Raw genomic sequence first — 55,351 nt, forward strand, 5'->3', positions numbered from 1 at the left:
GAAGTGGTGTTGGGCAAGCGCATGGAGGACCATCTGCGCTTTGCCGTCGCTTGGTGGCACTCTTTCGCATGGGAGGGCGGAGACCCGTTCGGCGGTCCGACCCTTGTCCGCCCGTGGCACCCGCAAGATGACATGGGACGCGCCCGGATGAAGGCCGATGTCGCCTTTGAGATGTTTGAAATACTGGGACAGCCCTATTTCTGCTGGCACGACGCGGATATTCGCTCCGAACAGGGCAACTTTGCCGAAAACTTGCGCACGCTCGAGGAAATCACCGACTATATCGGTGAAAAGATGCAGGCGTCGGGAACCAAGCTGCTTTGGGGCACCGCCAACATGTTCAGCCATCGCCGCTGGATGGGGGGTGCCAGCACGAACCCTGATCCGGACGTCTTTGCTTTTGCCGCAGCAACTGTGAAATCCTGTATGGACGCGACCCACAAGCTGGGCGGCGAGAACTATGTGTTGTGGGGCGGGCGCGAAGGCTACGAGACGTTGCTGAACACCGATCTGGGGCTGGAACTGGACCATATGGGACGGTTCCTGAACATGGTGGTCGACTACAAGCACAAGATCGGGTTCAAGGGCACCATCCTGGTCGAGCCGAAGCCACAGGAACCCTCCAAGCACCAGTACGACTATGACGCCGCAACCTGCATCGGGTTTCTCAGGAAATACGGGCTGGAAAACGAAGTGAAGCTGAACCTGGAACAAGGCCACGCGATCCTGGCTGGCCACAGCTTTGAACATGAGATCGCCGTAGCGGCGGCCGAGGGTATGCTGGGTTCGATCGACATGAACCGGAACGATTATCAATCTGGATGGGACACCGACCAGTTTCCCAACAACGTGCCCGAAGTCGCGTTGGCCTACTACTACATCCTCAAGGCCGGAGGGTTTTCGACCGGGGGCACGAATTTCGACGCCAAGATCCGCCGCCAGTCAATCGACCCCGAGGATCTTGTCGCGGCGCATGTGGGCGGCATGGACGTCTGTGCCCGCGGGTTGAAGGCCGCGGCCGCGATGATCGAAGATGGCGGGCTTGATGCCGCGTTGACCGACAGATACTCCGGATGGGGCAGCCCGGAGGCGCAATCCATGCTTGCCTCATCGCTGGATGAAATCGCGGCTCGAGTGTTGGCCGAAGGTATCAATCCCGAGCCTCGATCCGGAAGGCAGGAGCGCTTGGAGAACTACGTCAACAGGTTTGTCTGACGGCTAAAGGTTCAACGGTTCCGCGCCCGGAAGCCTAAGACTGGTTCGGTTTAATCAGCCGGTATTCATGACTTAAGACCGACTGTGCACCACCGGGCCATATTCGAATGCGTGTTGTGGGCGCCGGTCCTCCGCGGCGGGTGCCCCCGATCGACCCGCGTGCCTTCTGGCTTCAATCAGATGCCGGGACTGCCAGCCCAAGTTCTTTGTCCGATGCCGTCCCGGCATATTTGTCCCGCGGTGGCATTGGCCTCGACTTCCAATGTGGCTCGAACGCAAAGCTCGACACTTTGCGGCCGCCCACCAACGCTCCGTTTCCGGCACCCAATGCATAGTCGTAGTAGAGTTTCACGATTTCGTCTTGTGTCACCTGCCCCGTGGCCTCATGGGCCATGCAGGCGGCTTTCCAGTTTCGGACTCTGTCGTACTCGCCGTTTTGCGGGAGTTCAAAGTCTTCGTAGTATTCCAGAAACCAGAAGCGTTGGAACATCGGTGTTAATACCGCCTCGGCCAACCCGAACTGATCGAACAGAAAAACACCGTTCGGGTTGTGGGTCAGAAGAAAGTCATTGAGGTCACGATAAAGCGCGAGCAGTTTTTCGTTGTGGGCATCTTTCTGCGCGGGGTCCTGGTTCATCACATAGACGTAGCCGGTCATCGTGAAGGCGCCCTCTTTGGCAATCAGCATCGACTCGACCGCATGCTCGGCCGGGTCGCTGCGCCGCAACTTTGGCCCTTCGAGCATTTCATCGAGATAGCGCAGGATCACGAGGCTTTCCTTGATGATCTGCCCGTCCGGAGTCTCGAGAACCGGCAGAGCGGTCGTTCCGCGCGTTTTCTTCAGCAGCTCCGGATCGCGGGGTTTGGTGATGTCCACGACGCGGAACTCCACCCGGTCCCTCATCCCCCGCAACGCCAGCAGAATTTCAAGCCGCTGTGAAAAGGGACACACAGGAATATGATAGACGATGTGCTGGGTCATGACGTTCAATCCAATGGAGGGCCAGTAAATGACAGGTTGTACTTGGCGGCTACGGCCTCGATGTCCGGCATGTCTTCCGGGATTTTGTACTGGGCCGTTGCCATGGCGTGGAAAAAGCCCTCGAAACCTCCCGGTGTGAGAATGACAAGGTGACGGCTGGGCTCATCACCGATGACCTTGAACGTGTGTTCTTTTCCGCGGGGTATGAAGATGCTTTCGCCCGGGCCGACACGCGTTTCGACACCTTCGACCCAGACTTTGCAGACACCGGTCAAAATCACGAAGACTTCGTCTTCTGCCTGATGGATGTGCCGTGGCGGACCGCTTCCGACCGGCGAAAGGCTGTCTACAATCGACATGGCGCCCCCGGTTTCAGCGGGGTCCAGAATTGTTTTGTAACGAACGCCCTGCCATTCGAGCGTGGCGTCATCAACCAGATGATCATGCATCGTTTCTGTCCTTTGATCCGACATGAAACGAAAGCGCTTTCGGTACCTTACTTGTAGGCGCAAAAAACGGTATCAATCTAACGAAAGTTCATAATACACGGTATTACCAACATGAATTTCGCAACGCTTGATCTGAACCTGCTCCGTGTTCTTGATGCGATTCTGACGGCGGGGTCCACCACCAAGGCAGGGGAAAGACTTGGGGTCTCGCAATCCGCAGTGTCGAATGCGTTGAACCGCCTGCGGCACGCCTTAGGTGACGATCTGTTTGTGCGGCGGGGAAATCAGCTTGTCCCAACGGATTTTGCGGTTTCGATCAAGGACGGGCTGCGTGAGGAACTCAATCGACTGGAAAGTCTACTGAGCCGCAATGATGATTTCGACCCCAGGCAGGCATCCGAAACTTTCAAGATCGCGGCCAGCGACTTTTTCGCCGAGCTGCTGATGCCCGGCCTTGGGGGTGTCCTGAACCGCAAGGCTCCGAAGATGGTCGCGCAATTGGTGGATCTTGTTCCCGAGAACTATGTCGAGAGTCTTGAGCGCTACAATGCTGATCTCGCGTTGATCCCGGATACAGATGCACCGGATTGGATCAGCCGAGAGGTGCTGTTCCGGTCGTCCTTCATGGTTGTCGGTCGCGTTGACAACCCATTCCTTGCACAGATCGAAGACGGCACCGAACTTCCTATGGAAACCTTCTGCGCCTTGTCGCATGTGCTGTTTTCACCCGAGGGAAAACTGGCGGCGATGGGTGATGCGGCTCTGGCGAAAGTTGGTCGAAAAAGGCACGTCGCGATGACGCTTCCGGTGTTTTCAGGGGTGTGCCGAGTGGTTAGTGCAAGCGATCTTGTGGCCTTGGTGCCTTCTCAGCTGGCCAGGAAGTTTGCGCCGGAGTTCGGCCTGAAGGTCCTTGCCCCGCCGTTCGAAATCGAACCCGTCAACATCATAGCTATCTGGCACAGACGATCGGATGCAAATCCGATGGCAAAATGGATGCGGCAACAGGTGTTCGATCTGCTGAAGCCGCTGGACACCAGGTAGCCGGCCAAGCGCGGGTTGAGTTTCTATTTACTGACGATTTCCATCGAATAGGTGCGCCGGGCCGAGGCCGGCGGCGGCGGGAAGGGCGCGGCGGCCCGGACCTGTGCCAGTGCGACCTGATCCAGCCGGGGCGAGCCCGAGCTGCGGGCAACGCTGACCGAAGCCAGCGCACCGTTGTCGGCGATGCGAAGGGCCACCAGAACCGAGCCTTGGATATTCACGCTTTTGCGACGGGCGCGCAAAATCTTGCGCTTGACCAGACCGGCATAGGTGCTGGCCTCGGCGTTTCCCTGTTCCTGCGCGGCGCGGTTCGTCCGTTTCGCCGAGGCCGCCCGCGTCGCCGCCTTGCCGGTGACGCCGCCCTTTTTGCGGCTGACCGCGGCATTGCCGGTCGGGGTGGGCGGTTTTGGAGGCCGGGCCTGTTGAGGCTCGGGTTTTTGCAGGGTCGGCGTATGGGCGTTCTGCCGCTGGGCCGGGGCCTGCGCCTGCACCCTGATGGCCGTCTGCGCGCGCGCACTGTCCGCCGGGGCCTCTGGCGCGGTCCGGGCCGGGGCAACGGGTGACTGCTGCGCGGCCGCCGGGGGCGGGGCTACGGTTCCGGCCGCGTAATCCTGGAACGAGGACCCCAGCGCCGCAGGGGCGACCGCGCCACCGCCTTCGATGAGAACCGCCTCGTCGGTGCCGAATTCGAATAGGGCGGCGGCGTGGGTCGCAGCGGCCAGCACGACCAGCACGGCGGCCATGATGCGGGATTGCGGGATCATGGCAGGCCCCGCTCGGTCACGACGAAGACCCGGTTGGCGCCCAAGGCCCGCAGGGCGTCGCTGATCTGTTTCAGCCGCACCGCCGGCAAGGCCCGGTCGGGCACCAGCCGCACGGCGTCCAATGGCAGGTCGATCGAGGCGCGCTCGACATAGGCCGCTACGTCGGTCAGCTCGGCCCCGCGATATTCCAGCACGCCGTCGGCGCGGATGACCAGTGCATCCGGGGGCTCGCGCCCTTCAAGATCCGCCGTCCGCACCAATTGCACCGACTTGCCCAGGGGCGGCGCCAGTGTGCCTGCGATCATGAAGAAGACCAGCATCAGAAAGACCACGTTGATCAGGGCGATCGTCGGCTCGCGGCCGGGTTTCGTTTTGGGGGTCAGCCGGATCATCCGATGACCTGCGTGCTGAGCCGGGACACGGGTTCAAGGGCTGTCAGCAAGTCGATCAACTGCTGCGAGGTCGCCCCGCCGCCCAGGCTGATCAAGGCCAGCTGGTCGGTTCGGCCGTCGAACCGGGCGGCGACCGCGTCGGGCGCAACTTCGGTGCCGTCGATCAGGATGCGGTCGCGTTCCAGCTTGATGAATCGGATGGACCGCTGGGCCTGCGCCCCGCCCGCCGCGGCGGTGGTCAGCTCGATCTCGGCGTATTTCGAGAAGGTCGAGGTGAGCATGAAGAATAGCAACAGCAGAAAGATGACATCGATCAGGGATGTCATGGACAGGCGCCGGCGCCGCCTTTTGCAGGTTTCAAGCGCCATGGGCCAGCGCCTCGGACGGCGGGGTGGCCGGGCGTGGCGCGGCGGCGTGGCCGGGGGCAAACACCGTGCGCAGGGCGCGGTTGGCAAAGACCCGTTCGCGGGTCATCCGCGCCTCGAACCAGGTCAGGACCAGCGAGGTGGGCATGGCCACGGCCAGCCCCGCGGCGGTCGTCATCAACGCAACCCAGATGCCGCCGGCCAGCAGCGCCGGATCCACCGCGTTGCCGGCCTCCTGAAGGGTGCGGAAGGCCTCGATCATGCCCAGCACGGTGCCAAACAACCCCAGCAGCGGCGCAAGCTGCGAGACCATGTCCAGCACGTTCAGCCCGCGTTCCAGCCCGGCAAAGCGCGCCTCGGCCTCGGCATCGGCGCGGTCCATCAGTTCCGGCCCGTGCCCCTCCAGCGCCATGGCGACCACCGGGGCCAGATAGCTGCGGCTTCGGTCCAGATGCGCGCGCGCGGTGGCCCGGTCGTTGCGGTCCCAGGCTTCGATGGCCTGCGACAGCTCGACATGCCGCCCGACCCCGGCGGCCTTGTACTGCCACAGCTTGTAGAGGATCAGCGCCATGGTCGCGACCGAAGTCGCGATCAGCACCGCCACGACCGGGCCGCCCAGGTCCAGAATCGCGGTCAGTCTTTGCAGAAACGCATCCATCGGATCATCCAATCAATTCGGTTTCAAGGCGGCTGCGCAGCGTCAGGCCGGACAGGCAGGCATCGGCTAGATCGCCGGGATAGACGCAGTCCTGCACCCCGTTGATCAGGATCCGGCTGATCTGATTGCAGGCCAGGCCGGCGAATTTGAACTGGCGCACGCGGGGCCGCCCGGCAGGCAGGTCCTGGAAATCCAGCAGCGTCAGCAGGGCCACTTCGCCCTGCGCGCCGAACAGCACCGTTTCATAGACGGCGCCGCCGATATCGGCGGGGTGGGCGTTTTCGACCACGAAGCTCAGCAGGCAGCCCTGATCCTGGTCCACGGCCGAGCTGAGCTCGATCGTGACGCCGCCCGCGCCCTGCGTGTTCTGGGCACTGGCCAACCCCGCCCCCGCGATGGGGGGCAGGGCCAGCAGGACCGCCCGAACAAGGTGAAGCACGGCTTTTGTCATGACGGGTCCTTTCCCTTGTGGGCTCAGAAGGTCTTGGCCAGGGTCAGCTTGAAATTCCGGCCCGGCGAATTTCGGGTCGACAGGTTCGGCTGATAGGCCTTGTCGAAGATGTTCTCGATCCCGGCGCGCAGTTCGAACCCGGCCAGCGCGCCCTCTTGCGGCAGATAGGTCGCGCGCAGGGTGTTCACCCCGTACCCGCCCACCGGATCGCCCGAGGAATCGAGCCCCGACTTGGCGCCGAAGATCTCCCAGCTGACATCCAGGGTTTCGCCGAACCGCTTGCCCAGGGTAATCCGCGCCGAATCCGTGGGTTCGTTGCGCCACGGCGATCCGATGCCCGCCGCGCTGAACTCGGTGGCGTTCACGATGTTGGCATTGAAATCGACGTAGAAGCCCGTGGCATGGGCATAGGAGGCTTCGATCTCGACGCCCTCGGTCTCGACCTTGGACAGGGGCTGGGACGGGGTGCCCGACACGTAAGAGGTGATGTCCCACAGATCGGTGTTGTAGAGATTGACCTTGGCGCGCACAACGTCTCCGGCCGCGAAGATGTCGCCGCGGTCATAGGAAATGCCGGCCTCCCAGGTGCGGGATTTCTCGGGCTGGGTCATGTACAGAGGCGTGCCCAGATCGTCGATGATCGGCAGGCTTTCGGTATAGGCCCCGCCCGCGAACACCGCGAAGCCGCTGGCGAATTCATAACGAGCCGACAGGCCGCCCATCAGCGCGTCGTTGTCATAGCTGGCGTTGAAGGGCGCGGCCGCGTCGCCGTTGCCCTTGATGTCCTGCGTTTCGTACCGCAGCGCGGGCGTCACGGTCAGCCGGTCGCCGAACTGGATGTCGTCGACGGCAAACAGCGCGACGCGACGGTCGGTGCCACCCGGCGCCGATGGGGCGTCCAGCCGCTCGCGGTCGATGAATTCCACCCCGAACCGCAGATCATGCGACGCGGCCCCGGTCTGGAAATACGCGCTGTTCTTGATCGTCAGCTTGGTGGTTTCGTAATTGTGCGTGGCATCGGCCAGCGCTTGGATGCCGGGGAAGAAGGGCGTTCCCTCCAGGCTGGACGAGCCGGGCACATAGCTGCTGTCGATGGACTGCTCGGAATAGCTGAGATTGACGTCCAGATCGACCAGATCGTTGCCGGCCGGCCGGTACTGATAGCGCAGAACGGCGATCCGGGTTTCTATGTCGCGGTCCACATTGCCGAAGGCGTCCGCCGTCGTGCCGAAGGAATCATAGGGCACGTCGCGCTCTTCCGAGGTGGACTGGTTCCAGGACGCGGTGATCGAATGTTCAAGATTGTCGCCAAAGCTGTATTTCCCCTTGGCCAGCAGCGAAGGCAGGGCAAAGGCGCTATTGCCGATCGTGTCGCCGTTCCCGTCCTTCTGATCGCTTTGGTCGCGATAGGTGTAATTGAACAGGAATTCGGTCTGCCGGTTGGGTTGCCACGCCAGGATCGACGACGAGGCAAAGCCGTTGCCGTTGGAATACCCCTCGAGCGTCTGGCGGAAGCGGAACCCCGGCTCACCGCCGGTAAAGTCGGACGCGTCCTTGGTTTCCAGCTGAACCACGCCGCCGACGACGCCCGAGCCGTATTCGAAGGACCCGACCGTGCCGCGGATGACCGAGACGCTTTTGTACAGCTGCGGATCGGTGAACAGCTGGTTGCCGATCCGGTACAGCTCTTCCGCGCCGGTGGTGGCGCCGTCGACCAGGATCAGAACCTTCTGGTCGGTGCCGAAGGTGCCGTTGGCCCCGTATCCGCGGATATTGATGCCCGATCCTTGCGGGGTCGAGCCGTTCACCAGGGTGACGCCGGGAACCGAATCGATCAGCTCGGCCACCGTGTTGGCCTGACGGTCATCAATCTCTTCCTGGTCGATATTTGTGACCGGAACCGTGGTGCCGGTCTGGATCTCGCGTTTGCTTTCACCCAGTTCCAGGGTCCCGAGGAACCCGTCATCCTGTTCCTGCGCCCAAACCATGGACGCCATCAAACCAAGGCAAGAGGCAGTCCCAAGCAGGCCTGCAATATGAGTACGCGCACGCATTTCTGTCCCTTCGAAACAAGTGTGAGGACCGGAGATGCTTGCAGTTCGCTGGCGCTGGTCAGTTTTTTTGCTGTTTTTTGGAATCGCCTGTTCGCGGCGACTTGTGCTCGTTAATAAAGGTGACTAAAACAGTCAACATAATTTCGTGCCTGAAATTCCGGCACTGCCAGCAGGGCGCTGTTTGCGATCAGCACCCGGGCCAGCACCCCCTTGGAACCACGAAGAAGACGGGAAACCCGCTATGGAACAGGTGCTTATGGCTCCTCAGGATATTCGTGCTGCCTATGCGCAGAAGACAGGCCAGCGAGACCGCGATTTCGCGGAAACGCTGGGGTTGAGCGAGGGCCAGCTGGTCGCGGCCTTTGCCGGGCAGGGCGTAACGCGGCTGAACCCCGGCCTTGACGGGCTGTTCGGCCAGTTGGCTGGTTTGGGCGAGGTCATGGCGCTGACGCGTAACCCGTCCTGCGTGATCGAAAAGATCGGGAGATACGACAAGTACCACCGCGGCCAGCATGCCGCGATGGTGCTGACCGAAGAGATCGACCTGCGCATGTTCCCCGCGCAATGGCACCATGTCTTTGCCGTCGAGCGGGAAACCGAGGCCGGTCTGCGCCGCTCGATCCAGGTGTTCGATGCGGCCGGGGACGCGGTTCACAAGATCATCCTGCGCGATGGCTCGGACCTGGGCCACTGGGAAAGCTTGGTCCGGACACTGGCTGCCGAGGATCAAGGCCAGACGATGGCGGTCGCGCAGCGCAAACCGGCCGAAGCGCCCAAGGCCAATGCCGACAAGGCCGACGCCCTGCGCCGCGAATGGGCAAAGATGACGGACACGCACCAGTTCCTGCGCCTGACCTCGAAGCTCAAGATGAACCGGCTGGGCGCCTATCGCATCGCGGGCGAACCGCTGGCCCGCGCGGTTGATCCCGCGGCGGTCACCGGCCTGTTCGAACAGGTGCGGGACCGGCAGATCGAGCTGATGATCTTCGTCGGCAACCGCGGCTGCATCGAGATCCACGGCGGCCCGGTGCAAAATCTTCAGCAGATGGGGCCGTGGTTCAACGTGCTGGATCCGGGCTTCAACCTGCATCTGCGCAGCGATCACATCGCCGAGGTCTGGGCCGTCGACAAGCCGACCCAGCGCGGCCCGGCGATCTCGGTCGAAGCCTTCGACGCGGACGGCGCCCTGATCCTGCAGACCTTCGGGCGCCGCACCGGCGAGGCCGATCATCGCCCCGCCTGGGATACGCTGGTGGCCGCGTTGCCCGGCCCGGCCACTGCCGGAGCGGCATGATGCGGCGCCTGGTGACACTCTGCGCGGCTTTGCTGGTTTCGGCGGCAGCCGCGCAGGCCGAGAGCAACCGCGTGATCGCCATCGGCAGTTCGCTGACTGAGATCGTCCATGCCCTAGGCCAGCAGCACCGGCTGGTCGGCCGTGACCGCAGCTCGACCTGGCCGCCTGAGGCGGCGGATCTGCCCGATGTCGGGTATCGCCGGGCCCTGTCGCCCGAGGGTGTGCTGTCGGTTGCCCCCGACCTGATCCTTGCCCTCGAAGGGTCGGGCCCGCCCGAGACCATCGCGGTGCTGCAGGAGGCCGACGTGGAATACGTCACCATTGCCGACGAGTTCTCGCGCGATGGCGTCATCGACAAGATCCGCGCCGTGGGGGCCGCGCTGGGGGCCGAGGCCGAGGCCGAAAACCTGGCGGCCGAAACGGCGCGCCGGCTGGACCGGGCGCTGGCCGAGGCCTCCGCCGCGCAGGGTGCGCCGGTGAAGGTGCTGTTCCTGCTTTCGGCACGGGGCGGCGAGTTTGTCGTCGGCGGGGCCGAGACCCAGGCCGACACCATCATCCGCATGGCCGGAGGCAAAAACGCGGCCGCCGATGTGACGGGTTTCAAGACGATGACGCCCGAAGCCATGGCCGCCACCGCGCCGGACGTGATCCTGATGATGGAGCGTCAGGGCGGGCCGATCCTCTCGGAGGAAGAGCTGTTCGCGCTGCCCGCGGTCCGGCTGACCCAGGCGGGGCGGAACCGGGCGCTGATCCGGATGCCCGGCACCTATCTGCTGGGCTTCGGCCCGCGCACCGCCGACGCGGTCATGGATCTGTCGGCCGCATTGCGGGGCGTCCGGGGCTCATGACGCTGGCACTGGACAACGGCGCGCCCCCGACCGCCGCGGCCCGCAGGTCGCGGGCGGCATGGGTCACCCTGGCCCTGGTCGGCCTTCTGGCCGTGACCAGCGTGGCCAGCATCTCGGTCGGCGCGTCCGAGGCCTCGTTGAAGATGGCCGTGTCGGATCTGCTGCATGGCCGAGGCCTGTCGGATCTGAACCGGATCGTGCTGTGGGACATCCGTCTGCCGCGACTGGCGATGGGCATCCTGGTCGGGGCGGCGCTGGCGGTGTCGGGCGTGGTGATGCAGGGGCTGTTCCGCAACCCGCTGGCGGATCCGGGCATCGTCGGCGTCAGCGCGGGGGCTGGGCTGGGCGCGATCACAGCCATCGTCTTCGGCAACCTACTGCCCGCCGCCGTTCTGGCCTGGGTCGGCAGTGGTCTGGTCGCGGTTGCCGCCTTTCTGGGCGGCTGGGCGTCGGTCCTGATCCTTTATCGCGTTTCGACGCGCCAGGGGCAGACCTCGGTCGCCACGATGCTGCTGGCCGGCATCGCCCTGGCCGCCCTGTCGGGCGCGGTGTCGGGGGTCATGGTGTATATCGCCGACGATCAGCAGCTGCGCGATCTGACCTTCTGGGGCATGGGGTCGCTGGCCGGCGCGACCTGGACCAAGGTCGCCACCGCCGCGCCCTTGATCCTGGCGTCGATCCTGTGCGCGCAGCGTCTGGCCCGCGCCCTGAACGGCCTGGCCATGGGCGAAGCGGTGGCGCATCACATCGGCATTCCGGTGCAACGCAGCAAGAACATCGCGATCCTGACGGTGGCCGCCGCCACCGGCGCGGCCGTGGCCGTGTCGGGCGGGATCGGGTTCATCGGCATCGTCGTGCCGCATCTGCTGCGGCTGGGCACCGGCCCCGATCACCATCGGCTGCTTATGAATTCCGCCTTGCTGGGCGCCGCCCTGTTGCTGGCCGCCGACATGATCGGCCGGGTGATCGTGGCCCCGGCCGAACTGCCGATAGGCATCGTCACGGCCATTCTGGGCGCGCCGGTGTTCTTCTGGATCCTGCTGCGCCGCCACGGATCGATGGGAATGTGAATGATGAAAGCTGAAAACGTCAGCGTCCGCATCGGGCGCAAGCAGATCCTACGCGATGTGGATTTCCTGGCCGAACCCGGAGAGGTCACTGCGATCATCGGGCCCAACGGATCGGGCAAATCCACCTTGCTCGGGGCGCTGTCGGGCGACATCCCGCACACCGGCCGGATCACCTTGAACGGCCACGACATCGCGGGTTTGCAGGCCTGGGAGCTGGCGGCGATGCGGGGCGTTCTTCCGCAATCCTCGGCGGTCGCCTTTCCCTTCACCGCGCTGGAGGTCGTGCGGCTGGGCCTGCCCGGTGGCCTGGCCGACGGCGACGACGCCCTGCCGTCGCGCGCGCTGGCGCATGTCGATCTTGCGGGGTTCGAGCCGCGCTCGTACCAGAACCTGTCCGGCGGTGAGCAGCAACGCGTGCAGCTTGCGCGCGTTCTGACCCAGGTCTGGAGCTCGGTGCGGCGCGACCGGCCGCGCTGGCTGTTGCTGGACGAGCCCGTCGCCAGCTTGGACATCGCGCATCAGTTCACGGTTCTACGCATCGCGCGCGAATTCGCCGATCAGGGCGGGGGCGTTGTGGTCGTGATGCATGACCTGAACCTGACCGCGTTGTTCGCCGACAAGGTCTGCGTGCTGTCGAACGGAGAGGTCTGGCGCACCGGGGCGGTTTCGGACGTCATGACAGACGAGGTGATGCGGCAGGTCTATGGCATCGATTTACCGGTCAGCACGCTGCCGACAACTGACGTTCCGTTTGTCTTGCCGCAGGCGCTGGTTTGAGGCCCAATCCCCACTGAACCAAACTGCATGGCAGCCAAATTTCATGCTGCAGGCGTACCAATCCAACGTACGGTCCCACGGGCTTCACCCCGACGCGTGGGACCGTTATTCGGAGTTAAGCGAAACCATTTTGCGAGAATTTCGAAACCGTGACCCCGGTTCGAAGTTGCGCTTGATGGGTCAAACGGCAGGTGCTTCACTTTTTTAAGTGCGGGGCGTGTTCACATGCGAAACGCGCTCAATACACCCGAGACGCTGACCCGATCTCGACGATCAGGCCCGTCCGTCTGATCGCTTTCGATCAACGAGAATCAGCGCCGAAAACGACCAACATGGAGAGATGCAACATGAACAAACTTGCTACGTTACTGGGGGGCGCATCGATGGCGGTCGCTGCCCCGGTTTTTGCTGCCGATATCGTGATCGGTGTTCCGAACTGGGCGTCGGTGAACGCCACCGCGCACATTCTTGAAGTCGTTATCGAAGAAAACCTTGGCCTTGATGTCGAATTGCAGAACGGCACCAACCCCATCGTCTTCGAAGCGATGGATTCCGGCGCGATGCACGTCCATCCGGAAGTCTGGATGCCGAACCAGCAGAACCTGCACGACACCTATGTCAAGCAGAACGGCACAGTCGTGATGAACGAGAACCCGGTTCAGGCCGAGCAGGGTATGTGCGTTCCGACCTACATTGCCGAGGAATATGACATCAAATCCATCGACGACCTGAGCGATCCGGACAAGATGGCCATCTTCGACACTGACGGAAACGGCACCCCGGAGGTCTGGATCGGCGCACCGGGCTGGGCGTCGACCGTGGTCGAGAAGATCCGCGCCAAGTCCTATGGCTATGACCAGATCTTCGAACTGACCGAGTACGAAGAAACCATCGCCTATGCCAACCTGGCAAACGCGACCAAGGCCGGCGATCCGTGGATCGGGTTCTGCTACAGCCCGCACTACATCTTCGTGACGCAGGATCTGACCGTACTGGAAGAGCCGCCGCATGATCCGGCCACCTGGACGATCGTTCAGCCCACCGATGACCCGGACTGGCTGGACAAGTCCGAGGCCTCGACCGCGTGGAACGGGGCAACTCTGCACCTGCACTACGCCAAAGAGCTTGAGGAAAATCACCCCGAGGTCGCGGCCCTGTTCCGCAACTACCAGATGCAGGGTGATGATCTGAGCGCGATGGGCAAGGCGCTGGCCGTGGACAACATGGAAGCAGCCGATTTCGCCCGCCAGTGGGTGGCTGAAAACGAAGACACCGTTATCGGCTGGCTGACGAACTAAATCACAAACGCATGGGGCCGTCGCGACTGATCGCGGCGGCCCTTTGCCTGTTTGCCGGGATGCAACCCCGTAGATGAGGGGCAAATGGACGAACCTGTCGTAAAACTAGAAAATGTCTGGAAAATTTTCGGCGCACGGGCCGAAGAAGCCATGGCTGCGGTCCGGAATGAAGGTATTGGAAAACCTGAAGTTCTTGAAAGATTCAATTGCGTGGTCGGCGTTCAAGGCGCCACGTTCGAAGTGCCTCGTGGCGAGATTTTTTGCATCATGGGCCTGTCGGGTTCGGGCAAATCGACCCTCGTGCGCCATGTCAATCGCCTGATCGAGCCTACGGCTGGAAAGATCGAGATCATGGGGCAGGACGTGTCCAAGATCTCCGAGTCCGAACTGCGCCGCATTCGCGCCCAGCAGATCGGGATGGTGTTCCAGCACATGGCGCTGATGCCGCACCGCTCGGTGCGCGACAACGTGGCCTATCCGCTCGAGATCCGCAAAGTCTCGAAATCCAAGCGCTGGGCGGTCTCCGATCATGCGCTGGGCCTGGTGGACCTGACCGGTTACGAGGACCGGCTGCCCAAGGAACTGTCGGGCGGGATGCAGCAGCGTGTGGGCATTGCGCGGGCGCTGGCCTCGGACCCGGAAATCCTGTTGATGGATGAACCATTCTCGGCATTGGACCCGCTGATCCGGCTGCAATTGCAGGATCAGTTTAAGGCTCTGGTTGCGCAACTGAAAAAGACCACGCTGTTCATCACCCATGACCTGGACGAAGCGATCCGTATCGGCCACCGCATCGCCATCATGAAGGACGGTGTGATCGTCCAGATCGGCACGCCCGAGGACATCGTGATGAACCCGGCCGACGACTACGTGCGCGAGTTCGTGCAGGGCATATCCAAGCTTAAACTGGTCAAGGCACATTCGATCATGGAGCCGTTGGACAGTTATTCCGGCCCGCTGGATGGCGCGCCGCGTGCCGATGAGGGCGCAGACCTCGACCAGCTGATCGACCTGGCCGTGAACACCGAGCTTCCGGTGGTGATTACCGACGGTGGTCAGGATGTCGGCGTCGTGACCAAACCACGCCTGTTGCGCGGAATTCAGGGGGGCAAAAATGACTGATGCAACCACGGAATTGAAAGTCACGGCCGCCTCCGACATCGAGGTGGACCGCGAGGCGCTGGATCGGTCGATCCACGAATTCGCAGGGCCCAATGGTGACTACTACGTCAACGCCTTTCACAAGATCCACGATGCCACCAGTCCGATCCCGAATACGTTCAACCTGTGGGCGGCGGTGCTGGGGCCGTTCTGGTCCGCCTCGCGGGCGATCTGGGGAATGTTCTGGACCTTCCTGATCCTTGAGATCATCGCCTGGGTGCAGATCGGTCGCGGTGCCTGGGGTAACCCGGGGGCCGATCTGGCCGAACGCGCTGCCCGTCAGCAGGAACGCGCAAATGAGCTGCTGGCCCGCGCGGCGGATGCAACCGAGAAGGCAGACATAGACCGGTTCAACAAACTGGCCGCGAATATCCAGAAAGCGGCTGACAGCAGCCTTGAGAAAGCGCAGCTGGCACAGTCCGAAGCCCTGGGGATCATGGTCACCGGGCTTCTGATGCTGCTGGTTTTCAAGCTGGTTCAGGGGTTCTACGCTGACCGGGTGTACGAAAAACAGTACTCGAACTGGCGGATCAACCCCGACAACACCGAAAGCGGCCGCTCGACTCGGAACACGGTTCTGGGGGCAGTTCTGATCGCTGCGATCGGACCGCTGATCGTTTACAAATTCACGGTGAATGCCTCGCTTCCGCTGCTGGATGCCTTCCCCGAGAAACAAGTCTCCGAGATGATACTCGGGCCTGATCAGGGAACACTGTTCTCGGTCGTGGCCAGTTGGATGGAGGCCCGGATCGACGCCGCAGCCGCCGCGGGCGGAGACATTTTCGACGGGATCGTTGCCGGTGTGCGCTCGGTTCTGGACGGGCTGACCGTGGCCCTGATCGGGTCGCCCTGGCCGGTGGTCATGCTGGTGATCTGCGTGACCGCGTGGCGCGCGGCGGGTCCGCGCGTGGCGATCTTCACCGCCGCGTCGTTGGCCTATATCGCGCTGCTGGGCTATTGGGACGTGGCGATGGAGACGGTGGCTTTGGTGGGCGCGGCCGTGCTGCTGTGCGTCACCTTCGGCATTCCGCTGGGCATCTGGTTCGGCAAATCCAAACGCGCCTATCGCGCGGCCGAGCCTGTGCTGGACCTGATGCAAACCCTGCCGGCCTTCGTCTACCTGATCCCGATCATCGCCTTCTTTGGCACCGGCAACCCGCCGGGCATCCTTGCTACGATCATCTTCGGCATGCCGCCGGTGATCCGCCTGACGGCGCTGGGCATGCGCGGGGTGCCGGAAAGCATCAAAGAGGCCGCCGTGGCCTTTGGCGCCTCGAAATGGCAGTTGCTGAAGGACGTGGAAATCCCGCTGGCGCTGCCGTCGATCATGACCGGCGTGAACCAGACCATCCTGATGTGTCTGTCGATGGTCGTGATCATCTCGCTGATCGGCGGCGGGGGTCTGGGCAAGGAAATCCTTGAGGCGCTGCAATACGCGGCCAAGGGGCCGGGCCTGCTGGGTGGCTTTGCGATCCTGTTCCTGGCCATGGTCATGGACCGCATCGTTCAGGGCGCCTTCCGACGCGAAGACGAAAAGATCTGACACGTCAGCCGCCCCCCCCGTGGGGCGGTTTCATTTCGGCTTGGGGAGACACGATGGCGGACCGCTACGAACAATCCATGATGGACAACCTGTACTGGTGGGGCGTGCCCACCCTGTTCCGCTGCCCCAATACCGGGCCAGAGGGTCAGGACATCGCCTTGGCCGGAGTGCCGCATTCCGCCGGCAACGGCACCACCGAGCGCGACCAGCATCTGGGCCCGCGTGCGCTGCGTCATGTCTCCGCCGTGCAGCGCCGGGTGCATTCGCTGTTCCAGATCGATCCGTGGTCGAGCGCGCGCATTGCCGATGTTGGCGACGTGCCGTTCCCGCGCGCCAACGACAACGAGGATTGCATCGAGCGTATAACCGCCTTCTACCGTGACATCGACGCCGCCGGTGCGCGGCCCGTTTCGGTGGGCGGCGATCACTCGATCACGGGCGGGATCGTGCAGGCGCTGGGCCGAGGCGAACTGGCGGGCGGGCAACCGGTCAGCTTTCTGCATCTGGATGCGCATACGGATGTGTTCACCAAGGTCGATCATTTCCTGGGGGCCAAGAAGTCCGCCGCGCATTGGGGGGCTTACTTGGCCGATCAGGGGCAGGTGGACCCGACCCGGTCGATGCAGATCGGGTTGCGGGGGCATCCGCGCAGCCTGGACTGGCTGCAGCCTTCATATGACTATGGCTACAACATCGTCACCATGCGCGAGTTCCGCCAGCGTGGCTTGGCCGATGTGGTGGCCCAAACGCGCGATGTTCTGGGCGACCGGCCGGTCTACATCACCTTCGATCTCGACTGCCTTGATCCGACCATCGCGCCGGGCGTGTCGAACCTGGAACCCGGCGAGAAGGGTTTTGACATCGACGAAGCCGTAGGCATTCTGCATGCCGCGCGGGGGCTCAACATCGTCGGCGGCGATGTGGTCTGCATGATGCCGACCAAGGACAGCCCCAACAACATCACCGCGCTGACGGCGGCGGCGGTGATGTTCGAGATGATCTCGATGATCGCCGAGAACGTCGCGCGGGCCTAGCGCCGCGCGTCGATCGCCTGGGCCAGCACGCACAGCAGTTCGAACATCAGCGAAATGCCCAGCCACGCGGTGCCGCCCGCCGGGTCAAAGGGCGGCGAGACCTCGACCAGATCCGCGCCCACAAGGTTCAGACCTTCCAGCTTGCGAATGACCTGCTGGGCCTGAAAGCTGTTGGGGCCGCCAATCTCGGGCGTTCCGGTGCCGGGGGCATGGGTGGGGTCCACGAAATCGATGTCATAGGTGCAATAGCAGGGCGCGTCGCCGACGATGGAGCGGACCTCGGCCATGACATCGTCGATGCCGCGGTCGAACAACTCTTCGATGCGAATGATGCGGATGCCCTGCGCCTCGCCCCATTCGATATCCTCGGTGTTGTAGGCGGTGCCGCGAATGCCCACCTGCACGAAGCGTTCGGGATTGACCAATCCTTCCTCGACCGCGCGGCGGAACGGGGTGCCATGGGTGTATTTGTGCCCGCCGAAATAGCTGTCGAACAGGTCGGTATGGCTGTCGAATTGGATCAGCCCCAGCGGGCCGTCGCTGGCCAGCGCCCGCAGGACGGGCAGGGTGGTCAGGTGATCGCCGCCCGCCGTCAGGGGCACGATGCCGCGCAGCGTCAGGTCGGTGTAGAAGCGGGTGACGCGGTCCAGCGTATCCTCGATATCCACCGGGTTGGGCGGCACGTCACCCAGGTCGGCACAGTTGACCAGCTCGAACGGGGCAACCCCGGTCACCGGGTTCATGGCGCGGATCATGGTGGATTGGTCGCGCAACTGCCGCGGCCCGTGCCGCGCGCCGGGCCGGTTGGTGGTGCCCCCGTCCCAGGGGATGCCGACCAGCCCAAGCTCGACCAGATCGATCCGGTCGTCGTCCGCGGTCAGGGCCGGCAGACGCATGAAGGTGGGGACACCGGCAAAGCGGGCCAGCTCCATCGCCGAGACGGGTTGAAAGAACGCATTTGCCATGAGGCCCCCTGTGTCGTCGTTTGCCCGAGCCTAGCGCCAAGCCCGCGTCAAAAACACCCGGTCCGCGACACAACGGCGTCGGATCAGGACAGAATCCGGAAATTGGCGCGGATCTCGGCCTCTTGTTCGGGGCTGAGGTATTGCGGGTGATGCGTGCGCAGGATTTTACGCGCGCGGTCGCGGGCGGTTGACCAGGCATCGCGGGCGCCGCTGTCCTGCCAGCTGCGCGGCTCGGCCCGGTCGGCAAGGGCGGGGTAGAAATAGTCGCGCTCCATCGCTGCATGGGTGTGGGCGCTGCCCAGGAAATGGCCCTCGCCCAGAACCGACTGGCAGATCGCGTCAAAGCCCAGGTTTTCTTCGGTCACCTCGATCCCGCGCAGGGCGCGATAGGTGTGCGAATGCATCTCGTCATCCAGAACGAACCCCTCGAAACTGACCCCCAGCAGCGAGGCCGTCATGCCCGAGCTTTCGTAGATCAGGTTGCCCCCGGCCAGCGCGGCGGCCAGCGAGGTGATGCCTTTTTCGGCGCCGTATTGCGCGTCTATGGCCTTGGCATCGGTCATCGAGCAGGCCACGCCCGAGGGCAGCCCCAGCCAGTTGGTGATCTGGGCCGAGGCCGCGTTCAGCACGGCGGTTTCGCCACTGCCGCCCGAAAAAGCGCCGGTGCGCAGATCGATGATGAAGGGCCAGTTGGAAAACACCATGGGAAAGCCCGGCCGGATCGCGTTGACCATGACCAGGCTGGCCAGGGTTTCGGCCAGCGACTGGGCCAGAAACCCGGCCATGGTGGCGGGCGCGGTCGCCCCGGCCTGCGCTGCGGTGATGCAGGACATGGGGATGTTGTGCGCGATGCATTCATAGACCACGTCCACCGCATCTTCGCCGTATCGCAGGGGCGAGATCACCGGGCTGATATGCGCCTTCAGGAACGGGCGTTCCGCAAAGGCGCCCTGGCCTCCGGCGGCGATATCCAGCATCCGAACGATGGGCGCGACATACTCGGCCAGCGTGAACGAGGTTGCCACCGGTTTGGTGGTGTTCCGGATCAGCGCATAGGCGGTATTCACGTCCAGATCGAAATTGTCCGGCACGTCGGTGGCGACGCAGCATCGCGTGAACCAGCTGACATTGGCCAGCGTGTCCTGAAGGCGGGTGAAATCATGCAGATCGGCCAGCGTCGACGGGCGATAGAGCCCGCTGTCCAGATCCAGCGTCTGGACCGCTGCGCCGCCAGTGCCGAAATGCACGCGGTCGCCGCCCACCTCGATCGACCGGGCCGGGTCGCGCCCGTGCAAGGTAAACCGCTTGGCGGCCTGCCGGACCGCGCCTTCGACCATCGTGCGAGGAAAGACCAGCCGCCCCGGCGGGCCGGGCCGCGCGCCTGCGGCGATCAGGTCTTGTGCAAGACGGTCGGGCACCTCGCCCATGCCCAGCCTTTCCAAAAGGCGCAGGGCGGTGTCGTGGATCGCCGCGATCTCGGGCAAGGTCAGGGGTTTGTACTGGCCGCCGATCTGGCCGGGCGGGCAGGGGTCAAAGGCAGGTTTGGCCGCCCGTTGCGCCAGCCTGGCCCGCCGCCCGCCGCGTTTGCCTTGTTCTGGCATCTCCGAGGCTCCTGATCCGATCCTGCCCTGCAGGGTACGCGGCAACGCGGGGTGCAGCCAAAGCGGAAATGCCGTTTTGAGAAATCTCAATCCCCGTTTCGATTTTTCGGGACCGACCACTGCGCCATTGCCCGCCCGCTGCGCCGTTCGGCAGGGTTCGGGGAACGCCAGAAGGAGCACACCCATGAAATCGCGCACCAAGGTCGTGGTGATCGGCGGCGGAATCGCCGGTTGTTCAACCCTGTATCACCTGACGCAGGAAGGCTGGAGCGACGTGGTTCTGGTAGAGCGCAACGAGCTGACATCCGGCACCACATGGCATTCGGCCGCGCAGGTGACGAATTTCGGAATGAACCAGACGATGGTGGGGCTCAAGTCGCATTCGATCCGCCTGTACAAGGAACTGGCCGAGGACCCGGACTATCCGATCAACTACCATCATGGCGACGCTGGCATCCGGTTGGCCAATACCGAAGCGCAGATGCAGGGCTATCGCCATTTCGCGTCGATGGCGCGGGGGATGGACGTGCATTTCGAGGTGATCGACGCCCAGGAATGCGCCCGTCGCCACCCGCTGATTTCCACCGACAATCTGTTGGGCGGGTTGTGGGATCCGCTGGACGGAGACATCGACCCCGCCCAGCTGTGTCAGGCGCTGGCGCGGCGGGCGCGCAAGGCCGGGGCCGAGGTCTATCGCAACACGCCGGTCACGGCCCTGACCCAGCACAAGGACGACACCTGGACCGTTCATACCGAGCACGGCGACATCGACTGCGACATCGTGGTGAACGCCTGCGGCTACCGCGTGAACGAGGTTGGCGCGATGATGGGCGTACACCATCCCGTGGCCTCGATGGAGCACCAGTATTTCCTGACCGAGGAAATCCCCGCGATCCGCGACGCGGGCCACCGCATGCCGCTGCTGCGCTGCCCGATCAGCGATTACTACTGCCGGCAGGAAAAGAACGGGCTGCTGTTGGGTTTCTACGAACAGGACTGCAAGACCTGGGGCATGGATGGGATCGACCCGAATTTCGTTAACGCGCTGTGCCCGGACGATCTGGACCGGGTGACCGATGTGCTGGAAGGCGCGTTTGCCCGCATGCCCGCCCTGATGGAGGCCGGGATCCACACGGTCGTCAACGGCCCGATCACCTACACGATCGATGGTGCACCCCTGGTCGGGCCGATCCCCGGCAAGCGCAACGCATTCTGCATCATCGGCCTGCGGGCCGGGCTGGGTGAGGGGGGCGGCCACGGCTGGCTTCTGGCCCAGCAGATCGTGCATGGCGAGGCCTGCTATGACACCTGGTGCCTCGACCCGCGCCGGTTCGCCGGGCATGCCAATGTCGAGCTGACCGCGCTGAAGGCGATCGAGGATTACCAGAATGAGTTCCGCTTTCACTTTCCGCACGAACACCGCCCCGCCGGGCGGCCCGCCAAGACAACGCCGCTGACCCCGGTTTTGGCCGCCGAGGGCGCGGAATTTACCGTGGTGAATGGCTGGGAGCGGGTCGAGTACATCAAGCCCGCGCCCGATTTCACGCCGACACTCAGTTTCGATTTTGACGAAACATTCGACGTGATCGCCGCCGAGGTTGCCAATGTGCAGCAGAATGCCGGGCTGGCCGAGGTGAACGGGTTCAACCGGATCGAGATCACCGGTACCGACCGGCATGCGTTCCTCGACAGGATGGTCTGCGGCGCGCTGCCCCGTCGCCCGGGTCGGGTGGGGTTGGCCTATCTTCTGAATCACAAGGGCATGTTCAAGGCCGAGGCGACCATTGCCAATCTGCCCGCCAGTGACCGGGGGCCGGATCGGGTTTGGTACGGCTCGGCCGCAGCGGCCGAACTGCATGACATGGATTGGCTGTCCCGGCACATCGCCCCCGACGAGGACGTGCAGTTGCGTAGCCTGACCAACGACCAGACCATCCTGGTTCTGGCCGGGCCACGGGCGCGTGACGTGCTGTCGGCCTGTTCGCGCGGGGATTGGTCGCGGGACGCCTTCCCGTGGCTCAGCGTGCGCGAGTGCTTTGTCGGCATCGCGCCCGCCACCGTGATGGGCGTCAGTTTCTCGGGCGAACTGGCCTATGAGATCCATGTGCCCAACGCCTCGCTTTATGCGGCCTATCTTGCGCTGCGACAGGCCGGACAGGCCTTTGGCCTACAATTGTTCGGCGCGCGGGCGATCGAGTCGATGCGGATGGAGAAGACCTTCCTGCATTGGAAGGCCGACCTGATCGCCGAATATGACCCGTTCGAAACTGGGTTGGGCCGCTTTGTTAGGCTGGACAAGCCGGAGTTCATCGGGCGCGCGGCGCTGATCGAACGGCAAGCCAATGGGCCGTCGCGCAAGCTGGTTGCCCTGCAAGTGCAGGCTACGCACGCGCCCGCGCAACCCGGTGCGTCGCTGATGGTCGGGGATCGGGTGGTGGGAACGGTGACCTCAGGCGACTGGGGGCATCGCACCGGGCTGAACCTGGCGCATGCCTTTGTCGAGCCGCACCTGTCAGCCGAGGGCAGCGAGATGATGCTGGACCTGTGTGGTGACAGGGTTCCGGCGCGGGTGATCCCTGCCTGCCCCTACGATCCCGAGTTCACCCGCATGCGCAGCTAATGGGTGTGACCAACATTCACCATTGCCCGAAAGCAAAAACTCTGTTTCGCTAGTTTCGATGAAATCGAAATTGCGGGAGGGTTTTGCCCCGTGTCCAAAACACTGAGCCTGCGCTGGTTGGAAGTGTTTCGCCTGATCGCCAAGTCCGGTTCGATCCAGCAGGTGGCCTCGGAAACGGGTTTGTCGATCAGCACCGTGTCCAACCATCTTCGCAGTCTGGAAGATGCCCTTGGCATCGCATTGGTGGATCACGGCCGTCGTCCGATGAGCCTGACACCGGCTGGCGAGGTATTTTCGCGCTATGTACGCGATGGCCTGACCGTGTTGAAGCGGGGCGAGGCTGAGATCCGGTCTGGCAACTGGCGCCACGCCACTGATCTGCGGCTGGCCCTGGTGGATGATTTCGACAACCAGATCGCGCCTGAATTGATCCGGTTTCTGGCCCATGCGCTGCCGCGCTGCAATTTCCGGCATTTCACACGGCCCAGCCACGAGATCATCGAGAAATTGCAGGAGCACAAGCTGGACGCGGGCGTGGCGACCCGACCGCCGGGCGGCACACAGGGCCTGATCGAATATCCTTTGATGCGCGATCCGTTCATCGTGATCGTGCCCGAAAAGTTCAAGGGCGAGGTGCAGGACCTGTTCTCGCCCCATTCCGACCTGCCGCTGCTGCGGTATTCGCGAGACTACACGATCGGCAAACAGATCGAGATCCAACTGACGCGCAACAAGTACAACCTGCCCAACCGGTTTGAGCTGGAATGCAACCAGTCGATCATGGGGCTGGTCGCCGAAGGCAGCGGATGGGCGATCACCACGGCCGGGTGTTTCCACCGGGCGCATCGCTATCATGACTCGGTTCGGGCAACGCCTTTTCCGGGTCGGAACTTTGTCAGGATCGTTTCTCTGTTCACGACCGAGGTCTATCCGGACACCACTTCTAAACTGATCCACAAGGCCCTCAGCAGCTTGATCCGGCAGTATTTTACCGAACCGATGTGCAAGCGGCATTTGTGGCTGAAGGGTGATTTCCGGACGATGGAAGATCAGGCCGCCTGACCTGGGCACACGGATCACGCCGAGTTGGCCGGACCCAGGGACTGTCGTTCGACGATATGCGTGAACAAGTGTTCACCGGCCGCCGGGGCCCTTTTTTCTACCATTTCGATCAATGCCTTGGCGGCTTTTCTACCCATTTCCCGATGCGGCACGTGCACGGTCGTCAGCGCCGGGCGCAGGATCCGGGCCAGTTCGATGTCATCGAACCCGGTGATCGAGACATCCTGCGGCACTTTCAGCCCCATGTCCTGAGCCCTGAGCAAAGCGCCGGCGGCCAACACATCGTTGCCACACATGACAGCCGTCGGCGGCGCGTCCTGCGACATGAGACGCGCGAAGGCTTCTGCGCCGTTTTCGATCTCGTACGGAGTCTCGATGACCTGAAGCATCTGCGGGTCAAGCCCGTGCTGCCGAACAGCGCCGCGCACCCCGTCCAATCGAAGGCGCGCGCGGTCGTTGCCGTGGGTGATGCCCGATATCACCGCAAGCCGTCTGTGCCCGAGGTCGATGACCCTTTTCGCCAACTCGTACATGGCCGCTTGGTTGTCGAAGCCGATGGAGGGCAGGCGCCCGTCCGGGGAAAATGACCACGCGACCAGCGCCGGAATTTCACGGTGTTCAAGAAATTCGTAGATGCGCGACGCCCGGTCGTGTCCGATCAGCAGCAGGCCATCGGCGCCGCGGGCGACCAGAGTCCGGATCTGCTCTTCTTCGGTTGCCGGTTTGTAGGCCGAACTGGACACCAGTAGCGTATAGCCATGTTGGTGCAGCTCTTCCTGAAAGGCCTGCAAGCCGCGCGCAAAGATGGCGTTCTCCATCGTCGGGATGATCGCGCCGATGGTAAACGTGCGCTTGGCCGCCATGACCCGAGCCGCGAAATTCGGTGTATAGCCCAGGGCCTCGATCGCCGACTGCACGCGTTTGCGGGTCGCTTCGACAACTCGATCCGGAGTGTTGAGGCAACGCGAGACCGTAGCCGTGGAAACGCCCGCCTTTCTGGCAACGTCATCCAGTGTCGGGGCGGGCTTCAGCTTCGACATTTCCAAACCTAATCTTTGCTCTTCGCAATTCTAACCGGATCGGATTGGCAATGAAAGTTGAAATGTAAGCGCTTGCATTTTCCATGTAAGCGCTTACAAATGGCATCAGTGCCGATTCTACCCGGAGTCCCGAACATGTTTCTTGCCGCATCCGCCGTCGTCTTCGTCGTCTATTTCGCGAACGTGGCGCTGGGTGCGTTTGCAGGCCGCGCGTTTCTTGGGGATGTGGGCGAGATGCTGGTTCTGTTCGCGGCGTCGATCCTGTTCGTTGTCGCAATTCTGAAAAAAGAGGCCGCACGCGAGGAGAACGGCGGCTGAATTTTTCCAATGGGAGGGCAATCAATGAACAAAGATCAAATGGAACTGGCGTCAGCTGAACGCCGCAATTTCCTCAAACTCAGTGCCAGCGGCGCGTTCACGGCCGCACTGGTGGCGGGCGCAAGCGGCGTTTTGTGGTCATCCGAGGCCGCGGCGCAGACCGCGAAGGAGGAAAAAGAGCGCGAACAAGCTGCCGAGCATGTGATGACGGTGGCCACGGCCTATGTGCTGGGCGCGTCGCGCAGCTATCCGATCATGCAGTTGGACCTGAAGGAGAACATCCAGAACGCAACCAACGGCAAGGTCTATGTCAAGCTCGCCCCGGGCGGGCAGCTGGGCGCGGGCGGCGCGTTGGTGCAGAAGGTTCAGGGCGGAACCATCCAGGCCGCGCAGCATTCGCTGTCGAACTTCGCACCCTTCGCTTCGACCGTGGACCTGATCAACATGCCGTATCTGTGCGGCTCGAACCAGCGGTTCACCAACCTGGTGCATTCCGACACCTGGAAGAGCGAAGTGCACCCCAAGGTCGAGGCCGCAGGCTTCAAGGCGCTGTTCTATGTCGTGATCGACCCGCGCGTCGTGGCTGTGCGCCAGGGCGGAAATGCCATCATCACCCCTTCGGACATGAGCGGCGTGAAATTCCGCGTGCCCGGGTCCAAGATGCTCCAGCAATACTACCGCATGGCCGGCGCCAACCCGACGCCTGTTGCCTGGGGCGAGACCCCCTCGGCCATCAAGCAGGGCGTGGCGGATGCGCTCGACCCGTCGGTCGGCGCGCTCTATGTGTTTGGCTTCAAGGACATTCTGTCTCACGTCACCTTCACCCAGGCGGTGCCGGACAGCCAAGTCTATTCCTGCAATCTGGAATGGTTCAACTCGATGCCGGCCGACGTGCAAGAGGGCATCATGTGGGGCTCGGAGATGACCAGCCACCAGAACCTTGCCAAGGTCCCCTCGGCCCGCGCCTATGCCATGGCCGAGTTGAACAAGGCCGGAGTCGAGTTCCACTCGCTGACCGACGACCAGCTTGCCGAGTGGCAGGAGGCCGGCGGTTATCAGCGCTCGGAGTGGGACCCCTTCAAGACCGAGCTGGCCGGGTCGATGGATGCCTTCGAAAAGCTGGTCGAAGCGGCCGGTACCCAAGGCAAATACTACGTCCACGACGCCTGATGCGGACCGGGCGGGCGCCGGACGTGTGCCCGCCCTTTCCAGACCTGCGCGGCCTGATCCTTCAGGCCCATCCCCCCAGCCTTGCCGAGGGAAGCGATGTCCTTACTCAAAACCATAGACCGCAACGCCGAACGCTGGCTGCTGCTGGTATTCTACGTGATGCTGGTCATCACGATGGCAATCGAGGTGCTGCGGCGCGAGATCTTCGCCTATTCCTCGATCTGGGGCGAGGAGATCGTCCGCTATTCCTTCATCTATCTGGCCTGGATCGGCGCGGCCGCGGCGGTCAAGGAACGCGCCCATATCCGGATCGACGTCATCATGCATTACCTCGGCCCCCGGCCCAAGGCGGTGCTGTATATCTTCGGTGATCTGGTGATGTTCGCGGTGGCGGTGATCGCGCTCTACTGGTCCTACGAGGCGGTGCATGTCTCGGCCAAGTTCGGGTCGGTCACTGACGGGCTGCGGGTGTCGAAGGTGTGGTTCCTGATGGCGGTGCCTACGGGCTTTGCCCTGATGATCTGGCGCCTGATCCAATCGTTGATGAACGATATCAAAAGTCTTCGTGACGGCACGCCCGTTTTCGAAGGCGACAAGCTGTTTGACTGAGGAGAAACCGAATGCTTTGGAGTTCTCTCAATCAAACGGTCGAACTGGGCTGGGATTTCTACCTGCCCGTGATCCTATTCGTCGGCCTGATCGCGCTGGCGGTTCCGGTCTGGGCCGCGATCGGCTCGGCCGCGATCGTGATGCTGATCATGTCGGGCGACCTGCCGCTGAGCCTTGTGGGCGAAAGCCTGTTCACCGGCATCGACGCCTTTGCCCTGACCGCGGTGCCGCTGTTCATCCTGACCGGTGACGTGCTGGTGCGAACCGGGCTGTCGCGCAAGTTTCTGGACGTGGCCGAGGCGCTGACCTGTTTCGCAAAAGGCGGGTTCGGCTCGGCCACGGTTCTGGTCTGCGGCATGTTCGCGGCCATCTCAGGCTCTGACGCGGCGGGGGCGGCGGCGGTGGGTCGGATGACGATCAACCGACTGGTCGAAAGCGGCTATCCGCGCCCCTATGCCTGTGCGCTGGTGGCGGCGGGGGCCTGTACCGGGATCCTGATCCCGCCCTCGATCGCCTATATCATCATCGGTCTTGTGCTGGGCATCTCGGCCTCGACCCTGTTTCTGGCTGCTCTGATCCCGGGGCTGGCGATCCTGATCTCGATCCTCGTGACCAATATCATCATGAACCGTCTCTACGCCTATGAGGGCGGCGGGATGATGACCATGGGCGAATGGCTGGCCAACCTGGGCAAGGCGCTGAAGTCGGGCTGGTACGCCTTCATCGTGCCGGGCATCATCTTCTATGGCATCTTTTCGGGTCGCCTGACCCCGACCGAGGCCGGCGCGACCGCCGTTGTCGTCACCATCATCATGGGGTTCATCCTGCGCACGCTGACGCTGGCCGACTTCCCGTCGATGCTGGTCAGCTCGGCCAAGGTAAACGGGGTGATCCTGCCCATCATCGCCTTCTCGGCCCCGCTGGCCGAGGCGCTGGCGATCATGGGCGTGCCGCAGGGCTTCGTGGCCTCGGTGACCTCGCTGACCGAGGATCCGTTCCTGCTGATCCTGCTGATGATCGGCATTCTGATCGCGGCCGGTTGCGTCATGGAGACGACACCGAATATCGTCATCCTGGCCCCGATCCTGAAACCGCTGGCGGACAATATCGGCATGAACGAGATCCAGTTCTGCATCATGATGATCACCGCCTTGGGCGTTGGCTTCATCACGCCGCCACTGGGGCTGAACCTGTTCGTGGTTTCGGGGATCACGGGTGAATCCATCCTCAAGATCGCGGCCCGCGCCGTGCCCTTCGTGCTGACCATGCTGATCGTCGTCATCCTGATCGCCTACGTTCCGGCGCTGTCGACCACTTTGCTTCCTGAAATCTACCAATAGGATCTTCTGAACATGTCGCGTGAATACCTCAAGAAGGCCACCCTGACCGCACAATCCCACGCGTCCGAGGTGCATGACACGGTCAAGACCATTCTGGCCGACATCGAGGCCGGCGGCGACGCCAAGGCGCTGGAATACGCGGCCAAATTCGACAAGTTCGAGGGCAATGTGCTGATGACGCCCGCGGAAATCGACGCCGCCTGCGCCCGGGTGCCGGAAAAGCTCAAGGCCGACATCCGCTTTGCCCAGGATAACGTGCGCCGCTTTGCCGAGGCGCAGAAGGCCACCGTGTCGGATGTGCAGCTGGAAATCGTGCCGGGCTTCATCGCGGGGCAGAAGGCCATCCCGGTCGATGCGGCGGGCTGCTATGTGCCCGGCGGGCGGTATAGCCATATCGCCAGCGCCATCATGACCGTGACCACCGCCAAAGTGGCGGGGTGCCGTCACATCACTGCCTGTTCACCGCCCCGCCCGGGCGAGGGCGTGGCCCCGGCGATCGTCTACGCCGCCCATATCAGTGGCGCTGACAGCATCCTGGCCATGGGGGGCGTGCAAGGCGTGGCCGCCATGACCTATGGCTTGTTCGGGCTGCCGCGCGCCAACATCCTTGTAGGGCCGGGCAACCAGTTCGTGGCCGAGGCCAAGCGCATTCTGTACGGCAAGGTCGGCATCGACATGATCGCGGGTCCGACCGACAGCCTGATCCTGGCGGATGCCACGGCCGACCCCTTCGTCGTGGCCACCGACCTGGTCAGCCAGGCCGAGCATGGCTACAACTCGCCCGTCTGGCTGGTGACCGATGACCGCGATTTGGCGACCCGGGTGATGGAGATGGTTCCGACCCTGGTCGCCGATCTGCCTGAGCTGAACCGCGACAACGCCGCCGCCGCCTGGCGCGACTATGCCGAGGTGATCCTGTGCGCGGACCGCGAAGAGATGGCCGCGTGTTCCGACGACTACGCCCCCGAGCATCTGACCGTGCAGGCCGCGGATCTGGATTGGTGGCTGGATAGGCTGACCTGCTATGGCTCGTTGTTCCTGGGCGAAGAAACGACCGTGTCCTATGGCGACAAGGCCACTGGTACGAACCACGTCCTGCCCACCTCGGGCGCGGCCAGTTATACCGGCGGGCTGAGCGTGCACAAATACATGAAGATCGTCACCTGGCAGCGGGCCACGCGCGAGGGCTCGAAACCCATCGCCGAGGCGACCGCGCGGATTTCGCGTCTGGAAGGGATGGAGGGCCACGCCCGCGCGGCCGATGTGCGTCTGGCCAAGTATTTCCCGGACGAAAATTTTGACCTGACCGCAGATGAATGACCCCCTCGACCTGTTCGATCTGACCGGCCGGGTGGCCTGCGTCACGGGCGCCAGTTCGGGGCTGGGCCGGCGCGTTGCGCAGGTGCTGGCGGCTGCAGGCGCGAAGGTGGTGGGCGTTGCCCGCCGGGCCGAGGCACTGGCCGAGTTGCAGGCCAGGATCGGTGCAAGCGCTGCGGTGGTCGCAGGTGACGTGGCCGACCGGGACGGCCTGCCAAGGCTGGTCGAACAAATCTCGGCCCCTTTCGGCGCGCCGGATATCGTGGTTCATGCCGCCGGGGTGAACACGCGACAGGCCGCCGATGATGTCACGCCGGAAGGCTGGGATGCGACGCTGGGCCTGAACCTCGGTGCGCCGTTCTTCCTCAGCCAGGCCATGGTGCCTGCGATGAAGGCGCGTGGTTGGGGCCGGATCGTGAATTTCGCGTCGCTGCAGACGACGCGGGCCTTTCCCGGCGGGATCGCCTATGGGGCCAGCAAGGGCGGGATCGCGCAGCTGACCCGCGCCATGGCCGAGGCCTGGTCGCCCCACGGGATCACCGCCAACGCCATCGGGCCGGGCTTTTTTCCGACCGAGCTGACGCAGGCGGTGTTCAATGACTCCGCCCGCGCGGCCCGCAACGCAGCGCAGACCTGCATAGGTCGCAATGGCCGCATGGAGGACATCGACGGGCCGATCCTTTTCCTGTGCTCGCAGGCATCCGACTATGTCACCGGGCAGATCCTGATGGTTGACGGGGGGTTCACGGCGAAATGAAAGCTCTGGTTTATGAAGGTGTCGAACAGCTGGTCTATCGCGACGTACCGGACGCCGCGCCGCAACCTGGCGAGCACCTGATCCGGGTCGAGGCCGCTGGGATCTGCGGGTCCGACATGCATGCCTACTTGGGCCATGATACGCGCCGCCCGGCGCCTCTGATCCTGGGGCACGAGGCGGCGGGCACAGTGATCGGCGGCCCCAAAGACGGAACGCGGGTCACGATCAATCCGCTTGTAAACTGCGGGCAGTGCACGGCCTGCCAGGCGGGGCGGGAAAACCTGTGCCCCGACCGTCAGATCATCTCGATGCCCCCGCGCGAAGGCGCCTTTGCCCAATATGTTTCGATGCCCTGGGACAACCTGGTGGAGGTGCCGGATCACGTGTCCTTCGCCAAGGCCGCCTTGGCCGAGCCGCTGGCCGTCAGTTGGCATGCCGCGCGCCTTGCGCTCGAGGCGCTGCACCCGGCGATGGAGCGTCGTGCGCTGGTGATCGGGGGTGGGGCGATTGGCCTTGCGGCGGCGCTGGCGCTGCGGGCGATGGATGTCGTGGATGTGACCATCGTCGAACCCAACGACCTGCGGCGTAAGTTCCTGCAAAGGCTGGATTGCGCCAAGGTCGTACCCGAAGCGCAAGGCGAATTCCCGATCGTGGTCGACGCCGTGGGATTTGCCGCCACCCGTGCGGTTGCCTCGGAGCGGGCCCAACCCGGCGGGGTGATCGCGCATGTGGGCCTGGGCGAGGACGCCGGCGGGCTGGACGTGCGACGCATGACCCTGCAAGAGATCACCTTCATCGGAACCTACACCTATACCGCGCAGGATTTCCGTCAGACCGCGCAGGCCATCTTTGACGGCGCTCTGGGCCCTCTGGACTGGATCGAAGAACGCGATCTGGCCGATGGCGCCCGGGCTTTTGCCCAGTTACGCTCGGGTGAGGTCGCGGTTCCGAAAATCGTGCTGTCCCCGTGGGCCTGACTGCCCGGAACTGGAGGTAACCATGTATAAGAAAATTCTTGTCCCCATGGCGCTTGACCACGGCATTTCGCCACAAACGCTCGAGATTGCCCGCGCCTTGGGCGGCGGATCCGCCGAGATCGTGGCGCTGCATGTCTATGAGATGCCGCAGGGCTCGGTCAGCGTCTATCTGGATAAGGATGCCGTGGCCGATGGCTTTGCCCGCGCCCGCGAAGTCCTGATGAACAAGCTGGAAGGCCTTACGGACGTAAAGCCCGAACTGGTCAAAGGCCACACCGCGCGCACGATCATCGACTATGCCAACGACCACGGGTTCGATTGCGTCGTCATCGGCTCGCACCGTCCCGGACTGACCGATTATTTCCTTGGCTCCACCGCGTCGCGCGTGGTGCGGCATGCAAAATGTGCCGTCCACGTCCACCGCAGGGCCTGACCCGTCCATCGCGCCCTCGGCGCCCCAACCCAGGAACAGAAGTTTCGTCATGAACATAGACAAGAAGATCACCGAAGATCTGGTGGCCAACGACATCTCGTTCGTCACCACGGTGCCGTGCAAGCAATTGGCCGGCGTCATCGCCGAGATCGACGCCCACGACTCCATCTACCACATCCCCTCGAACAAAGAGGACGAAGGCATGGGCCTGTGCGCCGGGGCCTGGATGGGCGGCAAGCGCCCCGCGATCATCATGCAGAACACTGCGATCGGGGTCACGATCAACACGCTGGCGACGCTGATTCAGTATTACCGGATGCCGCTGCCGATGCTGATCTCGTACCGGGGCGAACTGCGCGAGCCCATCGCCTGCCAGGTCGAGATGGCCGTTCACACCAAGGCCCTGCTGGCGCAGATGCACATCCCGACCTACCATTTCCACCATCAGGAAGACGTGGCCGAACTGGACGCGATCCTGAAATACACCTTCATGTGCAACAAGCCCGTCGCGATCCTGACCGACGCCAATTTCTGGGGAGGCTATGGCGACCAATGATCCGTTCTGAAATCCTGAAGGAAATCGCCCCGATCCTGCGTGACCAACTGGTCGTGTGCAATATCGGCATCCCCAGCCAGGAACTGCATGCCATCGACGATCAGCCCACCAATTTCTACATGCTGGGCACGATGGGCCTGGCCTCGAGCATCGGTCTGGGGCTGGCGCTGTCCCAGCCGAAACCGGTGATCGTCATCGACGGCGACGGCTCGATCCTGACCAATCTGGGGACGCTGCCGACCATCGCCAACAACGTGGCCGACAACTACATCCTGCTGATCATCGACAACGGCTCGTACGGCTCGACCGGAGATCAGCCGACCTATGCGGGGCAGAAGACCTCGCTGGCCAAGATGGCCGAGGCGGCGGGCTGCGAGCGCGTGATCGAATGCCAGGCCGAAGAGACCGGCCGCGTGCTGCAAGAGGCGCTGGACGCCCGCCAGATGACCATCATTGTCAGCAAATGTGAGAGCGGAAACGCCAAGATGCCGCCGATCACGATGGACCCGGTCGTCATCCGCGACCGCTTCATGAAGGCCGTTCAGGCCTGATGGGCGCAAGCGCCATCCACAGCGCCGAAGATGCCCGCCGGCTGGCCCGGCGGCGTCTGCCGTGGATGGTGTTCGACTATATTGACGGGGCCGCCGGGTCCGAGGCTGGGACCCGGCGCACGCGCGCGGCGCTGGACGCCATGACCCTGCAGCCCCGGATCCTGCGCGATGTCAGTAGCCGGTCACTGGCAACCCGCGTATTCGGGCAACCAGCCGACAGGCCCTTCGGCATCGCGCCAATGGGCATGTGCAACCTGTCAGCTCCGGGCGCCGACCTGATGCTGGCGCGGCTGGCGGCGCAATACGGGGTGCCGCTGGGCGTTTCCACGGTGGCCTCGACACCGATGGAGGCGCTGATCGAAGAGGCCCGGGGCCATGCCTGGTTTCAGCTGTATTTCAGCGGCGATGGCAACGGCACGTTCAAGCTGGTCGATCGGGCAAGGGCCGCGGGCTACAAGACTCTGATCCTGACGGTTGACGTGCCCGAAGTCGGCCGCCGCCCGCGCGAACTGCGCCACGGCTTCCGCATGCCGTTCCGGGTCGGGCCGTGGCAGTTTCTGGATTTCGCGCTGCACCCGCGCTGGTCGATCTCGACCTTGCTGAAGGGCAAACCGCAGATGGCGAATTTCCTGATGGAGGGGTTCGCGTTCGACCGCACCGAAAGCCGTGCAATGGCCGATTGGGACACGTTGGCAAGGTTGCGCGACCGGTGGCCGGGCAAGCTGGTGGTCAAGGGCGTGCTGCACGTCGAAGACGCGGTTGCACTGAAGGCTGCCGGAGTCGACGCCATCCAGGTCTCGAGCCACGGCGCCCGCCAGTTGGAGAGCGCGCCCGCGCCGATCTCGGTCCTGCCGCAGATCCGCGCTGCGGTCGGCGACAACTATCCGCTGTTTTATGACAGTGGACTGCGGTCCGGCGAAGATGCGCTCAAGGCGCTCATGGCTGGTGCCGATTTCCTGTTCTTCGGGCGGATCCTGCAATTCGCCGTCGCGGCGGGCGGCGAGGCCGGTTTGCACCGGTTGTGGGCGGTGCTGTCCGAAGAGATGGACATCGCCATGGCCCAGATCGGTGTCAGCACCTTGTCAGAGATTCAACGACCGGACGGGGACTAGCGCGAGTGGAACAGGTTCTGGAACTCCTGCCTCATCCGCAGGCGTTCAGGGTATTCCTGCAAGAACCGTTCAGGCGGCTTGCCCTCCCAGACCTGGGCATAGACGCGCATTTTGTTGCCGCCGTAGATTTTGGCGAGGTCCTCGTTTGAATAGCCCCGCGCCCATAGATCGTCGGTTATCGCGGCAAGGATCTTGGCCAATTCACCATTCCCGGTTGCACCTTTGTTGAACGCGTCAATCATGTAGCCACCGTCGTCATACATGCTGGCATTCGCGGTCGCGAACTGAACGACAAGTTCGGTTGAAAACATGTCGTCCGTCGCGATCCCGACATGGTCGACGCCGACAAGTTGGACATAATAGTCGATCATATCGGCGGCTTGCTTGGGTGAGATGTCTTCGGGCCATACCCCGTCCATCATCCATTCTGTGAATGTGGGCGATATGTATCCTCCGGACTTGGCGGCGCGCAGTGCCTCGTCGTCCGGGATGGCTCGGTAACAGCCCTTGGTCGTGGCATTGGGCTCATTCGCGTAGAGCCCCGCCGGAACCGAGTGGGTGTAGACATAGGGCACGCCTGGATAGTTTTCATCCATGTAGTCCATCGCGTCGTTGGCCGTTTTCGACCCGGTGTGGCTAAGGTCCAGCAGGATGCCAAAGCGCACCATCTCATCGATCACGGATTTGCCCCATGGGGTCAGACCGATGTCCCGTCCGTTGTAAGCTGCCAACTGCCCTGAACCGGTTCGGAAAATGTCGTTGTAGGCCAGGATCATGCTTTTGATGCCCATGTCCTTGAGCAGGGCCATCTTCTTGAGGTCGCCATCCAGAACCGTTGCCGTTTGGCTGTTTCAGATCACAGCCGTCTTGCCCTGAGCATGCGCGGCCTCGATATCGCGTGTTTCATTCACGATCAGATAATTCTCGGGCTGCTGCGCCATGGCGGCGCGGAAATGATAGTGCTGTTCAAGCAACGTGTCGAACGACATGTCAGCGGCGGCCAATGTCATTTCATGGCCGGTGATGCCGTTGTCCCGGGCGCGTTGGAAGTAGGTGTGCAGTTGTTCGTCTTCGGTCCAGCCGGTTCCGTAGGGGCTGGCCAGCATGCCCAGTACGATCGTGTCCTGCACGAACTGCCTGGCTTCGTCCGATGCGTCCCAGGTCTTGCTCTCTTCGCTGGCGTGAAGGGGTGCGGCGATTGTCAGGACAGTTGCGGCTGCAGTCATCAGTGGCTTCATCGAGTGTCCTTCCATGGGTTGCATTGCCTCAAGTGGGCAGACCCGGCCAGCGTCAGAACACGAGCCTTGTCCGCAGGCCGAACAGGGCCACGCTGTCCTGGCCGGGGTTCAGCAGTGGGTTCGAGATGAACTGCACCGACGGCGTGATCTGCAAGCCGGGCGAAATCGAAAAACGGTAGAAAGCTTCGAGGGTGAACTGATCGCCGTCGATGCCACGGGCTTCGGCCCAGTTCAGCCCCAGCCCAGCCAGATCGGTGTTCCGGCCGTAGTACCCGATGCCGGCTGACAGGGACCGATCATACAGCGCCGCCGTTCCCTTTGCCGCGCCGGCGCGCAGGAACGGCATCCATTGGTTGCCCACGAACCACGCGGCGGAGAAGGCCGCGCCATAGTCTTCGGCCCGGCTGCCGTCATCGGCTGCATCCGCGTGCCAAAGTGTCAGATGGATGTTGTCGAAATAGATCCGATCAAAGCCCGACGTGTACCCCAGTTCGAGCGATTTGAAGAGGTTGCCGTCGCTGAAAACGTCGAAGTTCGGATCGGACGGATCGGCGTTTGCGTCAGCGACACTGGCCACAGCATAGAAATTGCTGCCCAGCCGCACGCCCCCGGCAAGACCCAGCCCGGGGTTGGGGGCGTTTATCGTCGGATTGGTGTTGAACGACAGGTTCTGGAAACCGCTATAGGGACTGACAAGGCCATAGATGTCGACGAAGTCGGTCACGTCGATCTGACCGAATTGCAGCGTCCACGACCCGTCCGCGGCCCGCTGCGACCAGAACAGGTTGGTCAGCAGCAAACCCGTGTCGTTGAAGGCGGTTCCTGTGATCGAAAGCGCGCCTCCGTCCAAGCCCAGAAACTGCGGTGCGACATCGGTATAGCTGTGCCGGTGTTCGACCTTGAAGGTCAACGAACCCTGTTCGGTTGCCTGCCAGCTGCCATAGAAACGGGCAATTCCGCTGGCGGCTTCACCGGCGCCCAGGTCGGCATCCGTCGTTTGCCCAAGGGCCAGATAGTCAATGTTGAAACGGAACCCGTCTTCGGCCAGACGATCCTTCCAGGCAAACCATCCAAGCGCGATATTGCGTGGAAAATCCGACCGGAATTGCGGATCGGTCAAGCCGTCTCCGGGTTCAAGCTCGGCATTCACCGATGAGGGACCTGACAATCCCTGAGCGACCGCACCCGAAGCCCAGACAAGGGCCGCCAGCACCAGCGCAATCCGCCGGATCATTCCGAGGCCGCCTGACCACCGGTTTTGCGCCGCCCCGCGGCCCGAAGAATATCTGTCGCGTCCTCGCTCCACTCCAGCCCGTCGGTGCGGTTCTGGAGCGTCTCGACCTTGTCTGCCTCCAATTGGAACGTGGCGCGCATCGGCATCAGCCCGTCGACCACGACCATCTGGTGATCGGTCGGCGAAATCGTCAGACGTCCCGTCAGGCGGACGGGTTCGTGGACATAGCTGGGAACCCAGTCGGCATCCAGCATCACACGGATCATCTGGTTCGGCGGCGGCGGCGGCATGTGACTGCACATGCCCCGTTCGGGCACCAGATAGACAACGGATCGCCCGTCCGCGTCCGCAGGAGCCGGAATGGCGAAACCGGACAGCGTGACCTCTTGCCCGTCATACAAGGGGTTGCCAAGCGTGGCTGCTTTTTCCCTGCGTTCGGTTACGACCTGGCGTTGACCCAACAGCCAGTCCACGTCGACACCGCCCGCGGCTAGCGCATCCTCGGTCTCGTGCAGAAGTTCCTGCCACTTCTGGCGGTCCTCGTCCGTGCCGACATCCTGCTGCAGCCGGCCACGCAGCCGAACGACGAACAGGACGTCGTCGAACTGTTCGGGGCTGAGGTCGCGATAGGGGTCCTCAAAGGTCTGGACGGTCGGATCGGGCAGATCGTCCCAACCAACCGAGAGGCCGGCCCAAGTGGGCGCGCCCGTACCCAAGCTGAGCGTCGCCGCAATCAGCAGAGTTCGGACGGAGTTCAGAAAGGCGGGCTTGTCATGGCGGTCCCGACCGCGAATCCTCATCATGGCCCTAGTTGAGCGTATTTTTGTGGATCACGCCATCCTTCATGATCAGGCGGATGGTCTCGGGGCTGTCAGGCCGCGGGTCCGCACCGAACCACTGATCGCCTGTACCCACGACCGAGAAATCTTCGAGCGGGTTGCCGTCGATCAGCAGAATGTCCGCATAAGCGCCTTCCTCGATCACTCCAAGCTTACCGGCGGTGTAGGGATTGGTGAAATCGCCGGACAACTGGGCGATCTCGCCTCCGATCGAGGTCAGTGTGACCATTGATTGATAGGGACCGAAGAATTCGTTGTTCAGGTGTCTTTCATACGCGATCTGGATGTTGCAGGCCTCGACTGTGCCCACGCAATCTGTCTGGAACCCGCGCTTCACCGGGCATTCCTTCATGTTCGGGATGTAGTTCTCGAACGTCGCCGAAGCCGAGATTGCCTTGGCAAGGCTCGATGGTTGGTTCTTGACCGCCGGAATATCCAGAAGGCCGGGATCGAACGCCGTGAGATTGGTCGTGATGTACGCGCCCATTTCGTTCATCTTTTCAGCGATTTCGCAGTCGAAGGAAAATCCGTGTTCGATGGACATCACACCCGCGTCGAGCGCACCCAGAATTGCTTCCTTCCGATAGGAATGCGCCATGACATAGCTGCCATATTCATTCGCGACCTGCACGGCGGCTTTGATCTCTTCTGGCGACCCGGCCAGCAATTGCCAGGGGTCGAAGGCCGAAACGACACCGCCCGATTGCATGAATTTGAGCTGCGTCGCGCCCATCCGGAAGTTGTTGCGTCCGAATTTGTAAACGTCGTCAACGCCGCTGATTTCCTGTGCCATGTTCAGGCGGCTGAAATTGGTGTCCGTCCCCGGAGGTGCGGTGAAGTTGCCAAAGTCGGCATGGCCTCCACGCGTGCTTAGAAAGGCTCCCGACGGATAATAGCGTGGCCCGGGAATCTGACCCGAGTCGATAGCCCGTCGAAGTCCACCATTGGCCCCGCCTGCATCCCTGACCGTCGTGAAACCCTGCATCAGATACATTTCGGCCATCCGCGTCGCATGGATTCCGAAATCCTCCCATGTCGAATTGGCTTCCATGGCGCTGAGACTGGGCCCCATCAACATGAGATGCGCATGGTTTTCGATGAACCCGGGTGTCAACGTGCGCCCCTCGCCGTCGATCACCGTGGCGTCTGGGGCGTCGATCGCTTCGGTCGAAACCGTTTTGATCAGGTTCCCTTCGACCAGAACACTGGCGTTTTCGATGCGTTGTTCGCTTGTACCGTCGAAGACATGCACGTTGGTGAACAGTGTTTGAGGTGGTTTTTCATCCTGGGCCGCTGCCGGCCAAGCGAAACTGAGGGCACAGACCAATCCAAGGTACAGACGTTTCATCACTGTTCCTCCCGCTTGTGCCGGTTTGGCTATCATTATCATAGATTTGAATATGATAGGGCCGGCCATCCAAAGTCAAACCTTCCGGGTTGATAATTGGAGGAGGGCGAACAGGCCGTTTGTCCGATCCGCTTGATGCAGACGGGTGGCATGAGGGCATTGGCATCGTCGATGATAACCGCGACTGGCCAAGCGGACGCGGCCCAAGGCCAAACTCGAGGATTTCAGGGAAGTGGTAGCGGAGGAGGGACTTGAACCCCCGACACGCGGATTATGATTCCGCTGCTCTAACCAACTGAGCTACTCCGCCACGGTGAGAGGCGATTTAAGGGAGGGGCCGGAGAGGGTCAAGAGGGAAATGCCACGAAAATGCGGGATTCTTCATCCGGCCGTGTTGGCGGGTTTCGACGGCGATTGCGAAGCATTGGCCATGCGGCGGACGAACTCTGCGCAGGCCTCGGGCGCGGTCAGGGGGATCATGTGGCCGCGGTTCTCGAGCTGTTCAAAGCTCAGCCCGTATTCCACCATCGGTGCGCCTTGCTGGCTGGGTGACAGGATCGGATCTTCGGCCCCGTACAGGATGCCGCCCCCAACCTTCAGTTCGTGGTAGCGCTGGGACTGGGCGTCGATGCTGGCGTCCACGCCCGCCAGATCCTGCGATCCGGTGATGTAGGCTGACGGGCGCAGCCCCAAGGCGCCACCGGCGCGGTCCAGGAAATCACTCGGGGCCGGTTCCGGGGCAAACGCCTCATCAATCACGTGCGGCGCCGTGGTTTTCGCCAGGGGAACAGCGATCGTGTTGGCGATCAGGCTGCGCAGCCATTCGGTCCGGATCTCCAACGCCTTGAAGATGGCGGGTGTGCTGGGTACCCGATGTGTCAGCGGGGCCAGCAGGGCCAGTGCCCGAACCCGTTCAGGATTGTCCAGCGCCATGGCGAGCGACACCGCGCCCCCGAGCGAGTGTCCGACCAGAATGGCCTGCGATACGCCCTTGGCTTCGAGGAATTCGTGGATCATCCGCGCCTGTTCCGGCAAGGTGGCCAGCCGCGCGTGGTCGCGGGTCGAATACGCGCACCCGGGCCGGTCAACCGCGATGACGTGAAAGTCGTCGGCCAGAAGGTCGGTCATGGCATAGGTGAAGTGCTGCAACTGGCCGGTCAACCCGTGGATCATCACCACCGTCGGCTTCTCTGGATCGCCCTGTTCGACATAGTGGATCGAACCGCCGTTCATCGGCAGGATCTGCCCGGGCTGAGGCACGGATTGGGCTCCCATCCGCGTCAGGCGACGGGTCCAAAGATGCATCAGGATCAACGCGGCACCGATGATCAGCGCAATGGTCAGCAGGGTGGTCATGTCGGCGGTCCTTTGGTCTGGGCGGGATCAACGGGATGGTAATGCTCGAGCCCGGCCTTCGCCAGACGTTTGCGGAATTCCGAAACGGTGCCGGGCCACAGCGTCGTATTGCGCCCCTGTGCGTCCTGATACCACGAAGTGCATCCGCCGGCCTGCCAGACACTGTCAGTATGACGCTCCTGCATTTCACGGGTGAAGTCGGCCTGCCGGTCAGCGTTTGGAGCAATCGCGGGCAGACCCGCGCGCCGCATCTCCTCCAGCACCCGGCCGATATGGGCGACTTGTGCTTCGATCATCAGAACGACCGAGTTGTGGCCCAGCCCGGTATGCGGCCCCAGCAGGATGAAAAAGTTGGGAAACCCGGCAATGGCGGTGCCCAGATTGGCCTGCATGCCGTCGGCCCAGGCCTCCTGCAGGCTCAGCCCGTTCGCGCCGCGGATGTCCAGCCTTTGGACCGCGTCCGTCACGTGGAAACCGGTGCCCCAGATCAGAATGTCGGCCGCCGTCCGACTGCCGTCGGTCGCGATGATCTCGGTCCCTTCGATCCGCTCGACCCCATGCGGGTTCACGGTGACATTGTCGCGGGCCAGCGCCGGGTACCAGTCGTTCGAGCTGAGGACGCGCTTGCATCCGATCCGATAGTCCGGTGTCAGAATGCGGCGCATGTCGGGGTCGGATATGGCCTCCTCCAGCGCTTTGCGCCACATCTTCATGGCAAAGTCGACCGCGCGTTTTTCGCCGCGAAACACGCGGTGGCGGAATTCGAACAGCCAGTAGATGAACTGCCTGCGGATGCGCGGCAGCAGCGGAATGCGGCGATAGAGGTGCCGGACCCAGGGCGCAATCGGCCCGTCGGGGCGTGGCAGAACGTAAGGCGCGCTGCGTTGGAAGATGGTGACATGGGCGGCGGTTTTGGCGATTTCCGGCACGAACTGAACGGCGGATGCGCCGGTGCCAACAACTGCTATGCGTTTGCCCTGCAGCGGCACCGAGTGGTCCCATTTGGCCGAATGGAATGCCGGACCAGGAAAGCCCGCCGCTCCCGGGATCTCGGGAATGCTGGGGATGTGCAGGGCGCCGATGGCCGACACCAGGAACCGTGCCGTCCATTGCGCGCCGCCGGTCGTCTCGACCTGCCAATGCGTGCCGTCCCACTGGGCCGACTTCAGTTCGGTGTGGAAATGGCACAGATCATACAGCCCTTCGTCACGCGCAACGCGGCGCATATAGCCCCAGATTTCGGCCCCGCCTGCATAGGCGCGGGTCCAGTCCGGGTTCGGATGGGTGGCCATCGAATACAGGTGCGAGGGCACATCGCAGGCCACGCCGGGATAGGTGTTCTCTCGCCATGTGCCGCCGATGTCGTCGGCCTTTTCAAGGATCGCGATGTTGTGGATGCCGCGCTTGCGGGCCTCGATCGCCATGATCAGCCCCGAGAACCCGGCCCCTACGATCAGCATGTCAGTGTCGTGGGTCATGCCTGCACCTCCTCCAAAAGGTACAAGGTCAGGATAGGGTCAAACTGCGTTTCAGGAAAACCTGCCGTAGGGTCAGTCTTGGTTCAGATCGTCGGGCAGGGGGCGCGGCAGTTGGTCCAGCAGGCGGAACACCTGCGCGCGACAGGCCGGGCCAGTCCAGTCCGGCGGGCAGAATCCGTCGGGCAGGTCGGGCAGACGCAGAACGACGCGCCGCCACCGGTGCACGATCAACGTGCGCAGGGTGGCGATCTGACAGGGCGTGGGCTCCCAACTGGCCGGGCGGCCTCGGGACACGTGGCGCACGGCCTCGTGCAAGGACCGGCAAGCCGTGCGCAATTCGGGCGGAAACAGCTTTTCATGCGCCCATTGCGGGACCGAGCGGGCGGTGACTTCAAGGATCAGCAGGTCGTCCTGGTCCACGGGCGGTGCCCCCGGTCCCAACGCAGCGTTGCGGCCGATCGGCGTGTAGTCGTGGCTGAGCAGGATGTCTTCCAGCAGCCGGGTGCCGGTGCCATCCTCGGCGATCAGCAGGTGCAGCGGCGTATCCGGCGCAGGGTCGCGCGCATAGATGCGCGGCGTGACCCGGGCTGATTGCGTGCGGCCATATTCGGTCAGGAAATGCATCGAAACGCGCCCGACCCGGTCGCTTTCTACCCAGCCATCCTTGCGCAGACGGTGCAGGGCCACGCGGATCGCCTCGGGCTTGATGCCCATCGGCTCGATGATGCGGCCCAGCGCCCCGCCCGAGATCTTGGCGCCGCGCTCCTGCGCCATGTCGCCGAACAGCGACACGATGATCGACCAGACCCGCTGATTCTGCGGGTCGGCCAGTTCGGCCACGGCCTGGGTGAACCACGGATGCGCGTTGGTCATGCGCCCAGTCTATCCGGCCCGGCTGTGCAAGAAAAACACTTTGCTCTGCGCTCAGTAGGCGTTCATGGTCAGCAGTTCGTATTCGGCGACCTTCTCGTCATCCTGATTGGTCAGGGTCACGTGCCAGCGCACCTCGCCATAGTCGTCGGTGCGGCAGGTCTTTTGCTTGACCGTCAGGCGGACCTTGATGCTGTCGCCGGCCACGACCGGCTTCATGAAGCGCAGACCGTCCAGCCCGGTATTGGCCAGCACCGGCCCTTCGTTCGGCTCGACGAACAGGCCGGCGGCAAAACTCAGCAGCAGATAGCCATGCGCCACCCGGCCCGGAAAGAACGGGTTTCTGGCCGCCGCGTCCTCGTCCATGTGGGCATAGAAGGTGTCGCCGGTGAAATGGGCGAAATGTTCGATGTCGTCCAGGGTGATGGTCCGGGGCGCCGTGTGCAGCGTCTCGCCGATCTGCAGCTCCGTGAACTTGCGGGTAAAGGGATGGGCGGGGCCTTGGATCTCGGGCGCGCCGGGGATCCATTTCGCGCCGATCGTCGCCAGCATCCGGGGCGAGCCCTGCAGGGCCGTGCGCTGCATGTAGTGTTTCACGCCGCGCACGCCGCCCATTTCCTCGCCGCCGCCGGCGCGACCGGGGCCGCCATGGACCATGTGTGGCAGGGGCGAGCCATGGCCGGTGGATTCCTGCATCGAGTCGCGGTCGTTGATGTAGATCCGCCCGTTGAAGGCGGCCGCGCCCATCACTACCTGGCGCGCGATCTCGGGGTCATGGGTGATCAGCGAGGTGACCAGCGACCCCTGGCCGCGATTGGCCAACGCGATGGCGTGGTCCAGATCGCGATAGCCCATGATGGTCGAGACCGGGCCGAACGCCTCGGTGTCATGCACGTGCCGGGCGGCGTCGGGATCGGCGCAATGAAACAGCATCGGCGGGACGAAGGCGCCTTTTTCCGCATCGGCGCCCACCACCTCGAAGGCATCCGGGTCGCCGAATACGCGTTCGGCCTCTTGCCCGATGAGGCGAGCCTTGGCCAGAACGTCGGCCTTTTGCCCGTTCGAGACCAGCGCGCCCATACGCGTGCCGTCCAGTCGCGGATCGCCGATCGTGGTCTGCGCCAGCTTGGCCGAGATCGCGGCGATCAGCGCCTCGACCTGCGCCTGAGGTGCGATGATGCGGCGGATGGCGGTGCATTTCTGCCCGGCCTTCGTCGTCATCTCGCGCACGACTTCCTTGACGAACAGGTCGAATTCGGGCGTGCCGGGTGCCGCGTCGGGGCCAAGGATCGAGGCGTTGAGGCTGTCCTGCTCGGCCACGAACCGCACCGAGTTGGTCACGATCACCGGGTTCTGCCGCAGCTTCATCGCGGTATCGGCCGAGCCGGTAAAGCTGACCACGTCCTGACAGGTCAGGTGATCCAGCATGTCGCCCAGCCCGCCCGAGACCAGCTGCAGTGCGCCGTCGGGCAGGATGCCGCTGTCGAGCATGATCCGCACGGCCAATTCGGTGACATAGCAGCTGTTGGTGGCGGGTTTCACGATCGCCGGAACCCCGGCCAGCAGGGTGGGGGCCAGTTTCTCCAGCATGCCCCAGACCGGGAAGTTGAAGGCGTTAATATGTACCGCGACCCCTTGCAGCGGGGTGCAGACATGCTGGCCCAGGAAGGTGCCGTTCCGCGACAGCTGCTCGACATCGCCATCCAGATAGACACGGCCGTCGGGCATCTCGCGCCGCCCTTTCGAGGCAAAGACGAACATGGTGCCGATACCGCCGTCGATGTCGATCAGGTGATCCTTCTGCGTGGCGCCGGTTTCAAAACTCAGGTCATAGACCGCCTGTTTGCGTTCCGACAGCGCCTGCGCCAGCGCCTTGAGCATCTTGGCGCGTTCATGGAACGTCAGCTGGCGCAGGGCAGGCCCGCCCACGTCGCGGGCATGGGCCAGCATCGCCTGCACGTCCAGCGCATCGTTGCCGGCTGTGGCGAAGGGCTCTCCGGTGATGGCCGAGGCGATGGTGCGGGCCCCGGCGCCGGGCGCAACCCACTGGCCAGCGGCGAAACTGGAAATCTGTTTCAGAGACATGAAATGCTCCTGTATTGGGGCCGCCTTGCGCGGCGAAATCTGCTCAGTGACCCAGCGCGCCCATCTGTTGCGGCAGGTACAGAACCACGATCGGAACCAGAACGATCAGCGCCAGGCGGAAGATGTCGGCCACCCAGAACGGGGTCACGCCGCGAAAGATCGTGCCGGTCGAGACATCGCCCACCACGCCCTTGAGGATGAACACGTTCAGGCCCACCGGCGGGGTGATCAGCGAAATCTCGGTGACCACCACCACGACGATGCCGAACCAGATCGGGTCATAGCCCAGCGAGGTCACCAGCGGGAAAAAGATTGGGACCGTCAGGAGCAGCATCGACAGGGATTCGAACACGCAGCCCAGGATGATGTAGATGCCCAGGATCATGAGGATCACAACGAAAGGTGCCACGTCATAGGCGGTGACCATGGCGATCAGCGCCTCGGGCAGGCCGGCCAGGTTGATGAAGTTCGAAAAGATCTGCGCGCCGATCAGCACCGCGAACAGCGCGGCGGCGGTAAAGCAGGTTTCCTTCAGCACTTCGAAGGTCGATCCCACGGTCAGCCCGCCGCGGAACAGCGCGATCAGAAAGGCGCCGGCGGCGCCCATGCCTGCGGCCTCGGTCGGCGAAAAGGTCAGGTTCAGGGGTTCGAAATCGAACACGCCATACAGCCCGCCGATCACCAGGAAGAAAAGCAGCAGCACAGCCCAAACGGACCCCAGCGCGCTGATGCGCTCGCCCCAGCTGGCGCGTTCACCGGCCGGGCCGGCCTGAGGGTTGCGCCACACGGTCCAGCGCACGGCGAACAGGTAGAACAGGATGCCCAGAATGCCGGGGATGATGCCGGCCATGAACAGCTTGCCGATCGAGGTTTCGGTCAGCAGCCCGTAGATGACGAGGATGACCGAGGGCGGGATCAGGATGCCCAGCGTGCCGCCTGCGGCGATCGACGCGGTCGACAGTTCGTCGGAATACCCATAACGGCGCATTTGCGGCATCGCGACTTTGGACATGGTCGCGGCGGTGGCCAGCGACGATCCGCAGATGGCCGAGAACCCGCCGCAGGCCGCGACTGTCGCCATGGCGATGCCGCCACGCATGTGACCCAGAAAGGCGTTGGAAACCGCATAAAGCTCGCGCGCCATGCCGCCCTTGTTGACGAACAGGCCCATCAGGATGAACAGTGGCACGACCGACAGGCCGTAATCCTGCGCGGTATCGGTGATCTGGCGGCCGACCATCGACATCGCGGCCTTCAGCCCGCGCTCGTCAAAGATCGAGCCGCCGCGTTCATAGGCAAAGCCCAACGTGCCGACCAGCCCCATGGCAAAGACGATGGGCAGGCGCATCAGCACCAGGATCAGGACAAGGGCAAATCCGATGAGTGCAGCGGTCATTGAGTGGATTCCGTCAGGGTCTTGGGGGCAAACAGGTGCAGCAGTCCGGTGATGATCATCACCACGGCGGTGATCGCCACCGACGCAGCGATGAACCAGCCGACGAGGTATGTCGGGATGCTGAGGTATTCGGTGACATCACCATAGTCGCGGGCGCGTTCGGCCAGAATCCACACGCGCTGGACCGGCCAATATAGCATGGCGCCGCTGAGGATATAGATCACCGCGTCACGCAGGCGGCTGAGGCGCAGGCGGTGAAAGATACCGTCGGTCAGGTCCACGGCGATATGCCCGTTGGTGACCGAGATGATGGGGAGCACCGAGAACACCAGAATCGCCATCAGGATGCGCGTCAGTTCAGTGGCGGCCTCGATCGGCGCGTTGAAGACCGACCGCAGGATCACGTCGCAGAAGGTCATCACCATCAGGATGAACAGGGCCGTGCAGGCGACGATCACCGGCAGGACGCTGGCGCGCCGTACAAGCTGGATGAGAGGGGTCATCGGGTGGCTCCGGAAGGGGCTGGGTTGGGGGCGGCCAGTGCCGCCCCGCATCAGGGATCAGTTCGAGGACATTTCCGACTTGATCATGTCATAGGCGGCTTGCGCATCGACGCCGGCTTCGTTGACTTCGGCAATAACCTTGGCGCGCACGTCCTCGGCGATCGTCGAGAACTTCTCCATGTCCTCGGCAGCGGCTTCGTGGATCGCATTGCCCTCGGTGCTTTGGGTCGCTTCACGGCCGATGGCGTCGATCTCGTCCCAGATCTTGCCGATTTCGCGGCTCAGCGGTTCGCCGAACACGTTTTCTTCCAGCGCTTTCTGGATGTCCTCGGGCAGGTCGGCGAAGGTTTCCTCGTTCATGATGAAGGCAAACGACCCGCGATACAGGCCGCCCGGCATCTCATAGACGTTCGGGGCCACTTCGGTCAGCTTGAAGCCCTTGCGGGATTCGAACGGCATGACCACACCGTCGGCGGCCTTCGAGGCCAACGTCTCATAGACCTTGGGGGCCGGAACCTGGATGCCGGTCGCACCCAGTGCGGTGCCCACATCGCCACCGACGCCACCGGGGATCCGCACCTTGAGGCCCGAGATCTGGTCCATCGAGGTCACCGGGCTGCTTGTGTGCAGCTGGGCGGGGCCGTGGGTGTGCAGGGCAATGACCTTGACGCCGCGGTGTTCGTCGGCGGCCTTCAGGTATTTGTCGTAAGCGCGCCAATAGGCGACCGAGGCGGCCTCGGCCGAGCCTTCATAGCCCGGCAGTTCGATCAGCTTGGTCGTCACGAAGCGGCCCGGCTGATAGCCGTGGAAGATGATCGACGCATCCGCCGCGCCATCCATGATCAGGTCCATCTGGGCCGGGGGCGGGGCGATGCCCAGCTTCAACTCGGCAGTCACCTTGCCGTCGGTGGCCTCTTCGACCATCTCGACGAATTTGGGCCACATCTTGGCGTTGATCCCGTGGGTGGGCGGCGCCCAGCTGGAAATCGTCAGGGTGTAATCCGCCGCAAATGCCACGCTGCCAGACACTGCCAAGGCAGCCGTCGCCAACAGCGTTTTGATCCCGTTGAGTTTCATGACTGGTTTCCTCCTCCAAAACATGAGTCACAAATGCGTTAATGGTCCTTTTTGTAACCATCAACCGGCCGAAAGCCCGGATTCGGCGCTTCGTCGGAGAAATTTATTGACCAACCGTTCGGTTAATGCAAGAAGAATATCGAAACGAATGCAAAGCGAGCGGCCCATGAGCGATACGATTCTTGCGCAGCGGCGTGGAAATTATGTGGAAATCACTCTCAACCGCCCTGATCGCCTGAACAGCTTCACCGAGGAAATGCACCATGCCCTATGCCGCGCCATCGAAGGCGCGCGCGATGAGGGCGCGCGGGCGATCCTGCTGACCGGGGCCGGGCGCGGGTTCTGCGCGGGGCAGGATCTGGCCGATCGCGACCCGTCGAAAATGGACGGCCCACCGGATCTGGGCCACACGGTGCGCACCTTCTATGCGCCGCTGGTGCGGTTGATCCGGTCGCTGAACTTTCCGGTGATCTGCGCGGTCAATGGCGTGGCCGCGGGCGCGGGTGCCAATCTTGCGCTGGCCTGCGATATCGTGCTGGCCGCCGAGTCCGCGAAATTTATCCAGTCCTTCGCCAAGGTCGGGCTGATCCCCGATACCGGCGGCAGCTGGCACCTGCCGCATCTGCTGGGCGAGGCGCGTGCCAAGGGGCTGGCCCTGACCGGCGAGCCCTTGATGGCGAAGACGGCCGAGGACTGGGGCCTGATCTGGAAAGTCCTACCCGATGCCGACCTGATGACCCAGGCGCGTGCGCTGGCCGAACGCCTGTCGAACGGCCCCACGCTGGGCCTGGGTCTGACCAAGCAGACCATCCAGGCCGCCGCGACCAACAGCCTGACCGATCATCTGGAGATCGAGGCCGACGCCATGAAGACCTGCGGTGAATCCGTCGACTATGCCGAAGGCGTCGCGGCCTTTCTGGAAAAGCGCAGCCCGGAGTTTCGGGGCAAATGAGCATGACGCCGAAAGAACGCGCCGAAAAGGCCGCCGCCGCGATGTGGGCGCAGGACCATGCCTCGAAATGGGCGGGGATGGAACTGGTCGAGGTCGACGAGGGCACCGCGACGCTGGCGCTGACCGTGCAGCAGCACCATTGCAACGGGCACGGGATCTGCCATGGCGGCGTGACCTTCATGCTGGCCGACAGCGCCTTTGCCTTTGCCTGCAACAGCCGCAACCAGTCGACCGTGGCCCAGCACAACGTGATCAGCTATGTCGCGCCGGGCCGGCTGGGCGACCGGCTGACCGCCCGCGCCACCGAGCAGAGCCTGACAGGCCGCAGCGGCATCTATGACGTGACGGTGACCAACCAGGACGGCCGCAAGATCGCCGAGTTCCGGGGCTTTTCCCGCGCGATCAACGGCACCCTGTTTCCCGAGACCTGAGGTGAGGAGGACATCATGAAGGATCTGACCCCGAACAAAGCGGATCTTGACCCGATCGAGATCGCGTCGATCGATGAAATCCGCAGCTTGCAGTTGAACCGCCTGAAATGGTCGCTGCGCCATGCCTATGACAACGTGCCGATGTACAAACAGCGGTTCGACGAGGCTGGGGTGCATCCCGACGATCTGAAAACCCTGGACGATCTGGCCAAGTTCCCCTTCACCTACAAGAACGATCTGCGCGACCACTATCCGTTCGGCCTGTTTGCCGTTCCGCGCGAACAGATCATTCGCCTGCATGCCTCGTCCGGCACCACGGGCAAGCCGACGGTGGTGGGTTATACAAAGAACGACATCGACAACTGGGCCGATCTGGTGGCCCGCAGCCTGCGCGCAAGCGGTCTGCGCAAGGGCGACATGATCCACAATGCCTACGGCTATGGCCTGTTCACCGGCGGTCTGGGCGCGCATTACGGAATCGAGCGTCTGGGCGCCACGGTCGTTCCCATGTCCGGCGGTCAGACCGAGAAACAGGTGGCCCTGATCACCGATTTCAAACCCGACGGCATCATGGTCACGCCGTCCTACATGCTCAACATCCTGGAACAGTATCACAAGGTCGGGATGGACCCGCGCGAAAGCTCGCTGTCGGTGGGCGTGTTCGGGGCCGAACCCTGGACGGATGCGATGCGCAAAGAGGTCGAGCAGGCCTTTGACATGCACGCGGTCGACATCTACGGCCTGTCCGAGATCATGGGCCCGGGCGTCGCCAACGAATGCGTGGAAACCAAGGACGGCCCGGTCATCTGGGAGGATCACTTCTACCCCGAGATCATCGACCCGCAGACCGGCGAGGTTCTGCCCGACGGCGAAATGGGCGAGCTGGTCTTTACCACGCTGACCAAGGAAGGCCTTCCGATGATCCGCTACCGCACCCGCGACCTGACGCGGCTGCTGCCGGGCACCGCGCGCTCGATGCGGCGGATGGAGAAGATCACCGGCCGCAGCGACGACATGATCATCCTGCGCGGGGTCAACGTCTTCCCCAGCCAGATCGAGGAGCAGGTCATGGCCACCGGCGGCATCGCCGCGCATTACCAGATCGAGCTGTACAAATCCGGCCGCATGGACGCGATGCGCGTCTATGTCGAGGCGATGCCCGACGCGGCGGATGAACTCAGCAAGACCGCCGCCGCGCGGATGCTGACCAAGCGGATCAAGGACATCGTTGGCGTTTCCACCGAGATCGTTGTAGGGGACCCCGGCGATGTCGAGCGCAGCCAAGGCAAGGCCAAGCGCGTCGTCGACAACCGAGACAAGGAGTGAGGTTTGGCCCGTACGATTGCAAAAGATCACGACCAGAAACGCGCGCAGATCCTGAAATCGGCGGCGCGGGTCTTTGCCCGCGAAGGCTTCGACCGCGCCTCGATGACCCAGCTTGCGCGCGAATGCGGGATCTCGAAGGCCAACATCTATCACTACTACGATAGCAAAGACGCGATCCTGTTCGACATTCTCGAGACCTATCTGCGGGAACTGCGCGACCTGATCTGCGGGCTCGAGATGGACGGCCTCAGCCCGCCCGAAAAACTGCACCGCGTGGTGGCCGAGATCCTGCTGGCCTATCAGGGTGTGGATGACGAACACCGGGTCCAGACCAGCGGCATGTCGGCTCTGCCCGAGGATCAGCAGCGCTTGTTGCGCGGGTATCAGCGCGACATGGTGAATTTCCTCAGCGGGATCCTGTCCGAGGTCGCACCCGACGTGTTCCAGGGCGACGGGGCCAAGCTGCGGTCGGCCACGATGTCGGTCTTCGGCATGCTGAACTGGTACTACATGTGGAATTCCGGCGCCGATGCGCAGGCGCGCCGGGACTATGCCGCGCTGGTCAGCAACCTGACCCTGTCGGGCGTCAAGGCGTTGTAGCACCGGCCCTGCCGGCAATGTGATTTGGCTTTTGCGGGTGTCCCGGCGTTTACTTGCAGTCGGAGGGCGCCATGCAAAAACCGGAACGGTTCGACAAATTCTATTTCGCCAAGGTCGGGATGGGCGAGGCCTGCGGCTGCGCCGAGCGCATCATCGACGTCTATGAATTCAACCGCAAAGCAGGTGCGCGTGACGCGGGCACGGGCAAGGTGGCCCGGCCACGGCGTCGCGGCCTGCGATCGCTTGCCCTGAAATACGGCTTGATCAGCCGCCCCAGCGGGCGGTGATCATGGGGTGCGCAGGCCCAGCCGCGTGACGACTTCGGCTGCCTCGGCCAGCCAGCGGTTTTTCAGTTCGCCCCCCGAGGCCCGGCGCAGGCCCATCTGGCGCAGCTTTTCCATCCGCTCGGGGTTGCCCGCGCCGAAACTTGCGGCCACCCGGGGCCACCAGTAATCGACCGAGTCCTGCATCGCCGGCGCCGCGCCCTGTTCCAACAGCTTGACGGCGCCTTCCAGGGCCAGTTCACCGTGATGTGCCTCGATCGGGGCGATGGCGCGGAACGCCTCGGCCAGCGGCTGATAGGACACCAGCGCGAACTCGGCCAGTTGCACGCCCACGGCCCGGCTCATCAGCAGGTTCATCACCACCGCATCGGTCCAGCCTTCGATCGGATAGTTGAAGACCGCAAGGCGCATGTCATGTTCGCTGCGCGTGGCCCCGATATCGGCGGAACGGTTCAGCCGTGCGGTCCACGGGTGATGCGTGGCATAGCGGTCTGTATCCGCGCCGAACTCGCCCATGATCTTCAGAACGCGGTCGGCATTGTCGGTCTTTTCCAGAACGATCTTCGCCGCCGCGATACGTTCCTTGATGCCCGGGCCCTGGTTGATGATGTCGGCGAACCCCGCCGCACCGGCCAGTTCGCTGTCGACGAAGGTCGCCATCAGCTTCATCAGCTCGGCCCGGTATCGGGGTGGCACGTTGGTCGGGTTGGTCAGAACGCCGCCTGCGGCCAGGTAGCTTTCGATGCTCATGTCTTCGGCCATGGTCCCTCTCCCTTTACTGGTCGTAATCGACGATGACATTGTCGGTCAGCGGGTAGGCCTGGCAGCTGAGCACATAGCCCTTGTCGACCTCGTAATCCTCGAGCGCGTGGTTGGCCACCATTTCGACCTCGCCTTCGATCACCTTGCAGCGGCAGGTCGAACAGACCCCGGCCTTGCAGGCATAGGGGGCGTCCATCGCGTTTTCCAGCGCCGCATCCAGAATGGTCTGGTCCTTGGGCATGGTGAGGGTCTGGCTGGCGCCGTCCAGCGTGACGCGGGCCTGAGTCCGGTTGGCCTGTGCAGCCGTTGCCACATCGCCATGCTTGCGTTTGGAGCGGCCGGGTTGGGCGCTGGCGAACAGCTCGAACTTGATCTGGCTGTCATTCAGCCCGTGTTCGCGCAACGCCTCGGCAATGCCCAGCATCATCGGCTCGGGGCCGCAGATGAAGGCGGTGTCGGTGTTTTCGACGTCGATCCAATGCTGGAACAGTTCGGCGCATTTTTCCTTGGTCACCAGCCCCGTGAACAGGTCGATCTCCTGCGCGTCGGTTTCCAGGATATGGATCACGTTCAGGCGGCCCATGTACTGGTTCTTCAGGTCTTCCAGCTCTTCGCGGAACATGATCGTGTTCACGCCCTTGTTGGCATAGACCAGCGTGAAGCGCGCATTCGGCTCGCGCGCCAGCGTGGTCTTTAGGATCGACAGCACGGGCGTGATGCCCGACCCGCCGGCAAAGCTCAGGTACTGCCGGTGCGCGGCCGGATCCAGCGGCGTGTGAAAGGCCCCCATCGGTGGCATCGCTCGCAGCCTGTCGCCCACTTTCAGCTCGGTATTGGCCCAGGTCGAAAAGGCACCGCCCTCGACCCGTTTGATGCCCACCTGCAGAACGCCGTCATCCTTGCCCGCGCAGATCGAGTAGGAGCGGCGCAGCTCTTCCCCGTCAAATTCGCGGCGGAAGGTCAGGTATTGGCCCTGGACAAAGTCGAACGCCTCGGCCGCGCCGTTCACCGGCTTCAGCGTCACCACGACCGCGTCGCGGATGGTCTTGTGGATGTCGGTGACTTCCAGATCGTGAAAACGTGCCATCCGGTCCTCCTCAGATGCACTTGAAATAGTCGAAAGGTTCCAAGCAGTCGGTGCAGCGCCAATGCGCCTTGCACGGGGTCGAGCCGAACTGGCTGACCTTTTCCACTGCCGTGCTGCTGCAATGCGGGCAGCGGTCGGGTCCGCCTGCGGGCTGGGGCGGTGCGATGCCATAGTCCTCCAGCTTCGCGCGGCCCTTGTCGCTGAGCCAATCGGTCGTCCAGGCCGGAGAGATGCGGGTCTCCAGCTTGATCTTGTCGATGCCGTGGTCGCGCAGGGCGGTTTCGATGTCCATCGCGATGATCGAGGTCGCCGGACAGCCCGAGTAGGTGGGCGTCACGGCAACCTTCAGCGTGTCGCCTTCCCATGTCACATCGCGCACGATGCCCAGATCGACGACCGAGATCACGGGGATCTCGGGGTCGGGTACGGCGTCGAGCCATTCCCAGACCTGCTCTACGGTGGCGCGGTTCATCGGGCTTTACCAGGTTGCGCCCGGATAGGCCCGCTGCAGCCATTGCATCTGGGTCAACAGATGGCCCAGATGTTCGGTATGCATGCGCCCGTCGCGGCCGCCCTTGTGGGCAAAGCGGCTGTCGGGAATGGTCAGGGTGCCCTCGGTCAGCACGCGCCGAACCAGCGCGTCATACTCTTCACGCAGGCTGGCCGGATCAGGGGCGATGCCCGCGGCGGCCATTTCGGCATCGACCTTGTCGCTGGCGAACATCTCGCCCACATAGGGCCAGAGGTAATCCAGCGCCTCCTGCATGCGCCTGTGGCTTTCCTCGGTGCCGTCGCCCAGCCCGACAACCGTGTCGCTGGACCGTTCAAGGTGATAGGCGACCTCTTTGCTGGCCTTCTCGGCAATCGCCGCGACCCGGTCGTCAGACGATTTCATCAGCCGGCCCAGCATGATCGAGTGCCACGCATCAAACAGAAGCTGGCGCATCAGGGTGCGGCCAAAATCGCCGTTGGGCACCTCGACCAGCAGCACGTTGCGGAAATCCCAGGCGTCGCGCAGAAAGGCCAGGTCATCGGCAGACTTGCCTTCGCCCTGGACCTCTCCGGCCAGGCCCAGCCACATCTGCGTCTGGCCGATCAGGTCCAGCGCGGTGTTGGCCAACGCGATGTCTTCCTCCAGCACCGGCGCGTGGCCGCACCATTCGCTGACGCGATGGCCCAGGATCAGCGTGTTGTCCCCCATCCGCAGCAGGAATTGCAGGAATGCTTCGTCGCGGGTCATCACATCGCCCCCACTTCTTCGGGGATGTCGAAAAAGGTCGGATGACGATAGACCTTGCTTTCGCTGGGCTCGTACAGCGGGCCCTTGTCGCTGGGCGAACTGGCGGTGATGTTGTTGGCCTCGACCACCCAGATCGAGACACCCTCGTTGCGGCGGGTATAGACGTCGCGGGCATTCTTTATCGCCATTTCGGCGTCGGGCGCGTGCAGCGAGCCGACATGGCGGTGGCTCATGCCGTGCTGGCCGCGGATGAAGATTTCCCACAGGGGCCATTCGTTTTTCATCAGGTGTCCTCCTATCGGGTGGGTTATTCGGCTGCGACCTTGCGGGCGCGTTTCTTGCGGGCATGTTCCAGCAGACCGTCACGCACCCATTTGCCGTCGTCCCAGGCCTTGTTGCGGGCGGCCAGGCGGTCGGTGTTGCAGGGGCCGTTGCCCTTGATCACGTCGAAGAATTCCGACCAGTCGGGCTGAGTGAAATCGTAATGCCCGCGCTCTTCGTTCCACTTCAGGTCCGGGTCAGGGATGGTCAGGCCCAGATACTCGGCCTGCGGCACGGTCTGATCGACGAATTTCTGGCGCAGCTCGTCATTGGTGTTGATCTTGATCTTCCACGCCATCGACTGGGCCGAATGCACCGAGTCCTTGTCGGACGGGCCGAACATCATCAGCGACGGGTACCAGAACCGGTTCAGGGCGTCCTGCGCCATCTTGCGCTGTTCGGGCGTGCCCTCGGCCATCTTGCGGATGGCGTCATAGCCCTGGCGCTGGTGAAAGCTTTCTTCCTTGCAGATGCGGATCATCGCGCGCGAATACGGCCCGAATGAGGTGCGCTGCAGCGGCACCTGGTTCATGATCGCCGCCCCGTCGACCAGCCAGCCCACCGCGCCGATATCGGCCCAGTTCAGCGTTGGATAGTTGAAGATCGAGCTGTATTTCATCCGCCCGTCCAGCAGCATCTCGGTCAGTTCGTCGCGGCTGACGCCCAGGGTTTCGGCGGCGCAGTACAGGTACAGGCCATGCCCGGCCTCGTCCTGCACCTTGGCTAGCAGGATCGCCTTGCGTTCCAGCGTGGGCGCGCGGGTGATCCAGTTGCCTTCGGGCAGCTGGCCGACGATCTCGGAATGGGCGTGCTGGCCGATCTGGCGGATCAGCGTCGCGCGATAGTCGTCGGGCATCCAGTCCTTGGGCTCGATCTTGATGTCGGCGTCGATCTTGTCCTGAAAGGCGCGTTCCTGCTCGGTCATTTCCTCACGGGATTTGACGCCTGTTCCTGCCGTCTTGATCATCTGAGCGTACATGTCGGGTCTCCTCCCTTACACGCGTTCGAGAACTAGCGCGGCGCCCTGGCCTACGCCCACGCACATGGTGCACAAGGCATAGCGACCGCCGGTGCGGCGCAGCTGATAGGCCGCCGTCATG

At 63.3% G+C, this 55,351-nt stretch carries 56 protein-coding genes, 1 tRNA gene and 1 pseudogene (2 of these 58 only partly in view); 28 read left to right on the forward strand and 30 right to left on the reverse strand.

The genetic code is table 11. The features are described from left to right. On the forward strand, window positions 1-1,215 hold the 3' portion of the coding sequence (xylA, locus tag ACR0DA_RS00240; protein WP_480752530.1) for a xylose isomerase. The gene continues 93 nt to the left of window position 1, outside the view; the window shows 1,215 of its 1,308 coding nt (coding positions 94-1,308); its start codon lies beyond the left edge, outside the window; the stop codon is at window positions 1,213-1,215. Window positions 1,216-1,387: 172 nt separating this feature from the next. Here the strand turns inward: xylA and ACR0DA_RS00245 are convergent, their stop codons facing one another. Further along, on the reverse strand, window positions 1,388-2,197 hold the full coding sequence (locus tag ACR0DA_RS00245; protein WP_480752531.1) for a glutathione S-transferase family protein: 810 nt from the start codon (window positions 2,195-2,197) through the stop codon (window positions 1,388-1,390). Window positions 2,198-2,202: 5 nt separating this feature from the next. Beyond that, window positions 2,203-2,646 carry a cupin domain-containing protein gene (locus tag ACR0DA_RS00250; RefSeq protein WP_170339584.1) on the reverse strand — a complete coding sequence of 148 codons (444 nt, stop codon included), beginning with the start codon at window positions 2,644-2,646 and terminating at the stop codon, window positions 2,203-2,205. 111 nt (window positions 2,647-2,757) lie between these two features. On the opposite strand from ACR0DA_RS00250, the gene ACR0DA_RS00255 reads away from it, so the two are divergent. Then, on the forward strand, window positions 2,758-3,687 hold the full coding sequence (locus ACR0DA_RS00255) for a LysR family transcriptional regulator (RefSeq protein ID WP_170454138.1): 930 nt from the start codon (window positions 2,758-2,760) through the stop codon (window positions 3,685-3,687). Between the two features lie 23 nt (window positions 3,688-3,710). Here ACR0DA_RS00255 and ACR0DA_RS00260 read toward each other — a convergent pair whose 3' ends face one another. From ACR0DA_RS00260 to ACR0DA_RS00285, 6 genes are read right to left on the reverse strand one after another with little or no spacing between them, the layout of a single operon-like run. After that, window positions 3,711-4,451, reverse strand: a complete 741-nt coding sequence (locus ACR0DA_RS00260) for an energy transducer TonB (protein WP_480752533.1) — start codon at window positions 4,449-4,451, stop codon at window positions 3,711-3,713. Next, complete coding sequence (locus ACR0DA_RS00265; protein ID WP_170420128.1) at window positions 4,448-4,843, reverse strand: ExbD/TolR family protein; 396 nt, start codon at window positions 4,841-4,843, stop codon at window positions 4,448-4,450. The genes ACR0DA_RS00260 and ACR0DA_RS00265 overlap by 4 nt, the downstream gene beginning before the upstream one ends. After that, complete coding sequence (locus ACR0DA_RS00270) at window positions 4,840-5,169, reverse strand: biopolymer transporter ExbD (RefSeq protein ID WP_254429328.1); 330 nt, start codon at window positions 5,167-5,169, stop codon at window positions 4,840-4,842. Before ACR0DA_RS00270 ends, ACR0DA_RS00265 begins: the two co-directional genes overlap by 4 nt. Before the next feature lie 31 nt (window positions 5,170-5,200). Beyond that, entirely contained in the window at window positions 5,201-5,866 is a 666-nt protein-coding gene (locus ACR0DA_RS00275; protein ID WP_480752535.1) for a MotA/TolQ/ExbB proton channel family protein, read from the reverse strand. A gap of 4 nt (window positions 5,867-5,870) precedes the next feature. Next, complete coding sequence (locus ACR0DA_RS00280; protein ID WP_480752537.1) at window positions 5,871-6,317, reverse strand: hypothetical protein; 447 nt, start codon at window positions 6,315-6,317, stop codon at window positions 5,871-5,873. A gap of 23 nt (window positions 6,318-6,340) precedes the next feature. Further along, window positions 6,341-8,305 (reverse strand): TonB-dependent receptor domain-containing protein, encoded by a 1,965-nt coding sequence (locus tag ACR0DA_RS00285; protein WP_480752538.1) that lies wholly within the window; start codon window positions 8,303-8,305, stop codon window positions 6,341-6,343. Between the two features lie 307 nt (window positions 8,306-8,612). On the opposite strand from ACR0DA_RS00285, the gene ACR0DA_RS00290 reads away from it, so the two are divergent. From ACR0DA_RS00290 to ACR0DA_RS00325, 8 genes are all read left to right on the forward strand, one after another. After that, complete coding sequence (locus tag ACR0DA_RS00290) at window positions 8,613-9,665, forward strand: hemin-degrading factor (protein ID WP_480752539.1); 1,053 nt, start codon at window positions 8,613-8,615, stop codon at window positions 9,663-9,665. After that, entirely contained in the window at window positions 9,665-10,513 is an 849-nt protein-coding gene (locus tag ACR0DA_RS00295) for a heme/hemin ABC transporter substrate-binding protein (RefSeq protein WP_480752541.1), read from the forward strand. Before ACR0DA_RS00290 ends, ACR0DA_RS00295 begins: the two co-directional genes overlap by 1 nt. After that, entirely contained in the window at window positions 10,510-11,583 is a 1,074-nt protein-coding gene (locus ACR0DA_RS00300; RefSeq protein WP_170405219.1) for a FecCD family ABC transporter permease, read from the forward strand. Before ACR0DA_RS00295 ends, ACR0DA_RS00300 begins: the two co-directional genes overlap by 4 nt. Further along, window positions 11,584-12,360 carry a heme ABC transporter ATP-binding protein gene (locus ACR0DA_RS00305; protein ID WP_480752543.1) on the forward strand — a complete coding sequence of 259 codons (777 nt, stop codon included), beginning with the start codon at window positions 11,584-11,586 and terminating at the stop codon, window positions 12,358-12,360. A gap of 347 nt (window positions 12,361-12,707) precedes the next feature. Beyond that, window positions 12,708-13,658 carry an ABC transporter substrate-binding protein gene (locus tag ACR0DA_RS00310; RefSeq protein ID WP_170356986.1) on the forward strand — a complete coding sequence of 317 codons (951 nt, stop codon included), beginning with the start codon at window positions 12,708-12,710 and terminating at the stop codon, window positions 13,656-13,658. An 84-nt stretch (window positions 13,659-13,742) separates the two neighbouring features. Next, window positions 13,743-14,780, forward strand: a complete 1,038-nt coding sequence (locus ACR0DA_RS00315) for a quaternary amine ABC transporter ATP-binding protein (protein WP_170339611.1) — start codon at window positions 13,743-13,745, stop codon at window positions 14,778-14,780. Further along, window positions 14,773-16,362 carry an ABC transporter permease gene (locus ACR0DA_RS00320; RefSeq protein WP_093964482.1) on the forward strand — a complete coding sequence of 530 codons (1,590 nt, stop codon included), beginning with the start codon at window positions 14,773-14,775 and terminating at the stop codon, window positions 16,360-16,362. The genes ACR0DA_RS00315 and ACR0DA_RS00320 overlap by 8 nt, the downstream gene beginning before the upstream one ends. Before the next feature lie 53 nt (window positions 16,363-16,415). Next, window positions 16,416-17,396 carry an arginase family protein gene (locus tag ACR0DA_RS00325; RefSeq protein WP_170524683.1) on the forward strand — a complete coding sequence of 327 codons (981 nt, stop codon included), beginning with the start codon at window positions 16,416-16,418 and terminating at the stop codon, window positions 17,394-17,396. Here ACR0DA_RS00325 and ACR0DA_RS00330 read toward each other — a convergent pair. Further along, entirely contained in the window at window positions 17,393-18,361 is a 969-nt protein-coding gene (locus ACR0DA_RS00330; protein ID WP_480752545.1) for an agmatinase, read from the reverse strand. The genes ACR0DA_RS00325 and ACR0DA_RS00330 overlap by 4 nt on opposite strands. A gap of 83 nt (window positions 18,362-18,444) precedes the next feature. Continuing rightward, complete coding sequence (locus ACR0DA_RS00335; protein WP_170527382.1) at window positions 18,445-19,962, reverse strand: trimethylamine methyltransferase family protein; 1,518 nt, start codon at window positions 19,960-19,962, stop codon at window positions 18,445-18,447. A 184-nt stretch (window positions 19,963-20,146) separates the two neighbouring features. Here ACR0DA_RS00335 and ACR0DA_RS00340 point away from each other — a divergent pair, with 184 nt between their 5' ends. Both ACR0DA_RS00340 and ACR0DA_RS00345 read left to right on the forward strand, forming a co-directional pair. Next, window positions 20,147-22,582: a GcvT family protein gene (locus tag ACR0DA_RS00340; RefSeq protein WP_480752547.1), complete on the forward strand. Its 2,436-nt coding sequence runs from the start codon at window positions 20,147-20,149 to the stop codon at window positions 22,580-22,582. Between the two features lie 90 nt (window positions 22,583-22,672). After that, on the forward strand, window positions 22,673-23,644 hold the full coding sequence (locus ACR0DA_RS00345) for a LysR family transcriptional regulator (protein WP_170339623.1): 972 nt from the start codon (window positions 22,673-22,675) through the stop codon (window positions 23,642-23,644). 14 nt (window positions 23,645-23,658) lie between these two features. On the opposite strand, the gene ACR0DA_RS00350 is transcribed toward ACR0DA_RS00345, so the two are convergent. Beyond that, a complete protein-coding gene (locus tag ACR0DA_RS00350; protein ID WP_480752548.1) occupies window positions 23,659-24,684 on the reverse strand; it encodes a LacI family DNA-binding transcriptional regulator in 1,026 nt (341 codons plus the stop codon). Window positions 24,685-24,819: 135 nt separating this feature from the next. Between ACR0DA_RS00350 and ACR0DA_RS00355 the strand changes: the two genes are divergently transcribed. The 11 genes from ACR0DA_RS00355 (at window position 24,820) to ACR0DA_RS00405 (ending at window position 33,824) form a co-directional block, all read left to right on the forward strand. Next, complete coding sequence (locus ACR0DA_RS00355) at window positions 24,820-25,002, forward strand: hypothetical protein (RefSeq protein ID WP_170451146.1); 183 nt, start codon at window positions 24,820-24,822, stop codon at window positions 25,000-25,002. Window positions 25,003-25,026: 24 nt separating this feature from the next. Next, window positions 25,027-26,172 (forward strand): TRAP transporter substrate-binding protein, encoded by a 1,146-nt coding sequence (locus tag ACR0DA_RS00360; RefSeq protein WP_480752549.1) that lies wholly within the window; start codon window positions 25,027-25,029, stop codon window positions 26,170-26,172. 96 nt (window positions 26,173-26,268) lie between these two features. Next, window positions 26,269-26,781: a TRAP transporter small permease gene (locus ACR0DA_RS00365; RefSeq protein ID WP_093964490.1), complete on the forward strand. Its 513-nt coding sequence runs from the start codon at window positions 26,269-26,271 to the stop codon at window positions 26,779-26,781. An 11-nt stretch (window positions 26,782-26,792) separates the two neighbouring features. Then, window positions 26,793-28,121: a TRAP transporter large permease gene (locus ACR0DA_RS00370; protein ID WP_170340241.1), complete on the forward strand. Its 1,329-nt coding sequence runs from the start codon at window positions 26,793-26,795 to the stop codon at window positions 28,119-28,121. A gap of 12 nt (window positions 28,122-28,133) precedes the next feature. Further along, window positions 28,134-29,441, forward strand: a complete 1,308-nt coding sequence (gene hisD, locus ACR0DA_RS00375; protein ID WP_480752550.1) for a histidinol dehydrogenase — start codon at window positions 28,134-28,136, stop codon at window positions 29,439-29,441. Continuing rightward, entirely contained in the window at window positions 29,434-30,195 is a 762-nt protein-coding gene (locus tag ACR0DA_RS00380; RefSeq protein ID WP_480752552.1) for an SDR family NAD(P)-dependent oxidoreductase, read from the forward strand. The genes hisD and ACR0DA_RS00380 overlap by 8 nt, the downstream gene beginning before the upstream one ends. After that, window positions 30,192-31,172 (forward strand): zinc-dependent alcohol dehydrogenase, encoded by a 981-nt coding sequence (locus tag ACR0DA_RS00385; RefSeq protein ID WP_480752553.1) that lies wholly within the window; start codon window positions 30,192-30,194, stop codon window positions 31,170-31,172. The genes ACR0DA_RS00380 and ACR0DA_RS00385 overlap by 4 nt, the downstream gene beginning before the upstream one ends. Window positions 31,173-31,194: 22 nt before the next feature. Then, the gene (locus tag ACR0DA_RS00390) at window positions 31,195-31,605 is read left to right on the forward strand and encodes a universal stress protein (protein WP_170340249.1); all 411 of its coding nucleotides are present in this window, start codon (window positions 31,195-31,197) and stop codon (window positions 31,603-31,605) included. 49 nt (window positions 31,606-31,654) lie between these two features. After that, window positions 31,655-32,161, forward strand: coding sequence for a sulfopyruvate decarboxylase subunit alpha (comD, locus tag ACR0DA_RS00395; RefSeq protein ID WP_170339639.1), 507 nt, complete (start codon window positions 31,655-31,657; stop codon window positions 32,159-32,161). Continuing rightward, window positions 32,158-32,712 (forward strand): sulfopyruvate decarboxylase subunit beta, encoded by a 555-nt coding sequence (gene comE / locus ACR0DA_RS00400; protein ID WP_170369871.1) that lies wholly within the window; start codon window positions 32,158-32,160, stop codon window positions 32,710-32,712. Before comD ends, comE begins: the two co-directional genes overlap by 4 nt. Then, window positions 32,712-33,824 (forward strand): alpha-hydroxy acid oxidase, encoded by a 1,113-nt coding sequence (locus ACR0DA_RS00405; protein ID WP_480752555.1) that lies wholly within the window; start codon window positions 32,712-32,714, stop codon window positions 33,822-33,824. The genes comE and ACR0DA_RS00405 overlap by 1 nt, the downstream gene beginning before the upstream one ends. On the opposite strand, the pseudogene ACR0DA_RS00410 reads toward ACR0DA_RS00405, so the two are convergent. The 12 genes and pseudogenes from ACR0DA_RS00410 to ACR0DA_RS00465 all read right to left on the reverse strand — a co-directional run bounded on the left by ACR0DA_RS00410 (window position 33,821) and on the right by ACR0DA_RS00465 (window position 47,248). After that, window positions 33,821-35,086, reverse strand: a pseudogene (locus tag ACR0DA_RS00410) (dipeptidase). The gene ACR0DA_RS00405 and the pseudogene ACR0DA_RS00410 sit on opposite strands and share 4 nt — an antisense overlap. Window positions 35,087-35,114: 28 nt before the next feature. After that, window positions 35,115-36,296, reverse strand: a complete 1,182-nt coding sequence (locus ACR0DA_RS00415; RefSeq protein WP_480752557.1) for a carbohydrate porin — start codon at window positions 36,294-36,296, stop codon at window positions 35,115-35,117. Beyond that, entirely contained in the window at window positions 36,293-37,096 is an 804-nt protein-coding gene (locus ACR0DA_RS00420; protein ID WP_480636742.1) for a DUF3299 domain-containing protein, read from the reverse strand. The genes ACR0DA_RS00415 and ACR0DA_RS00420 overlap by 4 nt, the downstream gene beginning before the upstream one ends. 7 nt (window positions 37,097-37,103) lie before the next feature. Continuing rightward, window positions 37,104-38,483: an amidohydrolase family protein gene (locus ACR0DA_RS00425; RefSeq protein ID WP_480752559.1), complete on the reverse strand. Its 1,380-nt coding sequence runs from the start codon at window positions 38,481-38,483 to the stop codon at window positions 37,104-37,106. Window positions 38,484-38,716: 233 nt separating this feature from the next. Then, window positions 38,717-38,793 (reverse strand) — tRNA-Met (locus tag ACR0DA_RS00430). Window positions 38,794-38,864: 71 nt separating this feature from the next. Beyond that, entirely contained in the window at window positions 38,865-39,839 is a 975-nt protein-coding gene (locus tag ACR0DA_RS00435) for an alpha/beta hydrolase (protein WP_170405168.1), read from the reverse strand. Continuing rightward, the gene (locus ACR0DA_RS00440) at window positions 39,836-41,317 is read right to left on the reverse strand and encodes a flavin-containing monooxygenase (protein ID WP_480752561.1); all 1,482 of its coding nucleotides are present in this window, start codon (window positions 41,315-41,317) and stop codon (window positions 39,836-39,838) included. Before ACR0DA_RS00440 ends, ACR0DA_RS00435 begins: the two co-directional genes overlap by 4 nt. A gap of 72 nt (window positions 41,318-41,389) precedes the next feature. After that, window positions 41,390-42,190, reverse strand: coding sequence for a PaaX family transcriptional regulator C-terminal domain-containing protein (locus ACR0DA_RS00445; RefSeq protein ID WP_170598954.1), 801 nt, complete (start codon window positions 42,188-42,190; stop codon window positions 41,390-41,392). A 51-nt stretch (window positions 42,191-42,241) separates the two neighbouring features. Then, window positions 42,242-44,272 carry a phenylacetic acid degradation bifunctional protein PaaZ gene (paaZ, locus tag ACR0DA_RS00450; RefSeq protein ID WP_170598952.1) on the reverse strand — a complete coding sequence of 677 codons (2,031 nt, stop codon included), beginning with the start codon at window positions 44,270-44,272 and terminating at the stop codon, window positions 42,242-42,244. 43 nt (window positions 44,273-44,315) lie between these two features. Next, window positions 44,316-45,668, reverse strand: coding sequence for a TRAP transporter large permease (locus tag ACR0DA_RS00455; RefSeq protein WP_149775555.1), 1,353 nt, complete (start codon window positions 45,666-45,668; stop codon window positions 44,316-44,318). Next, complete coding sequence (locus ACR0DA_RS00460; protein WP_170598951.1) at window positions 45,665-46,171, reverse strand: TRAP transporter small permease; 507 nt, start codon at window positions 46,169-46,171, stop codon at window positions 45,665-45,667. The genes ACR0DA_RS00455 and ACR0DA_RS00460 overlap by 4 nt, the downstream gene beginning before the upstream one ends. Window positions 46,172-46,228: 57 nt before the next feature. Beyond that, window positions 46,229-47,248: a TRAP transporter substrate-binding protein gene (locus ACR0DA_RS00465; protein WP_480752563.1), complete on the reverse strand. Its 1,020-nt coding sequence runs from the start codon at window positions 47,246-47,248 to the stop codon at window positions 46,229-46,231. A gap of 166 nt (window positions 47,249-47,414) precedes the next feature. Here ACR0DA_RS00465 and paaG point away from each other — a divergent pair, with 166 nt between their 5' ends. The 5 genes from paaG to ACR0DA_RS00490 all read left to right on the forward strand — a co-directional run bounded on the left by paaG (window position 47,415) and on the right by ACR0DA_RS00490 (window position 50,844). After that, entirely contained in the window at window positions 47,415-48,200 is a 786-nt protein-coding gene (gene paaG, locus ACR0DA_RS00470) for a 2-(1,2-epoxy-1,2-dihydrophenyl)acetyl-CoA isomerase PaaG (protein WP_480752565.1), read from the forward strand. Between the two features lie 2 nt (window positions 48,201-48,202). Next, the gene (gene paaI, locus ACR0DA_RS00475; RefSeq protein WP_170599076.1) at window positions 48,203-48,631 is read left to right on the forward strand and encodes a hydroxyphenylacetyl-CoA thioesterase PaaI; all 429 of its coding nucleotides are present in this window, start codon (window positions 48,203-48,205) and stop codon (window positions 48,629-48,631) included. A gap of 15 nt (window positions 48,632-48,646) precedes the next feature. Next, window positions 48,647-49,957: a phenylacetate--CoA ligase PaaK gene (paaK, locus tag ACR0DA_RS00480; RefSeq protein ID WP_480752566.1), complete on the forward strand. Its 1,311-nt coding sequence runs from the start codon at window positions 48,647-48,649 to the stop codon at window positions 49,955-49,957. Between the two features lie 3 nt (window positions 49,958-49,960). Beyond that, window positions 49,961-50,557: a TetR/AcrR family transcriptional regulator gene (locus ACR0DA_RS00485; RefSeq protein ID WP_170340282.1), complete on the forward strand. Its 597-nt coding sequence runs from the start codon at window positions 49,961-49,963 to the stop codon at window positions 50,555-50,557. A gap of 71 nt (window positions 50,558-50,628) precedes the next feature. Beyond that, window positions 50,629-50,844, forward strand: a complete 216-nt coding sequence (locus ACR0DA_RS00490) for a hypothetical protein (RefSeq protein WP_170357013.1) — start codon at window positions 50,629-50,631, stop codon at window positions 50,842-50,844. On the opposite strand, the gene ACR0DA_RS00495 is transcribed toward ACR0DA_RS00490, so the two are convergent. The 7 genes in view from ACR0DA_RS00495 to pcaF are tightly spaced (at most 23 nt apart) and all read right to left on the reverse strand, a layout consistent with a single transcriptional unit that may run on beyond the window. After that, entirely contained in the window at window positions 50,845-51,603 is a 759-nt protein-coding gene (locus ACR0DA_RS00495) for a Phenylacetic acid catabolic protein (protein WP_170441420.1), read from the reverse strand. It abuts the gene before it with no gap. A 13-nt stretch (window positions 51,604-51,616) separates the two neighbouring features. Further along, window positions 51,617-52,690 carry a 2Fe-2S iron-sulfur cluster-binding protein gene (locus tag ACR0DA_RS00500; RefSeq protein ID WP_480752568.1) on the reverse strand — a complete coding sequence of 358 codons (1,074 nt, stop codon included), beginning with the start codon at window positions 52,688-52,690 and terminating at the stop codon, window positions 51,617-51,619. A 10-nt stretch (window positions 52,691-52,700) separates the two neighbouring features. Beyond that, a complete protein-coding gene (paaD, locus tag ACR0DA_RS00505; protein ID WP_480752570.1) occupies window positions 52,701-53,162 on the reverse strand; it encodes a 1,2-phenylacetyl-CoA epoxidase subunit PaaD in 462 nt (153 codons plus the stop codon). Between the two features lie 6 nt (window positions 53,163-53,168). Continuing rightward, window positions 53,169-53,930 carry a 1,2-phenylacetyl-CoA epoxidase subunit PaaC gene (gene paaC / locus ACR0DA_RS00510; protein ID WP_480752572.1) on the reverse strand — a complete coding sequence of 254 codons (762 nt, stop codon included), beginning with the start codon at window positions 53,928-53,930 and terminating at the stop codon, window positions 53,169-53,171. Beyond that, window positions 53,930-54,214, reverse strand: coding sequence for a 1,2-phenylacetyl-CoA epoxidase subunit PaaB (paaB, locus tag ACR0DA_RS00515; RefSeq protein ID WP_005978248.1), 285 nt, complete (start codon window positions 54,212-54,214; stop codon window positions 53,930-53,932). The genes paaC and paaB overlap by 1 nt, the downstream gene beginning before the upstream one ends. A 23-nt stretch (window positions 54,215-54,237) precedes the next feature. Further along, window positions 54,238-55,230, reverse strand: coding sequence for a 1,2-phenylacetyl-CoA epoxidase subunit PaaA (gene paaA, locus ACR0DA_RS00520; protein WP_170340298.1), 993 nt, complete (start codon window positions 55,228-55,230; stop codon window positions 54,238-54,240). Window positions 55,231-55,245: 15 nt separating this feature from the next. Beyond that, a protein-coding gene (gene pcaF / locus ACR0DA_RS00525; protein ID WP_480752573.1) for a 3-oxoadipyl-CoA thiolase crosses the window boundary here: on the reverse strand, window positions 55,246-55,351 show its final stretch. Its footprint extends 1,097 nt past the window's final position; 106 of the gene's 1,203 nt are visible here — the last part of the coding sequence; the start codon falls outside the window, past its right edge; it ends in the stop codon at window positions 55,246-55,248.

It is taken from the genome of Ruegeria sp. CI8, assembly GCF_056536865.1.

Excerpts from the sequence above, each read along its gene's own strand:
- ACR0DA_RS00385 (WP_480752553.1), top strand. The coding sequence starts at position 30,192 with ATGAAAGCTCTGGTTTATGAAGGTGTCGAACAGCTGGTCTATCGCGAC.
- ACR0DA_RS00320 (WP_093964482.1), top strand. The coding sequence starts at position 14,773 with ATGACTGATGCAACCACGGAATTGAAAGTCACGGCCGCCTCCGACATC.
- ACR0DA_RS00460 (WP_170598951.1), bottom strand. The coding sequence starts at position 46,171 with ATGACCCCTCTCATCCAGCTTGTACGGCGCGCCAGCGTCCTGCCGGTG.
- paaZ (WP_170598952.1), bottom strand. The coding sequence starts at position 44,272 with ATGTCTCTGAAACAGATTTCCAGTTTCGCCGCTGGCCAGTGGGTTGCG.
- ACR0DA_RS00465 (WP_480752563.1), bottom strand. The coding sequence starts at position 47,248 with ATGAAACTCAACGGGATCAAAACGCTGTTGGCGACGGCTGCCTTGGCA.
- paaG (WP_480752565.1), top strand. The coding sequence starts at position 47,415 with ATGAGCGATACGATTCTTGCGCAGCGGCGTGGAAATTATGTGGAAATC.
- ACR0DA_RS00280 (WP_480752537.1), bottom strand. The coding sequence starts at position 6,317 with ATGACAAAAGCCGTGCTTCACCTTGTTCGGGCGGTCCTGCTGGCCCTG.
- ACR0DA_RS00270 (WP_254429328.1), bottom strand. The coding sequence starts at position 5,169 with ATGACATCCCTGATCGATGTCATCTTTCTGCTGTTGCTATTCTTCATG.
- ACR0DA_RS00285 (WP_480752538.1), bottom strand. The coding sequence starts at position 8,305 with ATGGTTTGGGCGCAGGAACAGGATGACGGGTTCCTCGGGACCCTGGAA.
- paaC (WP_480752572.1), bottom strand. The coding sequence starts at position 53,930 with ATGACCCGCGACGAAGCATTCCTGCAATTCCTGCTGCGGATGGGGGAC.
- ACR0DA_RS00340 (WP_480752547.1), top strand. The coding sequence starts at position 20,147 with ATGAAATCGCGCACCAAGGTCGTGGTGATCGGCGGCGGAATCGCCGGT.
- ACR0DA_RS00300 (WP_170405219.1), top strand. The coding sequence starts at position 10,510 with ATGACGCTGGCACTGGACAACGGCGCGCCCCCGACCGCCGCGGCCCGC.
- ACR0DA_RS00290 (WP_480752539.1), top strand. The coding sequence starts at position 8,613 with ATGGAACAGGTGCTTATGGCTCCTCAGGATATTCGTGCTGCCTATGCG.
- ACR0DA_RS00425 (WP_480752559.1), bottom strand. The coding sequence starts at position 38,483 with ATGAAACGTCTGTACCTTGGATTGGTCTGTGCCCTCAGTTTCGCTTGG.
- paaI (WP_170599076.1), top strand. The coding sequence starts at position 48,203 with ATGACGCCGAAAGAACGCGCCGAAAAGGCCGCCGCCGCGATGTGGGCG.
- ACR0DA_RS00455 (WP_149775555.1), bottom strand. The coding sequence starts at position 45,668 with ATGACCGCTGCACTCATCGGATTTGCCCTTGTCCTGATCCTGGTGCTG.
- ACR0DA_RS00500 (WP_480752568.1), bottom strand. The coding sequence starts at position 52,690 with ATGGCACGTTTTCACGATCTGGAAGTCACCGACATCCACAAGACCATC.
- ACR0DA_RS00360 (WP_480752549.1), top strand. The coding sequence starts at position 25,027 with ATGAACAAAGATCAAATGGAACTGGCGTCAGCTGAACGCCGCAATTTC.
- ACR0DA_RS00255 (WP_170454138.1), top strand. The coding sequence starts at position 2,758 with ATGAATTTCGCAACGCTTGATCTGAACCTGCTCCGTGTTCTTGATGCG.
- ACR0DA_RS00295 (WP_480752541.1), top strand. The coding sequence starts at position 9,665 with ATGCGGCGCCTGGTGACACTCTGCGCGGCTTTGCTGGTTTCGGCGGCA.
- ACR0DA_RS00415 (WP_480752557.1), bottom strand. The coding sequence starts at position 36,296 with ATGATCCGGCGGATTGCGCTGGTGCTGGCGGCCCTTGTCTGGGCTTCG.
- ACR0DA_RS00370 (WP_170340241.1), top strand. The coding sequence starts at position 26,793 with ATGCTTTGGAGTTCTCTCAATCAAACGGTCGAACTGGGCTGGGATTTC.
- hisD (WP_480752550.1), top strand. The coding sequence starts at position 28,134 with ATGTCGCGTGAATACCTCAAGAAGGCCACCCTGACCGCACAATCCCAC.
- ACR0DA_RS00330 (WP_480752545.1), bottom strand. The coding sequence starts at position 18,361 with ATGGCAAATGCGTTCTTTCAACCCGTCTCGGCGATGGAGCTGGCCCGC.
- ACR0DA_RS00390 (WP_170340249.1), top strand. The coding sequence starts at position 31,195 with ATGTATAAGAAAATTCTTGTCCCCATGGCGCTTGACCACGGCATTTCG.
- ACR0DA_RS00435 (WP_170405168.1), bottom strand. The coding sequence starts at position 39,839 with ATGACCACCCTGCTGACCATTGCGCTGATCATCGGTGCCGCGTTGATC.
- ACR0DA_RS00315 (WP_170339611.1), top strand. The coding sequence starts at position 13,743 with ATGGACGAACCTGTCGTAAAACTAGAAAATGTCTGGAAAATTTTCGGC.
- ACR0DA_RS00325 (WP_170524683.1), top strand. The coding sequence starts at position 16,416 with ATGGCGGACCGCTACGAACAATCCATGATGGACAACCTGTACTGGTGG.
- ACR0DA_RS00350 (WP_480752548.1), bottom strand. The coding sequence starts at position 24,684 with ATGTCGAAGCTGAAGCCCGCCCCGACACTGGATGACGTTGCCAGAAAG.
- ACR0DA_RS00310 (WP_170356986.1), top strand. The coding sequence starts at position 12,708 with ATGAACAAACTTGCTACGTTACTGGGGGGCGCATCGATGGCGGTCGCT.
- ACR0DA_RS00490 (WP_170357013.1), top strand. The coding sequence starts at position 50,629 with ATGCAAAAACCGGAACGGTTCGACAAATTCTATTTCGCCAAGGTCGGG.
- ACR0DA_RS00440 (WP_480752561.1), bottom strand. The coding sequence starts at position 41,317 with ATGACCCACGACACTGACATGCTGATCGTAGGGGCCGGGTTCTCGGGG.
- ACR0DA_RS00260 (WP_480752533.1), bottom strand. The coding sequence starts at position 4,451 with ATGATCCCGCAATCCCGCATCATGGCCGCCGTGCTGGTCGTGCTGGCC.
- paaA (WP_170340298.1), bottom strand. The coding sequence starts at position 55,230 with ATGTACGCTCAGATGATCAAGACGGCAGGAACAGGCGTCAAATCCCGT.
- comE (WP_170369871.1), top strand. The coding sequence starts at position 32,158 with ATGATCCGTTCTGAAATCCTGAAGGAAATCGCCCCGATCCTGCGTGAC.
- ACR0DA_RS00275 (WP_480752535.1), bottom strand. The coding sequence starts at position 5,866 with ATGGATGCGTTTCTGCAAAGACTGACCGCGATTCTGGACCTGGGCGGC.
- ACR0DA_RS00355 (WP_170451146.1), top strand. The coding sequence starts at position 24,820 with ATGTTTCTTGCCGCATCCGCCGTCGTCTTCGTCGTCTATTTCGCGAAC.
- ACR0DA_RS00305 (WP_480752543.1), top strand. The coding sequence starts at position 11,584 with ATGATGAAAGCTGAAAACGTCAGCGTCCGCATCGGGCGCAAGCAGATC.
- ACR0DA_RS00365 (WP_093964490.1), top strand. The coding sequence starts at position 26,269 with ATGTCCTTACTCAAAACCATAGACCGCAACGCCGAACGCTGGCTGCTG.
- ACR0DA_RS00495 (WP_170441420.1), bottom strand. The coding sequence starts at position 51,603 with ATGGCCGAAGACATGAGCATCGAAAGCTACCTGGCCGCAGGCGGCGTT.
- ACR0DA_RS00445 (WP_170598954.1), bottom strand. The coding sequence starts at position 42,190 with ATGACCAACGCGCATCCGTGGTTCACCCAGGCCGTGGCCGAACTGGCC.
- paaD (WP_480752570.1), bottom strand. The coding sequence starts at position 53,162 with ATGAACCGCGCCACCGTAGAGCAGGTCTGGGAATGGCTCGACGCCGTA.
- ACR0DA_RS00250 (WP_170339584.1), bottom strand. The coding sequence starts at position 2,646 with ATGCATGATCATCTGGTTGATGACGCCACGCTCGAATGGCAGGGCGTT.
- comD (WP_170339639.1), top strand. The coding sequence starts at position 31,655 with ATGAACATAGACAAGAAGATCACCGAAGATCTGGTGGCCAACGACATC.
- paaK (WP_480752566.1), top strand. The coding sequence starts at position 48,647 with ATGAAGGATCTGACCCCGAACAAAGCGGATCTTGACCCGATCGAGATC.
- ACR0DA_RS00245 (WP_480752531.1), bottom strand. The coding sequence starts at position 2,197 with ATGACCCAGCACATCGTCTATCATATTCCTGTGTGTCCCTTTTCACAG.
- ACR0DA_RS00405 (WP_480752555.1), top strand. The coding sequence starts at position 32,712 with ATGGGCGCAAGCGCCATCCACAGCGCCGAAGATGCCCGCCGGCTGGCC.
- ACR0DA_RS00335 (WP_170527382.1), bottom strand. The coding sequence starts at position 19,962 with ATGCCAGAACAAGGCAAACGCGGCGGGCGGCGGGCCAGGCTGGCGCAA.
- paaB (WP_005978248.1), bottom strand. The coding sequence starts at position 54,214 with ATGAAAAACGAATGGCCCCTGTGGGAAATCTTCATCCGCGGCCAGCAC.
- ACR0DA_RS00380 (WP_480752552.1), top strand. The coding sequence starts at position 29,434 with ATGAATGACCCCCTCGACCTGTTCGATCTGACCGGCCGGGTGGCCTGC.
- ACR0DA_RS00265 (WP_170420128.1), bottom strand. The coding sequence starts at position 4,843 with ATGATCCGGCTGACCCCCAAAACGAAACCCGGCCGCGAGCCGACGATC.
- ACR0DA_RS00420 (WP_480636742.1), bottom strand. The coding sequence starts at position 37,096 with ATGAGGATTCGCGGTCGGGACCGCCATGACAAGCCCGCCTTTCTGAAC.